The organism is Flavobacterium sp. YO12 (genome assembly GCF_004119495.1).
GTDB lineage: Bacteria > Bacteroidota > Bacteroidia > Flavobacteriales > Flavobacteriaceae > Flavobacterium.
This window is the reverse complement of sequence record NZ_NRQU01000005.1, coordinates 57672-115342: the sequence shown is the minus strand read 5'-3', so window position 1 is coordinate 115342 and position 57671 is coordinate 57672. Positions and strand designations below refer to the sequence as shown.

The window sequence follows — 57671 nt, the reverse complement described above, 5'->3', positions numbered from 1 at the left end:
TCCCTTTTTGCGTGATACTAATTCAAATCGAAGCATAATTTCGTGTGTGCCGCTATTGTAGTTTTGTAATTCGGTAGTAGAATAATCATAAGCATAACCTACAAGAAACTGCGGTGTAATTTGTAACGATGCTAGGGCACTTACAGAATCTCCTGTTCTATAAGAAGCACCAAGTGTTACGCAGTTATTGAACATAAAATTGGCTGAGAAATCGGCAATTAATGGAGCTCCGGCTACATATTTTACCATTGCGGCTGGTTTAAACTTAGTGTGAGCTGAAAGATCAAAAACAATTCCTCCAATAAGATAGACATGCATTCTTTCGTTAACCAAATCATCGGCAATATCATCATAATTGTATCGTTCTCTGGTCATAAAATTCGGAACTGCTAATCCGATATAATCTCTTTCACCATGCCAGTATAATCCCGCACCAACTACTGGAAGAAATTTATTGGTGATGTTTTCACGAAACTGAACATCTGGATCTCTATAGCTTCCTTTTGTCCAGTCAATATTTATTACTCTCCCGCCGCCTTTAATTCCAAAAGACAATTTATGGGTTTGACCTGATGGAATGGTGTAAGAGAAGTTAGCATCTAGATATTGCTCTTCTGAAGGGCCTATTTCTTCACTTACTACAGATAAACCTAAACCTACGTTTTTTCCAAGAGGAGTATCGAGCGTAAAAGATTGTGTGTTTGGCGCTCCTTCAAGTCCAACCCATTGAGTTCTATAAATTCCTGTTATAGCTAAGTGCCCTAATGAGCCGGCATACGCAGAGTTAACACTTAGCGTATTATACATATACTGTGTGTATTGGGGATCTTGCTGAGCCATCGCACCAAATACAGAAAGCATTGTAAGGATTGTGAAAATCTTTTTTATACTTTTAATCATAGCCAATTCTATTTTGGTTATTGCTATTTTATTTTAAATAAAGCCATCCAGATGTTTTTGGGGAACCATTTCCTAGATCAAGAATATAGAAATAGGTGCCCTCTGGAAGTGTTTTTGCAGATCCGTCTGCCTTGCCGTCCCAAGTGTTATTGTATCCTTTTTTGTAATACACTAAATTACCCCAGCGATTAAATATTTCGAGCTGATTGTCTGGATATTGTGAGATACAATCGATGTAGAAAGTATCATTTTGACCATCATCATTTGGAGAAAATTCATTGAAAATTTTCAAACAATTAGGTGCAACGGTTGCACTGTCTTGATTATTTGACGAGTTGCTGTCAATTTGATCCATTTTAACAAAGTGAGCTGTGTTTAAATAGTCATTAAAATCAACCACTTTTGCAGTTATTGTTAAAGTTTGAGAACCTTTTACAGCTACAGACGGAATCGTCCAAGTTCCTGTTGTACTGTTGTATACTCCAGCCGAAACAGTGAATGTATCTAATTTATAGCCTTTAGGAAGTATATCTTGAACTTCGACATTTGTAGCAGTTAGGTTTCCAAGATTTTCAGCTGTAATAGTAAAGGTTACGGTGCTGTACATTGGTACATCTGTTTTGTCAACCTCTTTGTTTATAGCAATATCTGTTGATGAAATGTTGATGAATTCTGAGTCTTCGTCATCTTCACTTTGATCACCATTATCGTTATTTGGCTTACTGTCTGGATCGTATTGATCACTAGCAGTTACTTGGGCGATATTCAAATAATCGTAACCGTCAAGTCCATGCGGACTTGCAACCGTAACTTGATAAGTTAAAGTAATGCCTCCAACTGGAACAGTTAAATTAGTCCATTTTATGATGTTGCCTCTAAATAATCCTCCGTTTGAGATGTTGGTAATGTTTCGATAACCCAGCGGAATGATATCATCAACGGCAACTCCGGTTGCTTGACTTGGTCCTTCGTTGTTAAGCTTTAATGTAAAGGTTATAACCTCGTCTACATTTGGATTTTTATTACTTACTGTTTTTTCTAAACTTAAATCAGCGATTGAAACATTGATTTGAATACTGTCGTAGTCGTCTTCTGTTTTAACTCCGTTATTTGGTGTTGAATCAGGATCAGGCATATTGCTGGCAGTAATTTCTGTTTCATTTGTATATTCATTTGCTGCACCCGTCGGTGGATTTACTTTGACATAAATATCTAAAGTTTGAGTTTCTCCATTGTTAACGGTTCCAGTAGTCCAAATTCCAGTAGCATAATTATAAACTCCGCTTGTTGCCGAATTAGTTAGATAAGTAAATCCAGCAGGAAGTAAATCTTTTACTTTCACACCGCTTGCATCGCCGGGACCATCATTTGTTACTGTGATATTAAAAATAACAGTCGAACCAATTTCATACATTGTATTGCCTGTTTGTGTAGTTTTACTGATCGATAAATCAGCCATAAGAACTGAAGGTGTTACAAGCGCAGTTGCATAATCATCTTCTGTTGCAACTCCGTTATTTGGAGTTGAATTAGGATCAGGCATATTGCTTGCAGTTACTTCGGCAGTATTGAGATAATTTCCTGCAGCATTTACTATTGCATTGATTTGCAGTGTATGAGAATCTCCATTTAAGAATGAACCAATATTCCAGATTCCTGTATTTTTATTATAAGCTCCTTTTGTAGCGTTAAAACTGCTAAAAGTATAACCGGATGGGAGTAAATCTTTTATTTGTACTCCAGAAGTGTTTTGCGGGCCGCTGTTGGTTACAACAATTTCAAAGGTAACTTGTGCTCCAATTAAAGGTGTTGAATTATTAACTGTTTTGGTCAATGATAGATTTGCCGACACATTCGTTGGAGCTGTAGTTGCTGTTGCATAATCATCTTCAGTTGATATTCCATTATTTGGCGTTGAATCGGGGTCTTTAATATCTGCCGCGATTACTTCTGCAACATTAGTGTAATCCCCACTAGGATTTACGGTTGCCATAATCTCTAATGTTTCTGATTTTCCGTTAACTAAACCGTCTACAGTCCAAACTCCTGTTGTAGAATCATAAGTTCCTGTAGAGATCGAATAGCCATTAAAAGTATATCCGTTTGGAAGCAAATCTCGAACCTTAACGCCAGTATTATCTAATGGACCGTTATTGCTGATAATAATTTCGAAAATTACCTGAGACCCTACTAAAGGAGTGGCATTGTTTACTTTTTTTGTCAGCGATAAGTCAGAGTCAATTCCTCTTAATATCGGTACTGTAAATGCACTATCATAATCATCTTCTGATGTTACTCCATTGTTTGGAGTTGAATCAGGATCTGGAAGATCTGCTGATGTAATTTCGGCAGAATTTAGATAATTTCCAGTTGGATTTATGATTGCAGTTATTTGTAAAGTTTCCGATTTTCCATTATTCAAGTTTCCTATGTTCCATATTCCTGTGGTCGGATTATAAGTTCCAGTTGAAACAGTGAAACTATTGTATGTATATCCAGAAGGCAATAAATCAGTTACCTGAACACCAGTATTATCTTGTGGTCCGCTATTGGTTACTACAATTTCAAAAGTGTCTATTGTGCCAACCAGCGGAGTGGCATTATTTACTATTTTGGATAATGATAAATCTGAAGATTTTTTTATTGGAGTTGTTGTTGCTGTCGCATAATCATCTTCAGTTGTAACACCGTTATTAGGCGTTGAGTCTGGATCAGGTACATCACTGGCTGTAACTTCGGCAACATTTAAATAGTCTCCTGAGTTATTTACAGTTGCGGTTACTTGCAGCGTTTCTGATTTACCGTTTATTAGATTACCCACAGTCCATAATCCTGTAAGCGAATCGTAAGTTCCAGTTGTAATTGTATAGGAATTATAAGTATAACCTGATGGCAGTAAATCTTTTATTTTAACACCAGTATTGTCTTTTGGACCATTATTGGTAATTACTACTTCAAAAGTCACCTGAGACCCAACTAATGGTGTTGGATTATTAACTTTTTTAGTCAAAGATAAATCCGAAACTGAAGCTTGTTGTATTGGAACTATTAATGCTGTGCCATAATCATCTTCAGTTGTTACTCCATTATTAGGCGTTGAATCAGGATCTGGAAGATCTGCAGCAGTTATTTCAGCGATATTGGTGAAATTTCCTGTAGGATTTACAGTTGCAATTATCTGAAGGGTTTCTGATTTACCGTTTATCAAATTACCTACATTCCAGATACCTGTTGATGTATTATAGGTTCCAGTCGAAATTGTATATCCATTTAAGATGTATCCAGAAGGTAATAAATCTTTTACTTGAACTCCTGTATTATCTTGCGGACCATTGTTTGTTACAATGATTTCAAAAGTGGCTAATGTGCCTACCAGCGGAGTAGTATTATTAACAGTTTTAGTTAATGACAAGTCGGAAGATTGATATATTGGAACTGTCGTTGCGGTCGAATAATCATCTTCTGTTGTATTTCCATTGTTTGGAGTTGAATCTGGATCCGGGAGATCAGCAGCTGTTATTTCGGTACTATTAGTATAATTACCAGATGCATTTACTCGTGCTGTGATTTGCAGTGTCTCAAATTTTCCATTAACTAAATTACCTACAGTCCAAACTCCAGTAGTTGGATCATAAGCACCAGTCGATAGTGTAAAATTGTTGTATGTATATCCAGAAGGAAGTAAGTCAGTAACTTCAACACCAGTATTATCTTGTGGTCCTCCATTCGTTACAATAATTGTAAAAGTAACTAAAGAACCAACTGTTGGAGTCGTATTATTGACTGTTTTGGTCAAAGATAAATCCGATACAGCTGTTACTGGAGTTGTCGAAATTTCGGCATAATCATTTTCTGTGGTTACATTATTATTTGGAGTAGAATTTGGATCGGGAAGATCGCTGGCAGTTACCTCAGCAGAATTAAGATAAACTCCTGTTGGATTTACGACTGCAGTAACTTGAAGCGTTTCAAATTTTCCATTTATTAAATTTCCAATAATCCAGACACCTGTTGCTGGGTCATATGTTCCAGTAGATACCGTAAATGAATCATAGGTATAGCCTGATGGTAACTTATCGGTTACTTGTACGCCAGTATTATCATTTGGTCCATTATTGGTAACTATAATTTCAAAAGTAACTTTGGAGCCAATTAAAGGCGATGATCTATTTACCGATTTAGTAAGTGATAAATCAGATGTTGGTTGAATAGGAGTGACTACTGCATTGGCTTCGTCATCCTCGCTTTGATCACCATCATCGTTATTAGGCGTACTATCTGGGTCAGGGAGACTGCTGGCCGTTACTTGAGCAATATTTTTATAAACTCCTGTTGGCAGTACTTTGGCATCAATAATAAGCGATTCTACAGCTCCCTTATCAAGAGAACCAACTGTCCAAATACCTGTAGTACTATTATAAAGCCCGGCAGATGAACTGTAATTTACAAATTGATATCCTGTTGGCAATAAATCTTTAACCTCAATTTCGGTTGCATTATTTGGACCATCATTTTTAATGATAAGTTCAAAAGAAATCTGACTTCCTACTACAGGACTTGTATTTCCAGCCATTACATTTTTAGTCAATGACAAATCAGCAGAAGGACCTATATAAGTAATTTCGGCATTGTCTTCATCATCTTCGCTTTGGTCACCGTCATCGTTATTTGGCGTACTGTCAGGATCTGGTAAATCGCTGGCAGTTATTTGAGCGACATTTTTATAACTTCCTAACGGATTTACAAATGCACTAAAAGTCAAGTTAGTATTAGCACCATTTGCCAATGCTATATTTTTCCATTCAAGCGTAGCTGTTGCCACTTGGTATGTTCCTCCAACTGATACAGATCCGGGAATCAATGTATAACCTACCGGAATAACATCTTGTACAGCTATTCCTGTTGCATTTCCAGGACCTTTATTGATTAGATTAAGAGTAAAATCTACTTGTTGACCCGCAGCAGCAGATGTTGGAGTTACCGTTTTAGTAAGCTCTAAATCTGCAGATTTTAATGTAATATTTGCACTTGCCATATCATCTTCAGGAAGACCGTTTCCAGGTGTACTGTCTGGGTCGACTTGACGTGCAGTTTGTATTTCTGCCGTGTTTTTATAATTAGCAGATGTTGCCACATTTACCTTTGCGGTAATCTGCAATGTGATAGAGTTTCCGTTGTTTAGGTTGCCTATATTCCAGATGCCGGTATTGCTGTTATATTTGCCAGAGCCATTATCGCTGACATAGGTATAACCTGGTGGAAGTTTGTCTAAAACCGTTACTCCTGTGGCATTGTTTGGACCACTGTTCGTTGCTCTAATCGTAAATATTACATTATCATTTATACTTACAGACGTTGGAGAAACTGTTTTTTGAAGTGATAGATCAGCTGAGTCTATTGAAACCGAAACACTATCCTGATCATCTTCGGTTTCTATTTGGTTGTTTGGCGTACTATCAGGATCAAATTGATCAGATTCTACAATTTCGGCTTTATTTAATGTACTTCCGACTGCATTTATTGTAGCTTTGAATGTTAAGTTTAGTCTTCCTCCGTTAGGAACCGTAAGATTGTACCAAGTCAAAGTATTATCACCTACATTATATTGTCCAGATAAATTGGCTGATCCCGGCACTATGGTAAAACCAGTAGGAATATAATCTCTTACGGCTACACCAGTTGCGGTTACTGTTCCTCCAAGTGAATTGTTATTAAAAATCTGAATTGTAAAGGTTACTACATCTCCCGCACTTCCGTGAGTAGGAGATACAGATTTTGTTAATTCAAGATCTGAAACAGAAAGTATTGTAAGGGTCATAACATCAGATGAAACAGCACAATTTCCATTGCTTACCGTCCATTGAAGTTGATATGTGCCAGCAATAGTTCCACTAACAGCTGTTGTTGGCGATGTATTGTCAACGAAACCTAACGTGCTTGGTCCTGTTATTTGACTCCATTCTCCTGTACCTACTGTAGGAGGTAAAGCGTTCATGTTTACGGGAGAGAATTGTGGAACTGTCTGATTTGGTCCAGCATCAGCAGTTGATGGCTGGTCGTAAATGGTAACTATAACTGAATCTTCAGAAATACAACCATTATTATTTAATGTTGTCACCGTCCACAAAAATTCATAGGTACCAGGCTGAAGTCCAAGCATTATAGAATTAGGATCATTTGGAGCACCAATATTGACAGCGGGTCCCGACGCCTTAGTCCAAGTACCAATACCAGAAGTTACAGGAACTGCCGCCATAGTAGTTGAGTCAACATTACATAATTCTTGATCAGGCCCTGCATCTGCTTTAGAAGGTGGAATGTCATTAAAGGTTATTGAAACTTTATCAACAGAAGGCTGACATGATGAAGGATCAGTAAAAGGACCATTTGTTACTGTCCATGTTAATATATAAGTTCCTAGTACGGTAACATTTGATAAGGTTGTTACAGGACTGTTTGGATTATCGATTACAGCCGTACTTCCAGCTGGAACAGTATCAAAAGTCCATGTTCCAATACCTACTGCAGGTGGCAAAGCGGCTGTTGTGTATGTAGTTTGACAAGCTGCAGTATCATCAGGTCCTGCTTCTGCATTACTAGGAGGGGCATTCATTTCAATACGAACTATATCTGATAGTGTTCGACAAGATGCACTTTCAAAAACCCATTCTAAAATATAAAGTCCAGGAACAGTTAAGTTTAAAAGATTGCTTTTTGGTGCTGATGGTGTCTGAATAACGGCAACACTTCCTGTTGGCTGATAAACAAATCTCCATTCAGCTTTTGAAACATCTGGAGGAGGTGTGTTTCCATCTAAAGCTGTTTGACCTCCAACATCAGCAATACAAAGGTTTTGATCGGCTCCTGCATTAGGATCAACGCTTGCACCGCTAAATACATCTATAGTAACATTATCTGAAGATCCAGGACAAACTGGATTGGTAGAAGAAGATATAGTATAGGTAAAGACATAAGTGTTTCCGGGAATCACTGTAGCATTTGCAATATAACTATTTGGAGGTGATTGTGTAATAACAACATCATTTACATTTCCTGTGGTACTGAAGAGTGTCCATGTTCCAGAAGAGTTTTCGTTTCCTATAAGCTGTATACTGGTTACATCACAATATGTTTTATCTGCACCTGCATTAGCAGCTGGCAAAACAGTTACGATTACATCATCAAATGTTGGCGGACATAAAAACACACTTTTTGAATTAATTGTCCATCTGAAAGTATAAGTTCCTTTTACAAGTCCATTAATAACCGTATTTGGATTAGATGGATCAACAATATTAGGCTGATTTGGCGCTCCAGTGAGAACAGACCATTGACCTTCTTCAAAAAAACTGTCGTAAGCATTTCCAGCCATTGTTACGGTGGTATTATTACAAACATTTTGATCTGGTCCAGCGGCAGCAACGTGAGGCGGAATTCCGATTGTTAAATTAATATCATCAAAAGCTTCACCACAAATATCAGCATTTACAGTCCATCTAAAAATATAGTAACCGCTGAATGTAAACGTAAAAACAGCATTTGGATCATGTTGGTCACTAATGGTATAGTTACCAGCCCCGGATATTCTTGTCCATGTTCCCGTCGCACCGCTGCTTACTGTAGCAGCCATCGTTATTACACTTCCGCAAATTTCCTGATCAGGACCAGCATTTGCTGCCGGCGGCGTGCCAGCAATAGTTACGTTTACACTGCTCGTACTTGGTATACATATTCTTGATCTATTTACTATTGCCCAAGTAAAAGTATAAGTTCCATCCGTAGGAACTGTGACCAAAGTATTAGGATCATTTACATCAGCAATTACAACTCCTGCAGATGGAGTGACCGTCCAAGTTCCAAAATCTGAGCCTTCGGGTGTATTTCCGCTTAAGTTAAAAGTATTGGTTCCATTAGGATAGCAAGTATCTGGTCCAGCGTCAGAGCTCGTTGGAGCAATATTGTTGGTCGTGTAGATAAGCATATTATCAGAAACGGAGGCGCTACATGCTGGTCCTGGATGCAGATAAGAAATCGTCCATTTTAACTCATACGTAGCATTTGAGGTCAAAAATCCTGAAGCAATTGCATTAGGATCATGTATATTAGAGAATGTTATTGTATCTGGCCCAGAGACTTGACTCCATCCGCCTATTTCTCCACTTTCTGCAGGTTTGGCTGTAAGCGGTACATCAGTTTTTGTACAAACCACGTGATCAGGACCTGCATCAGTACTGCTTAAGGTACTTCCAGAGACATATATGTTTACAGTTGAAACTGAAAAACCACAGGTAGCACCGCCGCCTTTTGTTATATATTGAAAAACATAAGTACCTGGAATAAGCCCGCTTACTTGCGTGTCTGTTGCAAAAACATCTGCAATTACAGCTTCATTTGGACCGTTTAGCTGACTCCAAAAATGCAAGCCGTCATCTGTCATAACGCCAGAAAGCATCGTAGTGGTGTCTCCGCAAGGTAAACTTACATCAGATCCTGCATTAGAAGGTGTTGGAGCACCAGAAACAAGAATATTTAAAGTATCAAAACCATAATCACAGCCAACATTTAGTGAACCATTTTCACTTCTAACGAATTCTACAACATAATCTCCCGGAGCTGTAAGGGTTAAAGTTAGTGAATTGCCAACATTTTGCAGTGTAGTAGGGAAAGGTGCTAAAGGAGAATTATCAGGTCCATGTGTGATTCGATATTGATTTACTCCCGTACCTGTTACAGTAAGCGGAATTGTAAAAACGGTTGCATTACAGCTGCCAACAATATCCCTGCCATTGTTCGCAACAATAGTTCTTGTCGCACCATTGTACTGAACATTATAATCTTTAGTAAAAATACAGCCGGTGTTGGCATTAGTAAGGGTATATCTAAATTTATAAGGATCTCCTGAATCAGAGATGCCTGTAACTAATGTAGTAGGATTTGTTGGTGAAACAATTACAGCACCTGGACCGCCTGCAATTTGTGTCCATTGTACCGTTTCACCTGCATATAAAGGGGTTTGTGCAATAAGCGTGACCTGAGTGATACTATTGTCACAAAAGAATATATTTTCATCACCGCCTGGTAATGTTGTTACATCTTGTGTTGCCGGTGGTACAGTAATCGAAACTAAATCATTTCCAGAAGCACAAGGTCCTGTTACTGTCCATCTAAAAGTATAAGTACCTTCAGTTAGATTTGAAATTTGAGTCGTATTTGATGTTGGACTGCTTATTGTTGGTGTATTTGGACCGCTTACAAATGCCCACAAGCCTCCCTGTCCGTTTAAGCCACATCCGCCATACGTACCATTTAAATTGGTACTTTGTGTAGTAGTGTAACAATTACTTAATGTTTGGTCTGGCCCTGCCGAAATAGGTTTGACACCGCCATAATTAGTCACAGTAATTTGTGAGGTAGTTCTGCAACGAATTCCAGGAGCAAGTTCTGGACCTTCAATAACCCATTGTAATGTGGTTACCCCGCAGCTTGTTGCAGGCAGATTTATAGTCGAAGTTGGTAAGTTGGGAAAATTAATTACAACCCCTGCATTATTATTGCCTACAATTTCCCAGTAACCATTTTCACCTGTATTCTGAGGTGTATTTGCAGTAATAGTTAACGTTCCTGCACTGTTAGGGCAACTTGCTACGTCTCCTCCAGCTTGTGCTCGAGTTATAGGTGCAACATTAACAACTTTATCCTGATAGGTTGAGATACCATCTCCGCATACTGCACTGTATCTAAAAATGTAAGTATTCCCTCCTGTATAACCAGATACTGTAGTGCTTGTACTATTTGGTGAGTTGATAACAACTGCAGGGCCTGAAATTTGAGACCACAAAACGGTACCTATAATGGGCGAAGGAGTACTTCCTTCTAAAACTAAAGCATCAGTTTCACAAATAGTAACATTTAGAACTCCAGCATTTACTGTACAGTTTTGAGCGAATGAATTTATAGTATTAAACAGAACTATAAATAATACTGGAATCAGTTTTTTAAAGTGCTTCTTAATTTGTAGAGATTGTCTCATAGGCTTCGAGATTGCAAAGTGGATACGAACAATTTATAACCACATTAAATTAAAATTTATGTTGTTCGTTAATTTCGAAAAGAATGATTTGGTGATTGTAAATAGGGGGTACTCAAATTTATGAAAAGTTAGCTTTAAGAGGCTGATTTATATGTTTCAAGTTATAATATGCAACAAGAAAAGTAAATTAAATAAGTTTTTATGATGAGCTTTTTTGTAGAAGAAAAGGTGAATTATTGTATTTATTTTTTGTAACGAACTGATATATTGTGCTTTGTGTTTTGTGGGCTTTAAAGTGAGATATAGAAAAGATTTACAAGTCGATTTGTGAGAAATATTGACTTAAACTTTTTTTCTTGAAGAAAGAAATTGGTTGCATCTTATAATATGGAACATTATTACAAAGTATTGACTCCTATCGGCTTGTGGAATTATCTAAATTTGAGAATCAATTATTTGCACAAAGTCTTCGGCAGATAATTAAAAAGTATTCCCATACAATTTCATTTCTAAGTAATCCTTAAATTTTAAACTATGAAAAAAAATGCCTTACGAATATTTTTTGCATGTTTGTTCTGCATAGCTTCTATTGGAGTTGTCAGTGCTCAAACGAAAAAGAAACCAAATATCATTATGGTAATTTCTGATGATACAGGTTGGGGAGATTTAGGAGCTTATGGCGGTGGTGTTGGCCGTGGAATGCCGACTCCAAATTTGGACAGAATGGCTAAGGAAGGCATGCAGTTTTGGTCGTTTTATGGACAGCCAAGTTGTACGCCGGGAAGAGCTGCAATGATTACCGGTAGAATTCCAAACCGAAGCGGTATGACAACTGTTGCTTTTCAGGGTGAAGGAGGCGGACTTCCTGCTGCTGAATGGACATTGGCATCTATTTTGAAAAAGGCAAATTATAAAACTTATTTTTCTGGGAAATGGCATTTGGGTGAAGCAGATTATGCTATGCCAATTGCACATGGTTTTGATAAAATGCAAAATGTGGTTTTGTATCACTTAAATGCTTACACGTATTGTTTCCCTTCATGGAATCCTGATATGGCTCCTGAAATTTCTGATTTTATAAAAAAAGCAACTAAAGGTATTCTTGAAGGAGAAGCTGGAAAACCAGCACGTGATACAGGACCTGTAACAGAAGAAAACATTGCAGAGTTGGATATGAATATGGTAGATAATAATCTAAAACAGCTTGATGATTATGGAAAATCAAAAGATCCATTTTTTATGTGTATCAATTTTGCCAAAAACCATCAGCCAAATTTACCATCAAAACAATTTAAAGGAAAATCACCAGCCAAAAGCAAATATGGTGATGCCGTTGTAGAAATGGATTATAATGTTGGCCGAATTATGGATAAAATTCGTCAGCTTGGAATTGCAGATAATACCATTGTAATTTATACAGTTGATAACGGAGCATGGCAAGATGTTCATCCAGATTCTGGATATACGCCATTTAGAGGATCAAAAGGAACAGATAGAGAAGGAGGAAGCCGAGTTCCAGCTATTGCTTGGTGGCCTGGTCAAATTGAAGCAGGAAGCCAAAGCCATGATATCGTGGGAGGTTTAGATTTGATGGCAACTTTTGCAAGTCTTGCAGGAGTTGAACTGCCTAAAAATGATAGAGAAGGTAAACCAATGGTTTTTGACAGCTACGATATGTCGAATGTTTTATTCAAAAAAGGAAAACCACTTCGTGACAGATGGTTTTATTTTACAGAAAATGAGTTGTCTCCTGGAGCCGCACGTATCGGAAAATGGAAAGCAGTATTTAATACACGCGGAGATAATGGTGCGCAGGCAGGAAGCGATACACCAGGACAACAACTGGGTTGGAGAGGTGATCAAACCTATATTGCAACCGTTCCCGCTGTGTACGATTTATGGCAAGACCCGCAAGAGCGTTATGATCTTTTCATGAACAGTTTTACAGAGAAAACATGGACAATGGTAATTTTTGATCAGGTTGTTCTTGAACTTATGAAAACTTATGCTGCTGTTCCTCCAAGACCACAACAAAGTGGTGCTTATGGCGGACCAATGGAGATTGGCAGATACAGAACCATTGAACAAGCTAAGCAATTACTAAATAGCAAGCAGTTGTCGATGCCGGCTTTGAGTGTTGATCCAAAAAACTAAATAATTCTATCTTACTTTATACCATTTAAGCCCGATTTACGTCGGGCTTTTTTTATGGAATAAAATCAATTGTATTGACAAGATATAAAAAAGAAAGCCTTTAAAGTTGTGGCTAAAAAGGCTTTTCTCTTCTTCAAAAAATCAATTTAATTGTAGTTTACTTATGTGTTTTTCTTTCTGTCGATAGAAAGACTGGTATACAATCCTATTATTACAAAGATTACACCAAAAAGGGTATACAAAGTAAGCGGTTCATTTACCATAAAATAGGCAATTAAGAATCCAAAAATCGGACATAGAAAAAGCCAATAAGAGGCTTTTATGGGATTAATTTTTAATAAATACAACCAAAACTGAACTGCTCCAATAGAAACAGCAATAGCCAGCCACGAAGTCGAAAACCAGAAATCACTGTTAAAAACATTTTGATCAGATCGATAGGTGATCCATAATACTGGAATCAGAAACACAGCTCCAATAATGGTTTGCCACCCATTAATGGTAAGAATGTGTAATCCGTTCCAGTTTTGTTTAGAATAATAAATAGTTCCTAACGAATAAGCGATCATACTTGCAACCAAAATAAGTATGCCGCCGGGAGTTGCAAAACTGTTTTGTAATAAAGGATATGCCGCTAAAAACACACCAATAAAACAAAGAACCAGACTAAGAATGTTTTTGATTTTAATTTTATGAGATAACCAAATCGCCGAGATCAAAACAATAAAAACAGGATTAGTCGCAACAGCCAAACTCCCTAAACCGGCAGATACTTTTTGCATAGCAACAACATATAAGCCTAAATAAAAAGTAATATTAAACAAACCGTAAATACTAATTTGAATCCACTCTTTTTTTTGAGGCAGCCGTTTTGCCATTAAAATATGAGAAATAAAAAGCATAATGCTTCCTGCTATTACAAACCTAAAAATAGAAATCACAAAAGGCTGCGCAGCATGAAGACCTATTTTGGTAGCAGTTGATGCCGATGCCCATAAAAAGGCAAATAATATTCCAGCAAAAATGATTTTAAATTCTTTGATTTTAGCAGTAATCGGAAGCAGTTTTTCTTTAACCATTTTATAAAACTACTGTTGAGGTTTTAGAAAAATTAAGTGTTTCTATATTGGATAAATCAGCATTGAATTGAACAAAACTTGCAGGAAATCCCGTTTTTATTTTTCCAAATTTTTCTCCTAATCCAATTGCATTTGCAACACGTGTTGTTCCCATTTTTATAGCTTCATCTGCAGAAACATTCAAATGATTATATGCATTTTGAACTGCTTCTAACATGGAGATTGTGGCTCCAGCCAAATTACCTTCATCATTTCTATAAAAGCCATTTTCAAGGTGAGCATCAAAATTGTCCCATTTAAAACTTTCTACTTTTCGCCCTAAAAATGTCGCATCACTTATCAAGAAAAATTTCTCTTGTTTTAGTTTATAAGCTAATCTTGCGGCTGCGTAATCGCAATGTGCTCCATCTAAAATTACGGGGGCATAAACATTTTCATTTTCAAAAACAGCACCAACTAATCCCGGTTCACGATGACCGAATTGAGTCATTGCATTAAACAAATGTGTTACAAGGTTTATGCCTTTTGAAAAATAATGCTGTGCCTCTTTATAACCTATTGTAGAATGCCCTGCCGAAATTGTAATACCGCTTTCTAAAAGCATATTTAATTGCTCGTCAGTAAAACATTCCGGTGCGATTGTAATTACTTTTATCACATCTTTTCCGTATCTAATAATTTCTTCAAGTTCACTATTTGTTGGTTTACGAACCTGATCGATACTATGCGCCCCGCGTTTCAAAGGATTTAAGAACGGGCCTTCTAAATGCATTCCAATTACACCATTGTTGTGTTTTTGAATGTAATTTCGAGTCGCTTCAATTCCTTGCAGAATCGTTTCATTAGACGATGAAATTAAACAAGGCAAAACATGAGTAGTACCATACTTTAAACTTGAATCATAAATATCCTGAATCGTTTCTTCAGTAGGAGTTTGGCTGAAATAAAGTTTTTCACCTCCATTTATCTGAATATCTATAAATCCTGCTGCTATATGCTTTCCTTTTAAATCGAGTTGAGGTATATCATTTGGAATCTCCTTTTGAACCGAAAGAATAACTCCATTTTCTATGATAATCACACCGTTATCAATTATCTCATCACCCGTATGCACAATAGCATTGACAATAGCTTGTTTCATTGTTTTGTTATGTAAATTAAACTACCCAGCAAATTCTAAATCCACATTAAGTTTAAGCTGTTTTTATTTCTTTGATTTTCCTTTTTGAGAAGGTTTTTTATAATTGTCCTTCCCGTCTGCAAGCCATTTTAATGAAAAGCTAACAAAGGTATTTTGAGTATAGTCGTCTTTTTCAAAAAACACTCCAATATCTCCATTGTCAAGTATTGTAAGAGACGAATAAGCCGATCCGCCGCCATATATAGTTTTTCCCTCTGTCCATGTTTTTCCTTCATCATAACTAATACGAACCGTTAGATTCATTCTATCCTTTTCCATTTTAGCATTCGAAAACAAAATTCTATTCTTATCATAACCATCAGCTTTAGCTGTGTATCGAATAATTTCAGCATTACATCCTGGATCTACCAATTTAGGTTCTGGTTTAGTGCTCCAAGTTTTTCCCTCATCAGTAGAAGTATGTACATATCGCATTCCGCCTTTGTTTACCCTTGCATTAACCATCCAGCTTCCGTCAGCCAATTCAATAATTTTGGATTCGTCTGCAGGTTTTATAGGTGTATCAATAAAGTACCATGTTTTTCCATGATCATTACTTCCAAAAATATATAAGCCGCTCGTTAAATTTACTAAAGTATGCAACAACTTTCCGTTTTTTGTTTGTATTCCGCGTCCAGAAGTTATAAACTTAAAATCCTTATGCCATTCCGGTTTCGCAATTTGGCTCGTAATATCTTGAGCTTTACTCCAAGTTTTACCATTGTCACTGCTTTTTACAACATGCAGATAATAAACATCTTTTTCCTTGTCTAAATCCATAAAATTATAGAACAAAAAGATTTCATTAGTTTGTTTGTCAACAATCATCGAAGGATCTGACGCAGATTGCCCAAAAGGAAAATCGGCTACTTTTTCAATCTCCGACCATGTTTTTCCATTATCAGCGCTTCTGCGAATAACAATATTAATGTCTTTGCTCCATTTTAAATCACCACAAGAAGGAACACGTTCGTCAATAGCAGCAATTAAATCGCCATTTGGAGCCGTTACTATAGATGGAATTCTAAAGCAAGAAACATCCTTAACCATCGATTTATTAAATAAATCCTGACTAGTAATTACGCCATCAGCGATTTTATAAGTGTCCTTCTGAGCATAAATAATTGCTGCAGAAGTTAATAATAGTAATGTGAAATATTTTTTCATAATTAAAATAAAAATAGATTTTTGAGTTTTCTTTTTCAGAAACGCTCAATAAAATACGAATTTTTGTTGCTAATATATCTAAATTATTGGTTTAAAGTTTCATTTAGAAGCTGCAGACAGTACCATTCTTGGCGTGGTAAATGAAAAGGTCCTTTATAAAGATTTCCTTTTGCAGTTTGTGCAACGCTTCCGTCTCGATGCAGATAACCAAACCATTCTCCGTTTTCTTTATCATGAAACTTACTGTAAGAGTAGTCATGAATCATTTTGTGCCATTTTGCATATTTTTCATTTCCAGTCATAGTGTAGGCGAGAAGTGTGGCAATAATTACTTCATTATGAGGCCACCAAAATTTCATGTCCTGCCAATATTCTTGTACAGGATTTCCGTATACATCAAGAAAATACAAAATTCCTCCATGTTCTTTATCCCAGCCGCGTTCCCACATGTAATCGAGCATTTTGCAACCCAGTTCTATTAAATGAGGATCATTATTTCTATATTTTGCTTCATGCAAGATAAACCAAGCACCTTCAATAGCATGTCCAGGATTCAAAGTTCGTCCGTCAATATGATCAATTATAGAACCATCTGGAGCAACCTGTTCCATTACACATTCAATATCATGCTTAACAAAATCGTTTTCGATTTCAGCAATCCATTTAGTAATCCATTCGTCACATCTAGGATCACCAATAGTTTCTCTTATTTGTTGTGCAGTGTTTATCATAATCATTGGAGAACCAATTCCTTTCGCCGGACGTACAGCAGTATATTTTGATTCTAACAATCCCGGTGTGGTAGCATATTTAATACATTCTCCAAATAAATGACGTGCTTGTTCAGCGACCTTTTCATCACCGCTTGCTTTAGCGTAAGCACTCATGGCAATAACAGCGAAAGTCTCAGAGAAATAATAACGGCGTTTGCGAATAGGACTTCCATCGCGGGTTACATGAAAAAACATTCTTCCATCCGTATCAAAACAATGTTTGTTTATAAAATCGATACCTGATTTTGCGCCGTACAGCCATTCTTGTTTCGGTTCAATTGTATTATAAAGCGTTGAAAGAAGCCAAGCTGTGCGCCCTTGAAACCAAACCGATTTATCATCATCTATTAATTCACCAGTTTGATTTCGCATTAACAAATAACCGCCATGAACAGTGTCAATAGAGCGAGGAAACCAGAAAGGAATGGTGTTTTTAAGTAATTGCTTCTGATAAAAATCTTTTAAATCTATCAGGTCTGTCGTTGTATAACTCATTTTTTAAGTATTTTTTTATACCTACCAATATCGTTAGGCTTTGATTTACTATATTTTACTTTTTGTATCGTATTTTCAATGTGTAAAAGTTTTATATGTTTTTTGGGAGATGTATTCTAATTTGTATTTGAAGAAATTACTTCCGTTTGAAAAGTCGAGCAAGGCAGATTTTCCTCATTTACCAAATTGGCTTTCGTATAAGGTTTCCAAGCATATAAGACTGTTTTAATCTTTTCGGTTTTCGGAATAGTAATCTCTACTTGATTATTGACTATTTCAGCTTTACATTCTATTCTATTTCCTTTTTCGGTTACTAATTCAAAACCGATTAATTCCTTTTTATCTGCAGTTTGTAATTGTTTTGCATTTGAAAAAGAAATTAGAATTACATCTTCTTTTTGTATTGCTTTTAAAACAACTGGGCCTTCCGCAATTATGTTTTTGCCATAAGTGTATTTTAAGGCAAGTAGAGCTAGTCTGTCTCCAATTTGTTTTTTCCTTATCGGATGTACATTTGTCGAATCGCCAAAATCCATACTCACCGCCATAGCGCTGTTTGGAATTTCTTTCTGAACTCTGTTTTGCATATCTCTAAATGAGGGCCAAGACGGACGATCTATACTCGATAATTGTATGTAATAAAAGGGCAGGGAAGTTCCCCAAGCTTTTCGCCAGCTTTGAACCATTACAGGCATTAAATGTTCGTATAATTCAATATTGTGTGCATTGCTTTCACCTTGATACCACAGAAATCCTTTTATGGGAAATTCAGTAAATTGTGTAACTCCTGCCTCATAATTGTAACTGGGAGCGTATGGATGGCGTTGTTTTGGGTTTACAGCATTTTTTAAGTTTTCATCAGCTCGTGATCTCACCCAAGGCATTATAAAATCAGATTTTCGCCAATTGGTCAAAACATCTACAACTTTATCATCATGTTCTAAAGTATACCTGTCTATCCAGGATTCGATAGGAGATCCGCCAACTGCAACTTCGATTAAACCTATTGGTACATTTTCTTCTCTGTTAATATTTTGACCAAAATGAAAGGCGATTGCCGAGAAGTTTTTAGCGCTTATAGAATCGCAGACTTTCCATTTTCCTGAAAAGTATTGTAATTGATTGGTTTTTTCTAAAGCAACAGCGTCCCAAGCTTTTTCATCTGTTTCTTGAAGGACTTCAAAATTAAAAAGACGTAATGTCGTATTGCTTTGCGCGTTTTTAATTACCGAAGTTCCGTTTTCGGCATTTTTCAGTGGAAATGCCATATTCGATTGTCCCGAGCAGAACCAAATATCTCCAATTAAAATATTCTTTAAAACAATGCTTTTCTTTTCTGATGAAATTTTAATTTGATGGGTTCCGCCAGATTTCATAGCAGGAAAAATGGCTTTCCATTTTCCATGTTCATTTGTGGTTACGATTTCTTTTTGATTTTCAAAAAGTACTTCAACTTTACTGCCTCCATTTGCGTTTCCGTAAATTACAATTGGCTGTTCTCGTTGCAGTATCATATTATCGCTGAAAACGGCGCCAAGTTTTAAACCTCCAAAATTCTGAGAGATATTTTCATAAACAGTCTGCGCTAAGATTGCAGCGCCTTCTTTTGTTGGATGTAAAGCATCTGGAAAAAGATCTGGACGATTGTATAATTTTTCATGAAGATCAATGAGTTTTACATTATTTGCGACGGCAATCTCAGAGATATGTTCCTGAATCTGCCAAAACCAATCTCGTGTTCCCGATTTAAAACGATTATGTTCGTTAAAAATGGGTGTCATGCGGCAGACGTATATTTTTACTTTTGGATTTTGTTTTTTTAACGTATCAATAATCCAAGAATAATCAGCATTAAAATCTTCTCTGTAATTCGGCCAGTTTCTAGGATCGGTATCGTTTAAACCTAAATGAATAATGGCGATATCTGGTTTGTAAGCGATAGCTTTGGCACATTCTTCTGTTTTATAATATGGCTTGCTTCCTTTTTTTAATAGTGTTGCACCGCTGTGTCCAAAATTTAGAACTTCAAATTTATTACCTAGCAAAATTTGGAGTTGTGACGGATATGATTCTGTTTTTGAATTGGCAAGAAGATATCCAGCTGTTACAGAATCTCCAATGCAGGCAACTTTTACAGTATTTTGTTGCGCATTTATTTTAGTGTGAACGAGCACAAAAAAAAGCAAGGCGAGCAAGAGTAAATTTCGATTTAGTATTCTCATTTTCTAACTAAAATTTTAAAACTTAATACATTATAAGCTGGGCAGAGCGCAAGGCTCCGCCCTGACTTATAAAACCAAAAGCCAACTAATTAATTTTCAGGATAAATAAATTAAGGGATTACGTTACGTTTTAGGCATCGGCAAAATCATTTACTTTGGGGCGTAAAAAACTGATTTGAGCGATTAATGCAACCAGAACGACACCGGCCATTAAGGAAAAACCATAACCTAAGCTGCCGGTATCGGCTGATTTACCTAACAATGACGTAACCAATGCACCGCAGGCAACTCCTGTCATATTCAAAACACCATAAGCGGTTGCTCTGTGTTTTGAAGAAACAAACTGACAGATAATAGGCATATTATTGGCATCAAACATACCGTATCCAATACCAAAACATAAAACTGCACCAACCACGTGCCATAAAGAATGTCCAAAACCAATTAGCATTAATGCAGGAATTGTTAAACTTAAACCTATGGCACTGGTATAAACTCTTCCTTTTATATTTTTTTGAACCCATTTGTCTGATAATATACCTCCAAATAGAACGCCTAATAAGGATGAAAATGAAATAGTTATTGTTGCTAAAGGTCCAGCTTGATCCATTGAAATACCTAAGTTATCCGAGAATAGGGTAGGAAGCCAGTTTTTAGTTGCCCAGCCCGGTAAACTTATGATAGCAAAATAAAATAGAATTACCCAAAATGAAATATTGGTAAATAATAACGCCAGACCTTTAAACAATGAATCTTTTTCATGTGTTTTATTAAGCTCAGGATCAGAAACTTTAGTTTCGACTTTTTTCTCACTTAATAAGAAAACTAAAATGAATGAATACACAATACCCACAATCCCAAAATGATGAAAAGTCGTATGCCAAGAAAATTTTGCAGCAATCGTCGCACCAAAACCACCCAATGCTGAACCTACATATAGACCAGTCATATGAATACCAATGGCAAGCGATCTTGTTTTTTGCTGATGGAAATCGGCAATTAAAGATAAACCAGCAGGAATGTATAATGCTTCACTCACGCCCATAAGAGCTCGCAGCCAATAAATTTGATTATAGGTTGTGGCATAACCCATCGCATATGTTACAGCAGACCAAACAAACAAACTGCCTATAATAAGCCATTTTCTGTTTAACTTATCAGCAATAATTCCCGAAATTGGACTCATTAAAGCATAAATCCAAAGAAAAATAGCCATTAAACGTCCAAAGTTTTCACCAGACACCAATTCTGGAATATCATTTTCCATAGATGGTCTCATAGTGGCAAGCATCTGCCTGTCCATGTAGTTTAGTAACGCTACAATCCAAAGTAAGGCGACTACTAACCAAGGATAATATTTAGAGTTTTTCATTTTTTTTATGTGGTTTTTTTGATTGTGTTTTGGTAGATCTAGCAGGTTTTAAAAACGTATTAGATTTTAATCTTAAAATGATATTATTTGATACTTCCTATCATGACATTCGGCGTGCGTATTCCAGGTTTAATTTCTCCATTCGATAAAACAATTTTATTGTTCCATAACACTGCCGGCGTAGTTACATGCGCAAGAAAGGGAAGTTCTCCAATTTTTGACCATTTATTTGTTTGTGTGTTGTAAAGTAAAATAGCATTGTAAAAACCGTTATGCGTTGTATTTAATATGTTTTTTTCTGCAATAAGTTTTGATTTTTCTTCCTCTGAAGAAGCTTTTGAAATTTGGGATAAATACGTTTCGATTTTATGAAAAGTAGTTCCATTATCTCCACCGGCAATCAAAATGTATTGATTTCCGAAAGCGACACCTGCACCCGCAGAAAAATTCGTTGTATTTTTACCATCAGTAATTATGGCTTTACTTTCCCAAGTTTGACTTTTTAAATTAAAAGCCAATGCAGTATTGTGTAAATCACTTATTCCTGATGGTGTTTTTGTTCTTCCACCAATAATATAAATGCTAGTCTCTTTTTCATCTTTCTGAACTACTGCAACTGAATTCGCTAAAGCAAATGGCAATTTAGGAAGTGATTTCCATTCCGGCTCAACAGCATTTAAATCAATACTAAAAACCAAATCAGATGATTTTGCAGCTTCGTCTCCGCCAATCGCATATACTATATTATTTAAACTAGTCAAGGCAATATTGGTAACAGCGATAGGAAAATCGGGTAGTGATTTTAGTTCAATTTCATTTTGTTTGCTGTTCCATTTTAAAAGATATGCTTTTTTAGAAAGTCCATTTTCATTTTCTCCTCCCACATATACAATTCCAAGACTTGTCGATGTACTTCCTGAGTAGGCAATAGGTTCTGGCAATGAAATGGAATTTTCCTTATTCCATTGATATTGATCTTTGTTTTTTTCTAAAACATGAATTTCTTTCGAATAGTGTTTTTTCCCTCCTTCCCAAGGCATTTTATCAGGAAAATTTGCTCCGCCTGCCGTAATAAAAACGTCATTGTAAACTCCGTTAATCGGACCTGCGTAACCTAGAGACAGACTTCCGTCTTCATTTTGTAATTGCGCGGCTTTTTGCCATTCGACGCTTTTTATAGTTGTTTTTTGCGCTGAACTTATTGTTGTGGACATCATAAAAAAGGTAAAAATTAAAGAAGAAAATACAGTATTCATAAAGGCTTGTTTTAGAAAAACGAACTTAATTATTTTGATTTAAATTCATCAAAATTTAAACCTTCAACATCTTTTTTGAATAACTCAAATTGTGCTGCGCTCATATTTTTAACCGGTAATCTAAATTCGCCTAAATCATGCCCAACCAATTTCATATACGCTTTTCCAACAGAAATTCCGCCATATTTCCCTAAGAAACGAATCATGTCAATAGATTTTTGCTGCAGTTTGCGAGCTTTAACCAAATCGTTTGCATTAAAAGCGTCGATTAAATCATAGTACAATGGAGCAGCGTAGTTAAAAGTACTTCCTACAGCACCTTTTGCACCTAAAACCAATGCTGAAAGCATGTTTTCGTCACGTCCCCAAAGCATATCAAACTTACCATCAGCATAACTCATGCAGCTTTGAAAATCCATGAAATCTTCATGTGTATATTTCACGCCTGCAAAGTTTGGCAGTTTTCCGTCTAAGGCTCTAACTAAATCATACATTGCAATATTTACTCCTGTTAATACTGGAATATGATAATAGTACAAAGGCATATTTGGAACACTTTCTCCAACTTTAATACAAATTTCTGCTAATGTATCAACGTTTGATGGTTTGAAATAAAACGGTGCAGTTATAGAAACGGCATATAAACCAATTTCATAAGAGTGTTTTGCCAATTCGATGCAGTCAGTAAGCGAAGTTCCGCCAAGAAAAACCATTACTTTAAAATCAGCATCGTGATTCGAGCAATCAGCCCAAGCCTGTGCAACAGCTTTCTTTTCTTCAAGCGAAATAGAAACACCTTCTCCAGTTGAACCAATGATGAATGCACCGGTAACTCCGTTTCTTTTTAAGAAAGCGTAATAAGGAGGAATCAAGCTTAAATCTAATTTTCCGCTGCTGTCGAATGGAGTAAAAGGTGCAGCAATAAGACCTTGTAAATGTTCAATTTTCATGATTGTATTTTTTATTATTGATGTATTTTGTTTAAATCAGACTGAGATTTTTTGTGATTCTCAGCCTGATTTTAAACTTGTATTTTAAAATGTTATTTACTTAGCGGGTTTTGAACAATTTTTGGATTGAAATTAATGGTATTCTGAGAGATCGGGAACAAAATTTCTTTACCAGCTGTCATAGATGGCACTAAGCTTGTTTTGTTAAAACGAACTAAATCCCACCATGATTTACCTTCAAAAGCCAATTCTTTTAAACGTTCTTTTAAAATTAAATCATCATTTGCAGTTTGAGAACCGTTTGTGAAAGATGCCGTTGCATCAGCTCTTTTCATAACCAAATTCATTTCTGCTGATGGATCTTGACCTAAAGCGTTTTTAATTTCAGCTTTCATTAATAAAACATCAGCCCAACGATAAATGATAATATCACTTACAAATCGTCTAATTGTACCGTCAACTGTTCCATTATATTTAACCATTCCTGTAACAACAGGAGTTGCACCATTGTATAAAGTTAAATATGTTGCTGCTTTTCTGGTATCTGAAGCAGCAAAGTTGAATCTTGTAATATCAGGTTGAACTCTCGAGATTCCGGCATTACCAGCTCCAGTTCCTAAAGTTCCAAAAACTGCAGTTGCCTGCGCTGCTGTTAATGGAGCAAAATCACTTGGACCAACAAACATAAATTGATTCCAGTTGTCTGACAATGAAGATGGTAAATCTGCTAGGGAATAACGAACTGCAAAAAGCACTTCGGCATTTCCTTTTTTATCATACGCAAAAACATCTTTAAAGTTAGGCAATAAAGTTGGAGTTCCTGGTATTGCATTCACAGCAGCTAAAGCTGTGTTTAAATCTGCCGTTCCTCCTCCCAATTGTTTAGCTGTCCACAAATAAACATCGGCTTTTAAAGCTTGAACTGATGCCATTGCTAATTGCGTTGTGTTAATCGCTGAATCAGGAAAATTGGCAATTGCTTTGTCTAAATCCGATTTTATAAATGCAAATGTTTCTTGGATTGTGTTACGCGGAATTATGTATTGCGATTGATTTGTGTTTTCTGTTGGTTCCGTAACAATTGGAACACCGCCCCACGAACGCGCCATGATAAAGTAGCATAAAGCACGCATTGTATACGCTTGTGCAATGTATCTTTTTTGCTCTTTTGCTGTATTTGGACTAAACGGAATTTGCGGGACATATTTTAAAATCAAATTCGCCTGATGTATAGTAGTGTACAATCCAGCCCAATCAACATCGATGTTTTGCGGCGTAAGATTGTTGTTGTAATAATTTGCTAATGTTAAAGGAGATTGAACTCCGCCAGTTATTTCGGCACTTCTTGCACCTCCAAGAAGATAATAATTTTGTTGTGTTTGAATTCTGAAGTTAACATACATACCGTTTACACCAGCTTTTGCGTCGTCTTCTGTTTTCCAAAAACTATCAGAGGTAATTACACTATCAGATGTTAGTTCTAGTTCGTCCTGACAAGAGGAGAATAGAGAGAAACCAGCGAATAGTATTGTATATAAAAGAAATTTCTTTTTCATGATTTTAGTATTAAAAATTTACAAACCGATATTTAAACCAAGTATAATGTTTCTAGGCACTGGATAAGTACCAGTAGATCCAGCAGCGTTTAATCCTAAACTAGATCCTCCGTCGATACCTTGCACTTCAGGGCTTAATCCTTTGTATTTAGTAAAGTAGTATAAATTGCTTCCGGTTACGTACAAACGAAATGATGTTAATCTTGCTTTTTCGACTAACGATTTTGGAAAGTTGTAACTGAATGTGATTTCTCTAATACATAAGTAATCTCCGCTTTCGTAGTAACGGCTGTTACCTTGAAACATATTGGTGTTGTAAGCTGCACCGCTTGCTTCTGATCTAAATAAGTTATTTTGATTGGTTTGATCTGCCCAACGGTAACGAGGAACATCTGTAATATCACCTTCTTTTTGCCAAGCTTGTGCACTTTCGGCTAATAAACCATAGTTTCCTTGAAACTGACCTAAGAAACGTGCTCTTGCTTCGTTGTAAATGGTTGCTCCTAACGAATAATCTGTTCTTACAGTCAAAGAGAATCCTTTGTAAGCAGCATCAAAATTAAATCCTCCTACAAATGTTGGGAACATATTACCCATATATTGTCTGTCTCGGCTGTCGATTATGCCATTGTTATCAGTGTCTTCAAATACGGCATCTCCAGCGAATTTTTTACCAGTTGGGTTACCGCCGTTTGCTGCTGTTTTTGTTACATATGTATCTTGAACTTTTAAGTTGTAAGCATCGGCTTCAGCTTGAGTTGAAAGAATATATAATTGTTTATGTGCGTAGAAATCTCCAATTTTTTGACCTTCCTGCAATCCGCCTACATATTTATAAGTACCGCTTTTTACATCGTAAATTTCAGTTCCGCCAATTCTGTTATTTGTGTTTCCATTAAATGGAAGCTTTTCAACCGTATTTGTGTTGTGCGAAACGTTTGCTCCAACATTAATTTTCCAATCGTTTTGATTGTAAAGATTTGCTTGTACTTCAAGCTCAAAACCTTTACTTCTTAATCCTCCTAAATTAGTTAAAACGGTAGAGAAACCACTATTTGAAGGTAAAGTCAAATTCGTTAATAAATCAGAAGTTAACTTGTTGTAGAAATCTCCAATAATTCTAATCTTATCGTTATTAAATCCTACATCAAAACCACCATTTATTGTTTCAGATTGTTCCCATTTTAAACCTGGATTTGCAATTTGAGAATTAATAATTGCTGATTGTCCGTTGTAACTGTTGGCTATACCATTTGTAGAACCAGCATATAATCCGCCAGCCTGAAAATCGCCTAAAGTTCCTAAGTTACCATTTACACCATAACTCCCGCGAAGTTTAAGAGACGAAAAGAATTTAGGCATAACTTTAGTCCAAAACTTTTCTTCCTGCATATTCCATCCAGCAGAGATTCCTGGAAAAAATCCATACCTATTGTCTGGTCCTAAACTTGATGAACCATCATAACGGAAAGAAGCTGTAGCAAAATATCTGTTTTTATAATCATAATTTAAACGTCCAAATACACTGTTTAAAACTAATTTAGTATTGTTGCTGTAAACTGAAACCGGAACAGGAGAAGAATCTAAAGTTTGTGCTAAGTCAGAAGGACTTCCTTTTCCTGAAGCATTAAAAGCTTTAATTGTTCGATCGTATTTTGAAGCTCCCAATTTGGCATCAAAATCACCAATCGCATCCCATCCTTTTTTATAAGCAAAAACACCTTCGTATTGTACTTGATAAATTTGATTGCTTAATCGAGTTGCCGTACGTGTATTGTCTACCAATCCGCTGCTTCCGCTTAAAAAAGCCTGTTGAAAAGTATTGTCGTTTTCGTTTTCGCTGTAAAGAGACATAGAAGGAGTGAAGGTAAAGTCTGTTGCCAGTCTTAATTCACCATCTACACTCATTTGCAATTTATTGTTTTCGTTGATTCCTTTTACTTTACCCATTTGATACAATGGATTTCCGTTGATGTTGTTTTGCCCCGGAGCCAGTGAACCATCTTCTAAATACATTTTTGTTGTAGGCGAGTTTCCTAAGTATCTGTTGAAAACAACACTATTGGCAACAACTTGATTATTGCTCGATTTAGAAAATAATACACGTCCGTTTAAAGTAAAATTATCAGCAACTTTTAATGATGCATTCAATTTACTTGTAAATCTTTGATAGCCTGTAAAAATGGTAATTCCATCGCCTTTTAAATAACCAAGACTCAAATCAAAAACACCGGTATCAGTACCTCCGCTGAAACCAAGATTATGATTTTGCGTTACAGCACTTTGAAATAAAACATCGTTCCAATCCGTACTTTTGTAGATAATAGTATTACTTGGATTTAATGGATCTGCGATTTCCTGCCAGCCTTTTGCTTGCAGTTGACTAACGGTATCAGCTGATAAGTTAGACTTTAGTAATGTTGCAAAAGGAGTATTATTCTGCAAATTATTTCCTGTTCCTGCAGGCGTAGCACCTGTTAACTGTCCTAATCGTGCAATACCTGTAGTTGTCGAAAGTCCAGCAAGTTCTGCGGCATTATACAAACCTTGACGTTGAAATTTAATATAATCTCCGCCATCCATAAAGTCGTATTTTTTTGCAATATGACTGATTTGTGTAGAAGCATTATAAGTGACTTTTAGTTTACCCGCTTTTCCTGTTGTAGTAGTAATGATGATTACACCATTTGAAGCTCTTGCACCATAAATAGAGGTAGCGGCGGCATCTTTTAAAACTTGAAGCGAAGCAATATCTGCTGAATTTATATCGTCAATCTGCGTACGAATTACACCATCAACAATATATAAAGGTGTTGCTCCAGAAGGGTTGTCGATAGATGTACCTCCTCGGACTATCACATTGGATGCTTTTCCGGGTTGACCAGATGAAGTTTTAACCACCAAACCAGTTACACTTCCTTGCAAAGATTGGGTTACGTTTGAATAAGGTACATTTTCTAAAACCTTTTTGTCTAGTTTAGAAACGGCAGTACTCAAAGTTCTTCTGTTCTGAGAACCATATCCTACTACAATTACCTCATTCATCTGCTGTCCAATTTCTTTCAAAACAATGTTAAGAGAACCTCCCGTTATTGTTACTTCCTGATCTTGTAAACCTATATAGGTAACGATTAAGGTTGTAGCATTATCTGGAACTTCAAAAGCAAAGTTTCCGTCAAAATCGGTTTGTGTACTTACATTAGTTCCTTTAGCAACGATATTTACACCCGGTAGTGATTCTCCTTTTTCATTGGTCACTTTTCCGGTTACTTTCTTTTGAATAGGGCTGTTCTTTTTTACATTTTTATCTGTAAAAACAATACTTCTTTCCGTTTTTGCAGCAGCTAACTGCATAGTAAAAACTAAAAGTAACGTCGACGTTAATTTAATAACTTTTACGTGTTTAGGAGTAAACCTGCAATTTTTAGGTTTACTTTTAGGCAATAATTTCATACTTTTGTAATGGTTTGGTTAATAATAACTTTGTTAAAGGTCTATATGTTTATTCTCCAATCATTGTTCCTTAACGGAACTGGCCAGCTATGTTTCCAGCATTAGCTGGCTTTTTTATGATTAGAAAATAAATGGGGTATGCAATTGGTTCTATTGATAATTCTCTATGATCTTTAATTCTATTGTTACTGTATAAAAATTTGTATTCTCCTTTTTCTCCTTCCTGTATTTGTTTTTTAATGAGGATTTAATCAGCCTCATATTCAATGATGTATTAATGTTGAATGCTTCATAACAATAAAATCAATATTCATTTTTTTTTAGTTATTATAGATTGATTAAATTTTAACAGCTTAACCAAGGTTATGATAACTTTAAGAATAAATTATTTTATTATTATGAAGTAAAGATATAAAATATTTTAATATAATAACTTTAGTTATTAAAATATTTTAATAATTAAGAAGGAAAACTAAAAATTAGTTGTTGATTAGAGGAAACAACATCTTTTCTTTTATAACGCAGCATGCACCTATAACGCCTGCACGACGGCCTAAAGTAGACTTTTTAAGCTTCATATCTCGGTTAACTAAACCTAATGAATATTTTTTTAATGCAGATTGAATTGGCAGTAAGGAATAGTCGCCTAACTGTGCGAAATCTCCTCCAATCACCAATAAATCAGGATTGAAGATGTTGAGTAGAATAGACAAATAACGCCCCATTTTTTCACTTTGCTGTGTTACAAGGTCGACACAAAGAGTATCTTCTAGATTTACAGCTCCTTTTATTATAGTATGATGCTGCAGTTCTGATGAAGAATCATCAAGAACAACCTTAGATTGTTTGCCGTCTTTTATTGCTTCTTTAAATTGGTTTACAAGTGACCAGCCTGATATTTCGGTTTCTAAACAACCTAATTTTCCGCATTTGCACATGATTTCATTATTAAAAATAGTACTATGCCCAAACTCTCCAGAATAGCCCGATTTACCATAATAAAGCTTTCCATCTGTAATCATCCCAATAGCAACTCCCCAGCTGTAGTTTACAAAAATTATGTTTTGCTCATCGTCGACAACACCCTCACAGTATTCACCAAACGCCATTGCACGAGTATCATTTTCTAAATGAACAGGAAGATCTAATTGTTCAGAGATTATCTCTGTTAAAGGTCTGTTTTCGCTAAAGAAGTAATTATAGCTAAAACCTTCCATTGAGTTAATTCGCCCAGAAAAGTTGATGCAGACTCCTACAATCAATTTTTTCTCAACAGAGCTGTCTTCTATAAAAGAGTTGATTAAGTTGCAGAAATTTAATAAAGATTCTTGAGTATTTTCTAATGCAAATGAAGTTCCAAGTTCGATGCTTACTAATTCATTTTTAATGTTTTGAAGTCCTATAGACATACTTGTCAATCCTACTTCAACCCCAAGGAAATAAGCACAAGTTGGGTTAATACTGAACAATGAAGGTCTTCTGCCGCCGCTGTTTGTAATTTTGCCCATATCAACAACATAACCTTCAGCCAGCAGTTCGTTAACAGCTTTAGTCACCGTTGGAACACTCGATTGTATTTCAGCACTTAATTCTGCAATGGTTGCATTTCCGCCAGTAAGCAAACGTTTAGTGATAAATTGTCTTAACATATGCCACTTTTGTTCTGACAGACTTTTGTCTTTACTATTGTCTAATAAATCTTTTAAACTCATTGCTTTGTGTTTTATGGGTTGACACAAATTTAATTTATTTTTTAAATTAGAATTAAAAAATGGCAGACAATATTAAATTTATTTAAAATAGCGTGTAGGGATCTTAAATTTCTGTCTTTTTTAATAAAAGATGAAGAACCCATAAAATGATGTTTTCAAACTGTCAATTAATTCGTAAATTTATAGAATGTGGTGTTATGGTGGCTGTTTCTGAATTTTGTTTCTAATAAATAAAAAGTATCAGCTGCAAAAAGAAGCTAATAAAAATGAAAACTATAATTATAAAAAGGGTTTATGATAATAAAACAAGTGATGGAACGTACCGAATCCTTGTTGATCGATTATGGCCGCGCGGACTTAGTAAAACAGATTTAAGTTTTGATGAATGGGATAAAGAAATTACACCATCGACAGAACTACGTAAGTGGTTTGCTCATAAAGAGGAACGTTACGCCGAATTTACTAAACGTTACATTCAAGAATTGAGTTTAAAAAGTGAAGAAACAACACGTTTAAGAAATATGGCAGAAAAGAAATCTTTGACATTATTATATGCCGCAAAAGATCCTATAATAAATCATGCAGTAATTCTGAGAGATTTTTTGCTCAACAATAAATAACCTGAGTTTTGATTACAAATAGAAAGAGTATTTGCTTTACTGTTATACACAATGGTACAATTCATAAAATTGAAACTTATGTACACGAATATCCAAATTTGATGTTTTTGCTTCGAGATAAGCTTTTTTTAGATGATTTTGGCGAATGCGGCGGCGTTGGCAGATGTGCCACTTGCATTATCAAGTTGAATGATATTAAAGAAAATGCGTTAAAAAAAGATCGAAACGAACCAGCAACATTATCTAAACTAGGATATACGGCTGAGAATATTCGGCTTTCCTGTCAATTATACATCACAACTGATTTAGAAGATTCGCAGATTGAGATTCTGGAATTGTAGTTTGTAAAAGTTAGTTAGCAGAGTTTAAAATTTTTTGTTTTACATGATCCATGTACGATCTGCCAATTACATATCTTAAGCCTTCAATTTCTACGCTGTTTCCTTCAACTGCGTCGATTTTATCAATGGCAACAGTATACGATCTATGAATTCTTAAAAAATTTCTTTCCGGCAGTAAATCTGTAAAGTCAGATAAGGTGCTGTGTATAATGTATTTGCCTGTTAAGGTGCTTATTTTTAAATAATCTTTCAAGCTTTCGATAACCAAAATCTCATTCAGGAAAATCTTCTTCATTCTTTTCTTATCTATTTTGATAAAAATAAAAGGATTTTCGGCAGAATTGTCAGGAGTAGGATTGGATTTATTTTCCAGTCTTTTACTGATTTTGTTCAAGGCTTTCATTAACCTCGGAAACTCGATAGGTTTTACTAAGAAATCCAAAACATCAAGTTCGTAAGTTTCTATTGCAAATTGACTGTACGCACTAGTAATAATAAGTAAAGGCGGATCTTCGAGGCTTTTTATAAAATTAATACCATCAAGAACCGGCATATTAATATCTAGAAAAATGACATCAACTTTATTGTTTTTTACAAAATTTAAACCTTCTATTGGATTACTAAAAGTATTTACAACCTCAAAATTTTCAAGTGGCTCTAAATAATTTTTAATAACATTAATAGCCAATGGCTCGTCATCTATAATCAAACAATTTATTTTCATTTCTCTATTATTACTTTTTAAGCAAAATAATCCAGCGTATAAATTTAATATAAGAAAAGTCGTTCTAAGTGACTTTAATTACAAGCTTTACGACAAAAATATTCTTTTTCTTTTTAAATGAAAGGTTATACTCGTTTTTATTATAACCTAGTTCTAACCTTTTTTTTACATTCTCGATACCTATACCGCTTGATACATTAAAATTGTCTTCAAGATCAGTAGTTTCAGGCTGTGGGTTCGAAACTGAAAAATGCAGAAAATTGCCTTTTACCTTAAATTTAATATCAATTACAACTTTTCCGGTGTTTTTGTTTACACCATGTTTAAAAGCATTTTCGATAAAAGTCAATAATATAATAGGAGCAATCTCTTTGTCGTGAATATCTCCCGAAACAGACATATTTATAATCAATCGATCGTCGTTTCTAATTCGCTCTAGATCAAGATAATTCTGAATACATAATATTTCATTTTCCAGCGATTGTCGGGTGTTTTTTGTGTCATACAACATATAACGCATTAACTCTGAAAGCTTAAGTACAATTTTTGGTGCTTTGTTTGATTTTTCGACAGACAGTGAATAAATATTATTAAGTGTATTAAAGAGAAAATGCGGAGATATTTGAGATTTCAAAAACAATAATTCTGTTTCTAATTGCGATTTTTCAAGATCAGTTACGCGTTTTTGCTCCTTCATAAAATCTAATGTAATCTTAATAGCCGTAACAAAAGTGATTACATACAATTCGCCAATCATCATATCAATTGTGTAATTGAGCGAAAGTTTGTCGATAGTTTCTGGTCCTTCCGGCCAAACATCATGATTTATCAATAAATACGTAAGATTGAATTTTATAATAACCATTATAAATATCGAAGACAAAACCGCAAGTATATATAAAAGGTATTTTTTTCGATAAACCAAATAAGGCATGAAGACAAGAATATTCAAGTAACACAAGGTCATATGAATAGGAAAGCCCAGTAAATTAGTCTTGAAAGAGTAGCCGTAATCATTAAAATAAATCCCCCAGCGAAAAGTATTAAACAAGAAATAAGTAAGCCAAAAAAGGATATGATATTGTAATGGTATTCGATATAATTTGCTCGTGCTGAAATTCATAATTCAAAGTATGTTTTGAGACCTTTTTTGATGTTTGTCTTTGTTTAGATGTCGTTTGTCTAAAATAATTTAAGTAAAATTCAATTTTGCATAAATTTAAAGTTAAATTATTATTTTTTTTAATGAATGGTCTTACTTGTAAGTTTTGTTTGTAATTCTAAAAGTAAGCTGTAAAATAAAGCAAATTAAAAATAATAGTCAACAAGCTTTCTTTGTTCAACAAACAGTAATTAGTGATTTGAGAAATTTTTTATTTAAAACCGCTGGAAAAAAACTTGCTTTTGCAACAAAGAAAAACACTCAACATTATAAAATATCAAGTCATGCTTACAAAAGATCAATACCGTGTTATTACCAAGTTTTTCTTAAAGATTCTAAAATCTATGTAGGATCAACATCTTCAAATCCTGAGACTTTACATTGCAGTCCATGCCATAAAAGTCGAAGCAATAGATCAACCTTATTGGTCTAAAAATGTCACGAATAAAAACGGAATACCAACATAAATTTAACTAACCCCTAAAAACAATATTATAATTAATGAATATCATTGACATATCAATCATCATAGCATACATTGTGCTATCAGTAGGAATAGGAATCTGGATTTCCAGAAAAGCTTCAAAAGGTTTAGATGATTATTTCCTTGGCGGAAAAACAATCAAATGGTATTTTTTAGGTTTAAGTAACGGATCAGGAATGTTTGATGTTTCAGGAACTTCCTGGATGATTGGAGTACTGTTTTTATACGGCGTAAAAAGCTTTATGTTTATGTGGCTTTGGCCCATTTGGAATCAGATTTTTGTAATGATGTTTCTCGCCGTTTGGATACGAAGGTCAAAAGTAATGACGGGTTCTGAATGGATTTTAACTCGTTTTGGAAACGATAAAGCCGGAAAAGCATCTCATATTATTGTCGCTATTTTTGCGATTATTTCTACAATAGGTTTCATTGCTTACTTTTTTGAAGGAATTGGGAAATTTATAACGATTATTCTTCCTTGGGATTTAACGCTTCATTCTGGTGATTTAATTCTATTAACCTCAGAGCGTTCTTATGCTTTGATAATCATATTTTTAACTACAATTTATACCGTAAAAGGCGGAATGTTCTCTGTTGTAGCAACTGAAGTTGTGCAATATTTAATTATGATTATTGCCAGTGTTTTAATTGCAGGTTACGCTTTTGTAAATTATACCGATATTCAAATAAACTCAGTAATTACCGAAGAATGGAAAAACGTCTTCTTTGGATGGCAGTTTGAAACGCAGTGGAGTGAAAAATTCCAGACTTTCAATAATTTAATTGATTCTGAAGGGTATAAAATGTTTGGCGCTTTTATCGGAATGACATTGTTTAAAGGTTTCTTCGCCAGTGTTGCAGGACCAACGCCAAGTTATGATTTACAAAGAATTTTGTCGACAAAATCTGTAAAAGAAGCTGCTTATATGAGTGGTTTTACCAACTTGATTTTATTCATTCCAAGATATTTATTAATTACAGGAATTGTTGTAATTGCCCTGATAAATTTAGCGCCGGAATTAAATGCTAATTTAAATTTAACTGGAGCCGATTTAGAATTATTAATGCCAAAAGTGGTCAATTTATATCTTCCAGTAGGTATTAAAGGACTTTTACTAGCAGGTTTATTAGCTGCTTTTATGTCTGGATTCTCTGCTTTTGTAAATGCAGGACCAGCTTATATTGTAAATGATATTTATAAAAAATATTTCAAGCCTGTTGCATCAAATGCACATTATATAAAAGTAAGTCAGATTTCTTCTTTCGTAGTGGTTGGTTTAGGAGTTTTTATGGGATTCTTCGCAGAATCGATTAATTCTTTGACCCTATGGATTACAAGTGCTTTATACGGCGGTTATGTGGCAGCCAATTTCCTAAAATGGATTTGGTGGCGTTTTAACGGTTGGGGATATTTCTGGGGAATGTTTGCAGGTTTAATCGTAGCTTCTTTACAATTTGTTTTAGGACAGTATAAAGGAACATTTGCAGAAGGAACATTTTTGTATGATTTATCACAAGTACAGGCGATTTACTTGTTTCCAGCAATATTTGGATTCTCAATTTTAGGCTGTCTTTTAGGAACGTTTTTAAGCAAACCTACAGATATGGAAGTTTTAAGATCTTTCTATACCAATGTTAGACCTTGGGGATGGTGGGGACCAGTTTATAAAACATTAAAAACAGAAGATCAAAGTTTCGAAAAAAACAACGATTTCTGGAAAGATATGCTAAATTGTGTAATCGGAATTGTGTGGCAGTCAAGCATGATTTTACTTCCAATTTATTTTGTGATCAGAGATTATCCAAAAGCTTTTGCTGCATTATTGGTATTTTTAGTAACAATGATAATTTTAAAATTCACTTGGCTGGATAAAGTTCGAAAAATAACGGATTAAGAAAAAAATAGTAAACACGATAGAAACATAGATTTTTATAATTAGAAAAGAATAATTACAAAAGAAAGGTTCCACACATATAGCTGCATCTTTTGAACTAACCAAAACCACTTTTTAAATTTTAAAAACTATGTTTCTATGTGTTTAGAAAAAAAGCTTTGATAAAGTCTTTACAACAAACAACAGAAAAAAACAATAAACAAAAAATATAAAAATGAGCACTATTCCTTGGCAAGACAGACCCGAAAACAGTAATGATGTAATGTGGAGATACACTGAAAATCCTATTATTGAAAGATATGCTATACCATCATCAAACAGTATTTTTAACAGTGCTGTAGTTCCTTTCGAAGATGGGTTTGCGGGAGTTTTCCGTTGTGATAATAAAGCAGTTCAAATGAACATTTTTGCCGGTTTTAGTAAAAACGGAATCGATTGGGAAATTAATCACGAACCAATCGAAATGAAAGCAGGTAATACAGATATGATCGAATCTGCATATAAATATGACCCGCGTGTTGTTTTTATCGAAGATCGTTACTGGATTACTTGGTGTAATGGTTATAACGGACCAACGATTGGTATTGGATATACATTTGATTTTAAAGAGTTTTTTCAATGTGAAAATGCTTATTTGCCATTCAACAGAAACGGTGTTTTGTTCCCGCAAAAAATCAACGGAAAATATGCTATGTTAAGCCGTCCAAGTGATAACGGACATACACCTTTTGGAGATATTTGGATTAGTTACAGCCCAGATATGAAATATTGGGGAGAACACCGTTTGGTAATGAAACCAACTCCATTTGAAGATAGTGCTTGGCAGTGTACTAAAATTGGAGCAGGACCAATTCCAATTCTTACAAATGAAGGCTGGTTAATGATCTACCACGGAGTTATTAATACTTGCAACGGTTTCCGTTACGCAATGGGCTCAGCACTTTTAGATGTTGATTCTCCAGACAAAGTTAAATACAGAACACAGCCTTATTTATTAGGACCTGCAGAACTTTATGAAATGGTTGGAGATGTACCAAATGTAGTTTTCCCATGTGCCGCTTTGCATGATACAGAAGAAGATAAATTAGCCGTTTATTACGGTGCAGCTGATACAGTAGTTGCTATTGCATTTGGTAAATTAAGTGAAGTGGTTCAGTTTACAAAAGATAACAGTTTATAAAAAAGAGATGGTTTTAAAACTTAAATGGCTTGCTGTTGCTTTAGGCTTGATTTCGATAACTGGATATTCACAGTCAAAGAAACCAGTTATTCCTAAAACCTATGTTGCGGCAAAAACAACCAAACCAATCGTAATTGACGGAGACGAATCTGATGCTTCGTGGAGTAAAGCAGATTGGACAGATCTTTTTGAAGATATTGAAAATGGTGTAAAACCAAAGTATGCAACCAAAGTAAAAATGCTTTGGGATGAAACCAATTTCTATATATTAGCAAAAATGGAAGAACCGCACGTTTGGGCAAATTTAAAACAACGCGATACCATTATTTTTTACAACAATGATTTTGAAGTTTTTGTTGATCCAGACAGTGATACTTTTAACTATTACGAATTAGAAATAAACGCTTTAAATACTGCTTGGGATTTGTTCTTGACAAAACCCTATAGAGAAAGTGATATTGTCGTGGCAAATGATTGGAATATTCCAGGTTTAAAATCGGCAGTAAAAGTTAACGGAACACTTAATAATCCAAATGATACAGATGAAGGCTGGATTTTAGAAATGGCCATTCCATGGGCAGCTTACAAAACCACATTCTTTGATCAAAATGTTCCCGTTGATAAATTTTGGAGAGTCAATTTTTCGAGAGTCAATTGGCAGCACAGCGTTAAAAATGGAACTTATGAGCGAAAGAAAGATACCGAAGGAAAATTTTTGCCTGAGTACAATTGGGTTTGGTCACCAATGGGGGTAATCAATATGCATGAGCCAGAAAAATGGGGTTATGTTTACTTCTCCTCCAAAGAAGGAAAAGATACCTTTACAATTCCGCAAGACGAAAAAGTAAGATGGGAACTGTATTCTTTATACCGTGCTCAAAAAGGATATTTTGAAAAACATAAAACTTGGGCAAAGTCTATTGCAGATCTTACCACAAAAAGCATTAGTATTGATGGTAAAGTTTTAAAACCAACAATAGAGAATCACTCATCAGGATATAATATTTTAGTAAAAAGTCCATTCACCAATACAACATTTGTAATAAGGCAGGATGGAAAAATAATCACAAAATAAACCACTATGAAACTACCAAAACTATTACTTTTTTTATTAGCATTTAGTATTTTTTCATGTACTAAAAAAGAAGAACAAACCACTTTTAAATTTGGAGTATGGACTACAGCCGATGCCAAAAAATCGGATGCAGATTATACTAAAGAGTTTAAAAAATACAAAGATGGAGGAATTGATGAAGTGCTGATAAACACTTCGACAGATCCAAAATTGTTAAGCCGTTTAGTGCCTTTGGCAACAAAAGAAGGTTTAAAAGTACACGCTTGGATTATGGCAATGAACAGACCTGGAGACTCAATTGCATTGCAGCACCCAGAATGGTATCAAGTAAGTAAAGAAGGTAAATCCTGCTTTGATACACGCCCATATGTAGATTACTACCAATGGTTATGCCCAACAAGAAAAGAATCTAGAGAGCACGTTTTAAAATTAGTTGAAGAATTAGCAAAAGTGGACGGAATCGAAAGTGTTCATTTAGATTATATTCGTTTCCCAGACATCTTTTTACCAATTAGTTTATTGCCAAAATACAACTTAGTTCAAGATGTAGAATTGCCTCAATTTGACTTTTGTTACTGTGACGAATGTGTAAAAGCATTTGAAAAAATTCATCATAAAAACCCAAAAGAAAGCCACAATACTTCAATTGATATGGAGTGGAAAAACTTTAGATTAAATGCTATTCAAGCCGTGGTGAATGACGCTTATGATATTGTGCATAAACACAACAAAAACCTTACGGCAGCAGTATTTCCTTATCCAGAAATGGCAGATCATATGGTGCGCCAGCGTTGGGACAAATGGAATATTGATCAAGTATATCCAATGATTTATAACAGTTTTTACGATGAAGAAATTGACTGGGTTGGTTATGCTACAAAACAAGGTGTTGCTGATTTAAAAGATAAAAAAACAAAAATCAACACAGGAATTTATGTTCCAGGTTTAAAGACAGATAAAGAGCTGAAAGATGCTATTTTATATGCAAAAGAAAACGGAGCAGTAGGAGTTTCTTTCTTTGATGGAAATGCTTTGTCTGAAAGTAACTTTAAAACAATTAAAGAAACAAAAGCAAGTTTAAAATAATCAAATGCTTTCTTTAGAAAAAAAAACATAGTATAGTTACAAATTACTTCAATAACAGCTGCGAGCGTATACCAAACGTTTTGACAGAACAATAAAATAAAGGAATATAATAGGGAGCCGTAAATGCTTCCTATTGTGTTTTTTAAGAATGTTGCAATGACACAGAAAAATGCATAGCGTTTTCTAAAAAAGAGTATCTTTTGAAGGATAAAAAAATACACTAGTTTAAAATCATATCCTATTTAAAATAATAATTATGAGAACATTAAAACCCTTATTCACCTTACTATTTTTAGCTGTTTTAAGTTCGGGTTACAGTCAAAAAGTTTTTACAGAGAAAGACATTCAAATCATTCCAAAACCCAATCAGCTGGTTTTACAAACAGGATCATTTGAGTTTTCTAAGAATACCGTATTTGTTGCCGCAACAGATTTTCAAAAAGATATTTCGAACGCTTTAATAAACAAGTTTGGAGCTGCAGCAGGCTGGCGCCCAATTATTGGAACAAAGGCGCCAAAGAATAATTACATACAATTTAAAGTTGATTCAAATCTTCACAATGAAGCCTACAAATTAGAAATCAATAATAATACAATTACCGTTACAGCAAAGGGGAATGCAGGTTTTATCTACGGATTAGAAACCATTAGACAATTGCTTCCAACAGCAATCGAAAGTAAAAACGCTGTAAACCTTGCAAAATGGGAAATTCCGAATGTAACGATTACGGATGAACCTCGTTTTCAATGGAGAGGTTTAATGTTGGATTTATCACGTCATTTCTTTGATAAAAATTATATTTTGGCAACAATCGATCGTTTGGCAATGCACAAAATGAACGTTTTGCATTTGCATTTAGTAGACGATCAAGGCTGGAGAATCGAAATTAAAAAATATCCAAAACTAACAGAAGTTGGGGCATGGAGAGTCGATCAGGAAAATTTAGCATGGAATGCAAGATTGCTTACAAACCCTGATCAAAAAGGTACTTACGGCGGATTTTTAACTCAAGAGGAATTAAAAGAAATCGTAAAATATGCTGCAACAAAAAATGTAGAAGTTGTTCCTGAAATCGAAATGCCGGCACACGTAAGCAGTGCAATTGCTGCGTATCCAGAATTAGCGTGTTTTGATCAGCGTATTGGTGTACCGTCTGGTGGATTATGGCCTATAACGGATATTTACTGTGCAGGAAAAGAATCTACATTTGAGTTTCTTCAGAACGTAATTGATGAAGTAATTACAATATTCCCTTCAAAATATATTCATATTGGCGGTGACGAAGCAACAAAAACAAACTGGGAAAAATGTCCGCATTGCCAAAAAAGAATGAAAGAACATGGCTTAAAAAATGTTCATGAACTGCAAAGTTATTTTGTAAAAAGAATGGAGAAATACATCAATTCTAAAGGCAAAAAACTTATTGGCTGGGATGAAATTTTAGAAGGCGGATTAGCTCCAGAAGCTACCGTAATGAGCTGGAGAGGAACTAAAGGAGGAACAGAAGCAGCACAGCAAGGTCATGATGTTATTATGACTCCAGAATCTCCTTGCTATTTTAATTTTTACCAAGGTCCTCAAAATGAAGAACCATTAGCTTTTGATGCGTACAATCCTTTAAACAAAGTTTACGAATTTGATCCCGTTGTATCTGGAATGACACCGCAGGAAGCGGCACATGTTTTGGGTGGACAAGCTAATTTATGGGCAGAATTTCTTTCGGCACCAAAAGATTCGGAATATATGATTTTTCCAAGATTAGCAGCTTTATCCGAAGTTTTATGGAGTTCTAAAGAAAGCCGTAATTGGAATGACTTTACAGCCAGACTAGCACCGTTATTAAAACGTTACGATTATTTAGGAATCAATTATGCAAAAAGTGCTTATTTAGTTACAGCAGTTTCAAGTGCAGATATAGCTAAGAAACAAATTAATGTGAGTTTGAAAAATGAGTTTCCAAATCCAGATATTCGATATGTATTAGGGGATAAAACGTTAGATATAAATGCTGTAAAATATACAAATCCAATTCAGTTTAATCAAACTACAGTTTTAAAAGCTTCTCTATTTCAAAACGAAAAACCAGTTGGAAAAACGTTTACAGATACTATTGTATTTCATAAAGCAGTGGCGCATAAAGTCAATTACTTAACACCATTTAATAACAGTTACAAAGGCGACGGTCCTTTTACGATGGTAAATACAATTCGTGGATCTAAGAACTTTCATGACGGACAATGGCAGGCTTGGCTGGTTAACGACATGGAACTTGTTATTGATCTAGAAAAACAAGAAAGTGTAAAAGAAGTAATTGTTGGAACTTTAGAAAGTCAAGGTGCGGGTATATTTTTCCCGATACAAGTAAAAGTTTTAGTTTCAAATGACGGTATCAAATACAAAGAAGTCGGCAAAATATCACGCCCATATGCATCTAACCCAACTTCAGAGTTAAAAGATTTTAAAATCAATTTTGAAAAAAACAATGTTCGATTCATAAAAGTAATCGCGTCAAACTTAAAGAAAAGTCCAAGAGGCGAAAGCTCTTGGTTGTTTGTGGATGAGATTTTAGTGAATTAAGATGGATTAAATAATTAAGAGATAAACTATGTCAAAGTTTTAAACCAGAGATGTAAGGAACTTTGATAAAAGCTTAAGATTGAAGTTAGTTTGCGCATTTTTGTCATTTCGACGAAGGAGAAATCTTCGCGAGTAGCTCTACAAAGATTGTCGCTTTTGATTGTGGAGTTTCTTTCGAAGATTTGCTTCGCCTGTTCGCTATCGCTCGAGTCTCCTTCGTCGAAATGACAATGATCGTGGTTATTTAGTGTAAAACTAAAGTTCCTTGCAATCTAAGTTCAAATTTTTGCAGTAAAACCAAACCAAAAAAAATAAACCAAAGATGAAAAAAGTAATAGTATTAATCGCAGTATTATTTTCTGCACAAATGTTCTCTCAGGCTATTTACGAAGACGAGCGTTATGTGCCGGAAACAGATCCATTAGTTTTAAAAAACTTAGAACAATGGCAAGGTAAAAAGTTTGGATTATTAATGCACTGGGGAACATACAGTCAGTGGGGAATTGTAGAATCATGGTCGATTTGTCCTGAAGATTATGGATGGTGCGAGCGTAAAAAAGGCAGTAATCCGGGTAATTACAGTCAATATGTAAAAGAATATGAAGGTTTAAAGAAAACCTTTAACCCAACAAAGTTTGATCCTGTAAAATGGGCAAAAGCGGCAAAAGCGGCAGGAATGAAATACATGGTTTTTACCACAAAACACCATGACGGATTTTCGATGTATGATTCTAAATACACAGATTACAAGGTAACTGATAAAGAATGTGCTTTCAGCAGTAATCCAAAAGCGGATATTTTGAAAGAAGTTTTTAATGCCTTTAGAAATGAAAATATTTCAACAGGAGCTTATTTTTCTAAACCAGACTGGCACAACGAAAATTATTGGGATCCTTATTTTCCTCCGTTTGATAGAAACGTAAATTATGATCCAGCACTATATCCTGAAAAATGGCAGAAATATGTTGATTTTACCCACAATCAAATTTTAGAAATTTTAACCAATTACGGGAAAGTTGATATTTTATGGCTTGATGGCGGCTGGGTAGAAAAAGGAGATCAAAAGAGTATTAGCGAGCACTATAAATCTAAGTTTTTAGAGAACACATCTAAAAACGGTTTTATAAAACATAGAGTGGTAAGCCAAGATGTTAAAATGGATGAATTGGTTGTAAAAGCACGTCAGAAACAACCTGGTTTAATTGTTGTTGACAGAGCAGTTCATGGTAAGAATCAAAACTACTTGACACCTGAAAATCGCGTTCCTGAAAAAACACTTCCTTATCCTTGGGAATCTTGTATTACTTCTGGCGGCGGCTGGTCGTACACTCCAGATGCAAAATATATGACAGGCAGACAAGGGATTCATATGCTTATTGATGTAGTGGCAAAAGGCGGTAATTTATTGTTGAATGTTGCACCAAGTCCAGAAGGAGAATGGCAGCAGGGAGCTTATGATTTATTAGCTTCTTTTGGAGACTGGATGAAAGTAAACAGTACTGCAATTTATGACACCAAACCAATTGCACCTTATAAGGAAGATAATATTTGTATGACACAGAATAAAGCAGGAAGTGTTTACTTGTTTTATCTAGCAAAAGAAGGAGAAGAAAAAATTCCTGCAGAGATTACATTAAAATCGATTAATCCTAAAAAAGGAACAAAAATTACAATGTTAGGTTCGAAAATACCACTGAAATGGACTAAATTTGCGGACGGATTTAAAGTTACAATTCCAGAAAATTTACGTAATAATTTACCATGTAAAGAAGCTTGGACTTTAAAAATTGAAGCGATTAACAGATAGAGAATTAAATATGATTTTTAATAGTAAAATAACACAGGCAGCATGTTTTTTCAGCATGCTGTTTTTTAGCATAAATACTTTTGCCCAACAACCTGCAGATTTTGTAAATCCGCTTATAGGGACTTCTAATTATGGAGCTACTTTTCCTGGACCGATTGCTCCAAGAGGAATGGCAAGCATAAGTCCTTTTAATGTAGCTGGACGACAAAATAGTTTAGAAAAAGACAGTCAATGGCTGTCGAATCCTTATGTAAACGAGAATACATTCTTAACCGGATTTAGTCAGGTAAATTTAAGTGGTGTAGGCTGTCCTGATTTAGGTGTTATTTTGTTAATGCCAACAACAGGAGCGGTCGAAACCAATCACTTAAAATATGGCTCTACTTATTCTAAAGAATTGGCTAAAACCGCTTATTATAGTGTAAACATTGATAAATATAAAGTTAAAGGAGAATTTACGGCTTCGAAAAGAGTAGGAGTAAGCAAATTTACTTTCCCGAAAGGGCAGTCTAATATTTTGTTGAATCTTGGTTTAGGATTAACTAATGAAGAAGGAGCGATGGTAAAAGTTGTTTCTTCAACAGAGATTGAAGGAATGCGTTCTGTAGGTTCATTTTGCTATAATAGTCCTGAAGACGCTTATCCTGTTTATTTTGTAGCCAAGTTTTCGAAACCAGCAAATAATTTTGGCGTTTGGAAAAATACACCTAAATACGAAGGTACAGAAGCACAATGGATGGGTTATAATGGTAAAACCCGAATGATGAAAAATACGATTAAAACGGTTGTTGGAGATAGCATTGGGACTTATTTCACCTATCAATTTGATAAAGAAGAAACTGTTGAAGTAAAAATAGGAGTTTCGTATGTAAGTATTCAAAACGCTCGTGAGAATCTGGAAAAAGAAACGGGATATAAATCATTCGATGATGTTTATAAAGAAACATTTAACGAATGGAACGAAGAGCTTTCTAAAATTTTGGTAGAAGGCGGTTCTTATCAAGATAAGGTTATTTTTTACACAGCCTTGTATCATACTTTAATTCATCCCAATACTTTAAATGATCTTAACGGAGAATTTCCTCAAATAAAAAGAAGTAAGATTGGTAAAACCTTGGGTACCCGATATACAGTGTTTTCTTTATGGGATACCTATCGCAATATGCATCCGTTAACTTCTTTAGTTTATCCTAAGCAGCAATCTGATATGATAAAAAGTATGCTGCAAATGTATGATGAAAACGGGTGGCTGCCTAAATGGGAATTGAATTCGACGGAAACATTTACAATGGTTGGAGATCCTGCGAGTATAGTTATAGCGGATGCCTGCTTAAAAGGAATTCAGGATTTTGATATTTACAAAGCCTATCATGCCATGCTGAAAGGAGCGGATCAAATTGAAGAAAATCCGCTGCGTCCAGGGCTTAAAGAATACCTTCAAAAAGGATATTTGTCTACAAATTATCATGGATCAGTTTCAACAACAGAAGAATATAATGCTTCAGATTATGCAATTGCACTTATGGCAAAAGCCTTAGGAGAAAAAGAAGATTATAAGCGGTTTTATAAACGATCATTATCCTATCAAAAATTATATGATAAAGACTTAAAATTACTTCGACCAAGAACAGCTGACGGAAAATGGTATGAGCCTTTTGATCCTAATGCAGGAGCTAATTTTCAGGAAAATGTTGGATTTATAGAAGGCAACGCATGGCAATATGCTTTTATGGTGTCGCATGATATAAAAGGACTTATTAAATTAATGGGCGGTGATAAAGTTTTTTCAGACCAATTGCAGAAAATTTTTGACATTAAACAATTTGATATGGCAAACGAACCAGATATTGCTTATCCTTATCTATTCAATTATGTAAAAGGAGAGGAGTGGAAAAGTCAGGAAATGGTTAAGAAATTGGTGAGAGAATATTTTAGAAATGAACCAAAAGGATTACCTGGAAATGACGATACAGGAACCATGTCAGCTTGGCTTGTGTATTCTATGATGGGAATTTATCCAATATCTCCGGGAGATCCAATTTATACCATTACAACACCAATGTTTGATAAAGTAACAATTAAGTTAGATTCAAGGTATTATAATAAAGAAAATGTAGTAATTGAAAGAGTAAAGAATACTGACGGAAAAATCAAAGAAATTCAGTTAAACGGAAAAACATTAAATAGTTTTTTTATGAATCATGATGATTTTGTAAACGGAACAACGTTAAAAGTCATTCAGGAATAATTAGAATAAAAGTCTATTTACAATTAAAGTAAAAAAAGACCATTCAATTGAATGGTCTTTTTTTTTGCTTCATAAGCTAATAAAAGAAATTAGGATTATTTTGTTTTTACACCAATTTCAGCAACAGTAATATATCTGCCGTCTACAGTTGTTTTTCCTGTAAATTTGATATATCGGGCTTTTACTGATGCTTTTAAAGTAATGTTTTGCTCAACAAGATTGCTTTTAATATTAGCAAATTCACCTTCAGCAATTGTAGTCCAATTTGTATTGTCGGTACTTACTTGCCATTGGTAATCTTTGACAATTCCGCCAGTTCCGTTTTGGCGAGGTAAGTATGATAAAGATTTGATTTCCAATTCTTGTCCCATGTCAATAACTATGAATTGTGGCAAAGGCATTAAAGATGTGTTATCTGCGGTACTCCAAATAGTTTCTGCATTTTCATCAATAGCATGTGATGTTTGTTCATTTTCGAAAGAAGCAGTAACTATTTTCCAGTCTTTTTTGCAAACATTAAAGGATTGAATGGCAGTTTCACCAGATTTCATATCCATTCCAAAAGATTTGGCTTTAATATCGCCAGAAGTTAAAAACGAAAAAGCTTCTTTATAAATTGGTGAGTGTATAGTAGGTTCTGTTCCGTCAATTGTATAATGAATTTGATTCACAGTTGTTTCAGTAGTGATAGAAACAGTACCATTTTTGTCTCTTTTAATTTTTGGAAGAGGCAATTGTTCTGGTTCCTTAAAAACACCTACATCGCTTAAAGTGATACAAACAGGAGATTCTACAATGCGGATTCTCAATTTTGAAGTTGTAATATAATTTGGTAAACGTACCAATCGATTAGCGCCAATACTTGTCGCTTCGGCTATTTTTTTCCAATTTTTATTAGCGAAAGCTTCAATTTCGACTTTTTCAATACGTTGACCTAATTTGATATTTTCTCTTAAACGAATGATATTAAAGGTTTGCTCTTTATCCCATTCTAAAGTTATAAATGCTTTTTTTACATTATCACTTGTTGCCCAATACGAGTAACGATCGTTATCAGTAAGATTTTTGGTCCCGAAAAAGATTTGGTTCTCACCTCGAACTTCCGAAGCTGTAATCACAGCAGATTGCGCAAGATTATTAGAAAATGTCTGCTTTAAAAAATCTCCAAAATCTTTCAACGCTTTTACATCATTTGGATGCAATATGCCTTCTGTTGTAGGTGCAAGACCAATATCCATACCAGCACCACGACCTACAGATTTACAGTAAATTTCAAACAATTCCGAAACTGATTTTACGTGATTGTCTTCGTTAGCATGATAAAACCAGCCATTTCTAAGCGGCACATCACACTCAGCAGGTTTCCAGTACTTACCATTTCGAGTTCCAGTTGGCGCTTTTTCATAATTAGTTTCTCCTGGCACAGCCACCGTTTTTCCAGCTATTGGTTCAGGCGTAAAAGTAGCCCAAGAAGTTTCGTCTGCAAAACCTCTTTCGTTTCCTACCCAGCGCACTTCACCATTATCAGAAAAGATAACAGCTTCAGGCTGCAATTCTTTAGAAATTGCCCACGTTTTGTCCCAATCATAATAAGTAGCACGGTCAATACTTCGGCTTTCTTTTTTGCCTCCGTAATAGCCGTCGCCGCCATTTGCACCATCAAACCAAGTGATGAATAATTTACCGTAGTTCGTGTATAATTCTCTTAATTGATTACGGTATTTAGTAACATACTCAGGTTTTCCATAATCTTCATTATTTCTGTCCCAAGGCGAACAATAAAGTCCGAATTTCATTCCTGCATTGCGTGTTGCGGTTTCAAATTCTTTTACCATATCGCCTTTTCCATTACGAAACGGACTTGCGCTAATGTTGTAAGCTGTTGTTTTTGTCGGCCATAAACAAAATCCATCATGATGTTTAGCCACAAAAATAACGCCCTTAAAACCACCAGATTTTGCTGCGTTTACAATTTGACTGGCATCAAATTTTGTTGGATTAAATATTTTAGGATCGGCATCGCCATATCCCCATTCTTTATTCTGAAAAGTTGTAGGCGTAAAATGGACTAAAACATATTGCTCGATTTCGTGCCAGCGTAATTGCGGTTCGCTTGGCAATGCGCCGTACGGAACAGGAGCGCTGATTCTTTGAGCTGTCACAGATAAAAAGGCAAGACATCCCAAAATTGTTATTAATTGTTTTTTCATCTTTAGAATTTAATATTTTATTTAGAATCTTAAATCACTTTAATTACAACAGCTTCTTGTGCGGCTAAAGAAGTTCTAAGTTCTTGCGGAATTGTAACTTCAATACCGCCGCTTACTTTTTTACTGGCTAGTTTTTGTTTAGTACCCAATAAAGAGACTTTTAAACCGCCTTTTTTATCCGTTTTGATAGTGATTGATGCTGGTAGCTCTTTTTCCTCTTTTGATGGCATATAGATGCCGTAAACAGCATTTCCTTTTTGAGTATAACCCACTTTTCCGTCTAAGTATGGTGCAACAGGTTTAGTGTCGTAGATAGCTTCGCCATTTGCAGCTAACCATTTTCCAACATTAGCTAAAGTAGTCTCAATTTTTGGATCAAATTCTCCTTTGGCATCTGGACCAACTCCCAATAACAAGTTTCCGCCTTTAACAACAATGCTTGTCATTAATTGAACGACTTCTTTTGAAGATTTATAATGATCATTTGGTACCCATCCCCAAGCTCCACCAAGAGTAATGCAGCTTTCCCAAGGCACGCTTAATGGTTTTTCAGGTGTTTTTTGTTCTGGTGTTAAATAGTTTTCATATTCACTAGGAACCCAGCGGTCTACAACGAGCATACCTGGTTGTTTTTTGCGGGCAGTTTCTGAGACTAATTTCATGTCAATATCCATATCATAAGGATATTTGCAAAACTCTTCTACTTTTTTATTTATGGTTGAAAGCGGTCGAACCCAGCAGCCATCAAGCCAAAGAATATCAACTTTACCATAATTTGTAGTCAATTCGTTCAGCTGATTTTGAGTGTATTGCACATAACTTTTCCATCTTTCAGGAAATTTAGTAATATCGTAAGTTGGGTTTCTGTCTTTTGGCGGATAATACGGCCACCAAAAAGTTTCGGTTGTCCAGTCAGGCTTCGAGAAATAAACACCAACAGCCAAACCTTCTTTTCTTGAAGCATCTAAAACATCTTTTAGTACATCGGCTTTTGCGTTTTTGCTATACGGCAATTCTGGATTTGTGATTTTAAAATCAGTAAATTTCGAATCATACATGCAAAATCCATCATGATGTTTGGAGGTAAATATCATATATTTTGCCCCTGCATTTTTGAACATTTTAGCCCACTTTTCTGAATTTAAATTCGTAGGATTGAGTTTGTATTTTGTATTTCTATAATCAGTAGCATATTTGTAGTAATCGTTGTAACCATCTCTAGTTACCCAATCTTCAGGAGCTAATCCCCAAGATTCAACGGTTCCTAATTGAGTGTAAAGCCCCATGTGGATTAATACACCAAATTTGTAACCCTGCCATTTGTCAAGATTTGCTTTTACTAATGGATCTTTTGGTGCAATATAACCTGCTTCTTCAGATTTGTTGGCTTCCATGCTGAAATCACCTTGGGCATGCAGCGAGAAGGCACTGGCACAGACTAATGCTGTAAATAATAATTGGAATTTGTTTTTCATTGTGGTTGTTTGTTTTATCTGTATTTGGTTAGATAGCTTTTTATTTAATATTTTTTGGATATTATTAATTTCAACACATAGTACTGAAGTTATAGGACTATGTGTTGAAGAAATTTATAGTATACAGAAGAGATACTTAGAAACGAATCAATAACAAGTAATATGTTATTTAAGATAAAAATCAGGATCGATTAAGCGATTGCCGGTTTCGTCATAAACGGCGTAGTTAAAACCGCTTTGAACACAATATGAACCGTAATCTCCTTTTTTGTTCAAGGCAATAAAACCAACCTGAATGTCTTTTAGATTTTTATTTCGGTTTTTCATCAATTTTACAACTCTTGAAACAGCTTCTTCACACGCTTTTTGTGGTGATCTACCTTGGCGCATTAATTCAACAACCAAGTGGCAGCCCGAAATTCTAATTACTTCTTCGCCATGTCCAGTTGCTGTTGCAGCACCAATTTCGTTATCGACATATAAACCCGCACCAATAATAGGAGAGTCTCCTAAACGCCCGTGCATTTTAAACGCCATGCCGCTTGTAGTACAGGCACCTGATAGATTTCCTGCAGCATCAAGTGCGATCATACCAATAGTATCATGGTTTTCTATATTAGCAATTGGTTTATATTCGGATGTTTTTAACCATTCTTTCCATTCACGTTCTGAATCAGGAAGTAATAAATTTTCTTTCGGAAAACCTTGCGATAAAGCAAATTGAAGCGCTCCATCGCAAACAAGCATAACGTGAGGAGTTTTTTCCATCACGGCACGAGCAACAGAAATAGGGTGTTTTATATACTCAAGACAACCCACAGAACCAATATTAGACATTTCATCCATAATACAAGCATCCAGAGTTACACGTCCGTCGCGATCAGGTCTTCCGCCGTAACCAACGCTTCTTTCTTTTGGATCAGCTTCTGGAACTTTTACACCTGCTTCTACAGCATCTAAAGCGCGTCCTCCTTTTTTCAAAACTTCCCAAGCAGCTTCATTGGCCTGCAGACCAAAACGCCAAGTCGAAAGTACAATTGGTTTTCTTACTTTTCCGTCAAGAAGTTCATTTTGTTCCTCAAGTTCTCCCGCTCGCCCGGCAAAAGAACCGAATGCAACAGCCGCAGATGCCATTGCCGTTTTTTTTAGAAAATTTCTACGATTTGTCATTATTATCTATTTTGTAAATCTGATTGTTTAATATCAGAAATGGGTTTATTTTTAAGCTTCATAAAGTAAGCTTGCAGCTCCTAATAAAGCAGTAGTTTCATTATCTGTTGAAATAACCAGTTCAATTTCGATTCCTGATTCTTCTAATTTTTCTCTAAGAACATTTAAAAACAAGTCTCCTGCATTTGCAATTTTACCGCCAATAACAAGCATACTAACATTAAAACTTTTCAGCCACGGAATTATAATTTCGGCAAGATCCTCTCCAAATTCAGTAAAAGCCTGTATCGCTTTTTGATCTCCATCAACAGCCAAAAGATACAAGTCCAATCCGCTATTAACATGAACGCCACTCAAATTATGATAGCCGTTAAGCAATGCTCTTAAAGAAACAGCATCTTCTGCCATTCCATTTTTGTAAGCAAGATTCCATATTTCTCCATTTGGCGGTACTTTTTGACCAGTGCTTACAATTTTTCCTTTTTTAATAAAACAGGCACCAAGACCAGTTCCTAAAGTAACTGCCATAACATTTTTAGGCAAGTTTTCCATGTTTTTATAAACTTCTCCTTTGCCAAAGCTTTTAGCATCATTTTCAAAAACAATAGGAAGATTTTGATCAAAATCAAAACGTTCTCTCAGCAGATCCTTAATATTTAAGCCGTAAAAGTTTTCATATTTATCTTGGTCTTTAATCCAGCAGGTTCCTTCTTCATAATCAAACGGACCAGGAATTGCCAAGGCTATTCCAGATAAATTTTCTAATTGTGGTTTTTCTAAAACTGCACGAATCGCATTTTCCCAAAAATCCATTACTTCATTGGTAGGCAGATTGGAATCAAAAGAAACCTTAAAAAGGGATTCTTTAAAAACTTTCATCTCATTAAGATCAACAACTGCAGAAGTAATATGTGAACCGCCGACATCCATCGCTATTGCAAATCTTTTTTCCATTTTTTTAGTTTTGTTCTATGTTATTTTTCGTTTTTAATTGTTACTCTCAAAAAGCAGCGGCATCCTAGAAATTGTTTGTTTTTTTCTGAATTCTAATTTGCGATCATATATTACAAACTAATTAACAGGGTTGCCAAAAGGTTGTTTATTCTGTCTTAAACGATTACCGTTTGTTTTGTATTCTTTAAATTTTCGTTAAAAGTAATTGTTTTTTATCGAAATACTAAATCGTATTAGTAAATAAATATCAGTCTGCTTTTTTTGAACATAAAATCATGATTTTGCGGTTTTTAAATTGTTTGTTATTGAAAAAAATCAAGCGTTTTGGCAGACCAGTCATTGTCGAAGAAACCGCTTACTTTCATATTAGGCAAACCGTTCAAAAGTAAATCAGTTTTAAAGATCATTACATCAGGAAAACCAGTAATTCCAGAAATATAATTATTTGCCCAAGTTGCCTTCATTCCTTTTTCTGAAGTTCCAGTAACAACACCAATCATTGCCGTTTTACTGTCGTTTCTCGGTACCACAAAATAAGCAGCTAAATCAGATCCTTTCAATATTCTGCTGCCAATTTTTACCTGTTGATTGTCAACTTGAATAGGAGCATTTTTCAGTACTAGTTTCCAAGCGCTATTATTAGAAGCATTTCCATAAATAATTACGTTTCTATCTTTGTATTTATCCAATGAAAACTCGCTGTCGGCAATCACATCAATGCTTCCGTTTCCTCTATAATAAAAAGTTTCGGCATCAAAACGAGCTCTGTTTAAGTACCATTCGCGCTCAGAAGCTGATCCGCCTGTAGCATAAACAAAAACCACATTGTTGTTAAAAGCGAATTTGAAACCGCCTTGACGATCACCATATTTTTGATTCGTATTGATCTCGTTAATCAAAGACCATTTGCCATCTTTTAGAGCTAGAATTGCTTTTTTATCAGTTGCTGTTTTTAAGATTTGATCGTTGATGTTGATTGTGATTTCGCCTTTTAAATCAAGAGAAACCAAGTCAAGTTCCATTATAGAAACATTTTTCGTTTTAATGGTAATTTGTTCTTTTTCTATTTTTGCATTAATATTTGAAAAATCAAACGGAAGAATCTGCTGCTGCAGTTTTATCCAATAATCAGTTGAAGAAACAGCAGGAGAAGCGGTATGAAAATCAATTTCTTTAACTTCTTTATTCGCTGGAATAGTTTGGCGTTTGAAAAATTCGAAAATAGGAAACCAATCTACAGAATGATCACCATACCAATGTTCTCCGCCTGGATATTCATAATAACAAAAGTTGGGATGGAAAGTTCCTAGAATTTGTCGCATTTCTCGCACTTGCGAAATTGGAACAGTCGAATCGGCATCGCCATGCAGTATATAAACGCCAGATTGTTTTAAGTTTTGAACAAGACTTCTAACGCGGCCTGAGTTCGCAGAACGTTTGATAGGACCATAAGCTTTAAACATATCATGCATTTCATCGCCTTTATCAAACCCATAAGTTGCAATATCAGGATAAGAGGCGCAAGGTGCAATTGCAGCAAATTTACTTGGATATGTCGTTCCTAGAAACCAAGTTCCGTGACCACCCATTGAGTGACCTGTTAAGTAAGTTTGAGCAGGAATAGTGTTGAATACTTTTTTAGCTTCTGCCAAAACTTCCATTGCATCAATTCTTCCCCAATCTTCCCAGTTAAAACCAAACGGACGACGGTTTGTTGCGGCAACAATATGCGTCCAGTCTTTTTGTTTGTAAGCTCTTGCTTGATTTCTGGCTTCAACAGAAGCACCATGAACTGAAAGTACTAAAGCTTTTGGACCGCTTTCTAATGCAGGAGCAATGCTGTAATATTGTACGCTGTTGTCGACCTTACTTACAAAAGTACGTTCATGGTGAACAGTCGCAGAACGTTGCTGAATAGGAAATTCAGTTTTATCAATTACCTTTCCGCTTTTATCTGTAAGCGTTAGTTCGATCTTCAATTCGCCTGTAAAATTGGCTTTTGCTGCGGGAACTTTAAACTTTACTTTTCTAACAAACAAAGGCATAATAGCATCTGTTGCGTAAACTGCAGTTTCTCCGCTTGATAATTTTGCTTTGATCACTAGGTTTTTCAGCTCTTTTTCTGTTGCATTTATAACACGAACAGAAGCCCATTTCTCGTCATTTTCACCATTAATAACATCCGGTAAAGTTAAATCACGTTTGGTAAACTGTATACTTTTTGAAGGCACGACAAGTTTTGATTTCACACGTCCAAAACGACCTTTTGTGTACACAAATTCATTTATACCTTTACGAAGTTTAAACGGAATCAATGTGTATCCGAAATCATAATGATCACCTTCATGCGGGAAACCATTAATATAAGTGCGAGTGCCGCCGGTTGTTTCCAACAGTACGATTTGTTCTTTTGGTGCATTATATTCCGTAAATAAAAATGCCGATCTCATATCCTTGCCACTAAAAACGCCGACAGAATCTACTTTAATAGGCTGCCAATCTCCTTTTTGTTTGTTTGGATTTACAAATTTCCCAACTGAATATTGCCAAGCTACAGGATCTTGCCCATTAAAAAGCGTTCCCGATTTTTTATCAGCGGGAAGAGTAAAACCTGTACTGAAATTGTATAAAACGTTCCCCTCAGCGGTTGTAACAATTTTTTCTTTTCCAAAATATTCAACAACATTACCAGTAGTTTTGGTTTGTGCAACAGCGTTTACACTCAGGCCAATAAGGAAAATCACGATGGCTTTTTTCATTTTTATTTTAGTTTTAGTTTTTTCAGTTTTACTCCAAAATCGTTTCAAAATAAATTTTACCTAAAATTTTAAATTTGAAGAGTAAAAAACGATGAATTGTATGGTATTAATGAAAGGTTTTGTTTTAAAAGAAAACCTTTCTGTATTTTGTTTTTTAGTTTTTTTGAATGTTTTTGAGAAATCTCTTCCTAATTATAAAGTCCATTTTTTTTATACAATCACCTCTATTTTATCTTTGATTATTTGCATAATCTGTCAATATATCAAGGTAAAGCATAGAAAAAATACTGCTGTTTTTTTTGTAATAAATGAAAATTAATTACTCATTTTCGTCTTTATTTTTATATTTTTCAAACTTAGTAAATCGATTTAGTATTCTCGTATGAATTTTTTATTATTTTTGTTTTTTGGGAAATTTAAAATTATATCTAAAAAAAATAAGTGATTAATTCGATTTTATCCTTATTTAATTATTAATTATCATTACTATTCTGAAAATGAAAATTGTAAAGACTAACATTGCTTCTTATACCAATACATCATTGTCTGTATTCTCGCGTGAAGAATCTTTTTTTCAGTCGCCTTTTCATTCACATCCAGAATTTGAGTTGGTATATATTTTAGAAAGCCACGGAAAAAGAATTATTGGAAATTCTGTTGAATCATTTGAATCTGGCGATATGGTTTTTCTGGGAGATGATATTCCGCACGTTTGGCTTAATGATGAAATTTTCTATAAAGGAATTAATAGTTTAAAAGCCAAAGCGATTGTAATCTATTTTAGTCGAGATCTTTTTGGAACCTCTTTTTATGAACTTCCCGAAGCGCAGGAAATCAAAAAGTTTTTTTCGCAGGCTATAAAAGGAGTTTCGATTACTGGACAAACAAATGCTATTGTTTCTAAAAAATTAGAAAAGCTGCTCAAGAAAAAAGGTTTTGAAGTGGTTATGGGATTAATCGAGATCATATTCCTTTTGTCAAAAAGTAAAGATTTAAGATTTATAAATGACAGTTCGTATGTTTCGGTAAGCGATGACAATAAAAATGATCGTCTGGCAGAGGTTTTTAAATACGTAAAATCAAATTTTAAAGAAGAAATATCACTGGATGAAATTTCTAAAATTGCCAATTTAACACCTACATCTTTTTGTAGAATGTTCAAGGCTAAAACCAAAAAGCCTTTTGTAGAATATCTTAATGAAATTAGAGTTTCTAATGCTTGCAAATATTTAATCGAAACAGATTTAGGCGTTTCTGAGATTGCCTATGAGTGCGGTTATAAAACAGCTTCAAACTTCAATAAGCTGTTTAAAAAATTAATTGGTACAACGCCAAAGGAATATAGAAAGAAAGCATTAGTCTAGTTTTAGATTCCTTATTCTATTTATAAATGCAGGTCATATTTATCTGAAAAGATAAATACAGCGCTATTTTGCTAAAACAGCTTTATTTCTGCAAGAAAATAGAAACAAACTGTTTGAATTTATAAAGAATAAAAAGCAGATATTCTTTTAAAAGGCTAAAAAAATCGGGATTGCATTATTTTTTCTTCCTTTTTTTATGAAATTAATTGTAAAGATAATAAATGCTTAATTAATGATAATTTTGGAGTAATATAAGACTTAATAATACGATAATTTTATTTTTTTGAGATTGCATCAAAAAGGAGTGTCAAAATATATAAAACGTTTTAGTAAATAAGTTAGTTTTTACTTAAAAGAAAGGCACTCTGTTTTATAATAAGGTATAAGTTTAGAAAAACATAATTGTAGCATATGAAAAGCAGATTAAAACTAGTATTATCCGTTTGTTGTTTTGCCGTAGGAACTTTGTCTCAGGCGCAAGGAGATATTATGCCGGAGAATGAAAAAACACCTGCAGATACTTATATTGCTCCAAAGGATAAAGCCGTTAAAGAAAACTTGGCCAAATGGCAGGATTATAAATTTGGAGTTCTTATTCATATGGGATTATACAGTCAGCTAGGAATTTGCGAATCGTGGGGATTGGCTCCCGAAGATTGGGTGACTCGCAATGGTTATGACGATTACGATTCTTTTGCTTCAGATTATCGCGGAGCACGATTTAGCTTGAATCCTGTAAATTTAGATTCAGAGAAATGGGCAAAAATGTTTAAAAATGCCGGCGCAAAATATTTGATTTTTACCTCAAAACACCACGATGGATTTTGTATGTACGACTCAAAATTTACCGATTTTAAAATCACAAATCCGAATTTGCCAAGTGCTAAGAATGCAAAACCAGACGTATTAAGAAATGTTTTGGATGCTTCTAGAAAAGAGGGATTATCAGTAGGAATTTACTTTTCGAAACCAGACTGGACTTCACAAGATTTCTGGTGGAAGTATTACCCGCCAAAAGATCGAAATCCAAATTACGATGTAAAAGCACATCCTGAAAGATGGCAGAACTTTGTAAAATACACTCAAAATCAGTTGAATGAATTAACAACAGATTATGGTAAAGTTGATATTCTTTGGCTTGACGGAGGATGGGTTCGTCCAGCAAAACAAATTGAAGGAAAAAAGAACCGTCAGAACTTAGATATCGATATGAAATTGATTGCTGAAACGGCACGTAAAAAGCAGCCTGGACTTATTGTAGTTGACCGTTGGGTACCGGGTGAATATGAAGATTATCTAACTCCTGAGCGCAAAGTACTCGAAAAACCAATCGCGGTACCGTGGGAAAGTTGTGTTACTCTTGGCAACGATTGGGGCTGGGTGCCAAATGATAAATATAAATCAGGAACAGAAGTAATTCAGTTATTAACTGGAATTGTGGCAAAAGGCGGTAACTTACTGCTTGGCGTTGGTCCTGACGGAAAAGGTGATTTTGAACCTAAAATACAAAAAGCCTTAACCGAAGTTGGAAAATGGCTGGATGTAAACGGTGAAGCAATTTATGGTACAAAACCAATCGCTCCATATTCTGAGGGTAATTTGTATTACACTTCAAAAGGAGAAAAAACAGTTTTTGGAATTTATCTTCCATCGGCAAATGAAAAAGAAATCCCTTCTGAAATTATCATCAAGAATGATATAAAAGGCAAATTAAATGTGGTGCTTTTAGGAAGTAAAACAAAGTTAAGTTATAAAAAAGTAAGCGGTGGAATCAGTGTTTCGGTTCCTAAATCGCAGCGTGCAGAATTGGCAAAACAAGCAGGGATTGTTATTAAAGTTAGTGCCTAGAAAAAGTTTTGTATTGATTTTATATAATTGAAAATAAATTGATTTAGGTAATTTACCTAAAGTTTTAAATAAAGTAATATGGTAACGCAAAAATATTGTCTCGCATTAGATTTAAATGAAGATCCGGTTTTAATGGCAGAATACAAAAAGTATCACGAAAAAATCTGGCCGGAAATTACAGAAAGCATCACTAATTCTGGTATTGAGAATCTGGATATTTATTGCGTTGGCAACAGAATGTTTATGATTATTGAAGCAAATGAAACTTTTACTTTTGAAAGAAAAGGAGAAATGGATGCTAATAATCCTGTCGTACAAAAATGGGAAGAATTGATGTGGAAATATCAAAAAGCACTGCCTTGGGCAAAAGAGGGTGAAAAATGGATGTTGAT

At 34.9% G+C, this 57671-nt stretch carries 33 protein-coding genes (2 of these 33 cut by a window edge); 13 read left to right on the top strand and 20 right to left on the bottom strand.

What is annotated here, in order from left to right; all coding sequences use genetic code 11:
- Both BOW55_RS02730 and BOW55_RS02725 read right to left on the bottom strand, forming a co-directional pair.
- Positions 1-900 carry the 5' portion of a type IX secretion system membrane protein PorP/SprF gene (locus tag BOW55_RS02730; protein ID WP_129022877.1) on the bottom strand. The gene continues 24 nt to the left of window position 1, outside the view, so 900 of the gene's 924 nt are visible here — the first part of the coding sequence; the start codon lies at positions 898-900; its stop codon lies off the left edge, out of view.
- A gap of 28 nt (positions 901-928) precedes the next feature.
- Positions 929-10930, bottom strand: a complete 10002-nt coding sequence (locus BOW55_RS02725; protein WP_129022876.1) for a gliding motility-associated C-terminal domain-containing protein — start codon at positions 10928-10930, stop codon at positions 929-931.
- Between the two features lie 534 nt (positions 10931-11464).
- Here BOW55_RS02725 and BOW55_RS02720 point away from each other — a divergent pair.
- The gene (locus BOW55_RS02720; protein WP_129022875.1) at positions 11465-13084 is read left to right on the top strand and encodes an arylsulfatase; all 1620 of its coding nucleotides are present in this window, start codon (positions 11465-11467) and stop codon (positions 13082-13084) included.
- A gap of 161 nt (positions 13085-13245) precedes the next feature.
- On the opposite strand, the gene BOW55_RS02715 is transcribed toward BOW55_RS02720, so the two are convergent.
- From BOW55_RS02715 to BOW55_RS02665, 11 genes are all read right to left on the bottom strand, one after another.
- A complete protein-coding gene (locus tag BOW55_RS02715; RefSeq protein WP_129022874.1) occupies positions 13246-14163 on the bottom strand; it encodes a DMT family transporter in 918 nt (305 codons plus the stop codon).
- A gap of 1 nt (position 14164) precedes the next feature.
- Entirely contained in the window at positions 14165-15304 is a 1140-nt protein-coding gene (gene nagA, locus BOW55_RS02710; protein ID WP_129022873.1) for an N-acetylglucosamine-6-phosphate deacetylase, read from the bottom strand.
- 63 nt (positions 15305-15367) lie between these two features.
- Positions 15368-16510, bottom strand: a complete 1143-nt coding sequence (locus tag BOW55_RS02705) for an exo-alpha-sialidase (protein ID WP_129022872.1) — start codon at positions 16508-16510, stop codon at positions 15368-15370.
- A gap of 83 nt (positions 16511-16593) precedes the next feature.
- Positions 16594-17778 (bottom strand): AGE family epimerase/isomerase, encoded by a 1185-nt coding sequence (locus BOW55_RS02700; protein WP_129022871.1) that lies wholly within the window; start codon positions 17776-17778, stop codon positions 16594-16596.
- A 116-nt stretch (positions 17779-17894) separates the two neighbouring features.
- Complete coding sequence (locus BOW55_RS02695; RefSeq protein WP_129022870.1) at positions 17895-20000, bottom strand: GDSL-type esterase/lipase family protein; 2106 nt, start codon at positions 19998-20000, stop codon at positions 17895-17897.
- Between the two features lie 130 nt (positions 20001-20130).
- Positions 20131-21372, bottom strand: coding sequence for an MFS transporter (locus BOW55_RS02690; RefSeq protein ID WP_129022869.1), 1242 nt, complete (start codon positions 21370-21372; stop codon positions 20131-20133).
- Between the two features lie 83 nt (positions 21373-21455).
- The gene (locus tag BOW55_RS02685; protein ID WP_129022868.1) at positions 21456-22628 is read right to left on the bottom strand and encodes a galactose oxidase; all 1173 of its coding nucleotides are present in this window, start codon (positions 22626-22628) and stop codon (positions 21456-21458) included.
- 29 nt (positions 22629-22657) lie between these two features.
- Positions 22658-23578 carry a dihydrodipicolinate synthase family protein gene (locus tag BOW55_RS02680; protein ID WP_129022867.1) on the bottom strand — a complete coding sequence of 307 codons (921 nt, stop codon included), beginning with the start codon at positions 23576-23578 and terminating at the stop codon, positions 22658-22660.
- A gap of 92 nt (positions 23579-23670) precedes the next feature.
- Positions 23671-25134 carry a RagB/SusD family nutrient uptake outer membrane protein gene (locus BOW55_RS02675; RefSeq protein ID WP_129022866.1) on the bottom strand — a complete coding sequence of 488 codons (1464 nt, stop codon included), beginning with the start codon at positions 25132-25134 and terminating at the stop codon, positions 23671-23673.
- Between the two features lie 18 nt (positions 25135-25152).
- A complete protein-coding gene (locus BOW55_RS02670; RefSeq protein WP_129022865.1) occupies positions 25153-28587 on the bottom strand; it encodes a TonB-dependent receptor in 3435 nt (1144 codons plus the stop codon).
- A gap of 479 nt (positions 28588-29066) precedes the next feature.
- Positions 29067-30299: an ROK family transcriptional regulator gene (locus tag BOW55_RS02665; protein ID WP_129022864.1), complete on the bottom strand. Its 1233-nt coding sequence runs from the start codon at positions 30297-30299 to the stop codon at positions 29067-29069.
- 266 nt (positions 30300-30565) lie between these two features.
- Between BOW55_RS02665 and BOW55_RS02660 the strand changes: the two genes are divergently transcribed.
- Positions 30566-30919, top strand: a complete 354-nt coding sequence (locus BOW55_RS02660) for a DUF488 domain-containing protein (protein WP_129022863.1) — start codon at positions 30566-30568, stop codon at positions 30917-30919.
- Positions 30920-30927: 8 nt separating this feature from the next.
- Positions 30928-31260 carry a 2Fe-2S iron-sulfur cluster-binding protein gene (locus BOW55_RS02655; RefSeq protein ID WP_129022862.1) on the top strand — a complete coding sequence of 111 codons (333 nt, stop codon included), beginning with the start codon at positions 30928-30930 and terminating at the stop codon, positions 31258-31260.
- A gap of 10 nt (positions 31261-31270) precedes the next feature.
- On the opposite strand, the gene BOW55_RS02650 is transcribed toward BOW55_RS02655, so the two are convergent.
- Positions 31271-31984 carry a LytTR family DNA-binding domain-containing protein gene (locus tag BOW55_RS02650; RefSeq protein WP_129022861.1) on the bottom strand — a complete coding sequence of 238 codons (714 nt, stop codon included), beginning with the start codon at positions 31982-31984 and terminating at the stop codon, positions 31271-31273.
- 64 nt (positions 31985-32048) lie between these two features.
- The gene (locus BOW55_RS02645) at positions 32049-33107 is read right to left on the bottom strand and encodes a sensor histidine kinase (protein WP_129022860.1); all 1059 of its coding nucleotides are present in this window, start codon (positions 33105-33107) and stop codon (positions 32049-32051) included.
- Positions 33108-33647: 540 nt separating this feature from the next.
- On the opposite strand from BOW55_RS02645, the gene BOW55_RS02640 reads away from it, so the two are divergent.
- The 7 genes from BOW55_RS02640 to BOW55_RS02610 all read left to right on the top strand — a co-directional run bounded on the left by BOW55_RS02640 (position 33648) and on the right by BOW55_RS02610 (position 45499).
- A complete protein-coding gene (locus BOW55_RS02640; RefSeq protein ID WP_129022859.1) occupies positions 33648-35525 on the top strand; it encodes a sodium:solute symporter family protein in 1878 nt (625 codons plus the stop codon).
- A gap of 214 nt (positions 35526-35739) precedes the next feature.
- The gene (locus tag BOW55_RS02635) at positions 35740-36705 is read left to right on the top strand and encodes a glycoside hydrolase family 130 protein (RefSeq protein ID WP_089056379.1); all 966 of its coding nucleotides are present in this window, start codon (positions 35740-35742) and stop codon (positions 36703-36705) included.
- 7 nt (positions 36706-36712) lie between these two features.
- Positions 36713-37780, top strand: a complete 1068-nt coding sequence (locus BOW55_RS02630; RefSeq protein ID WP_129022858.1) for a carbohydrate-binding family 9-like protein — start codon at positions 36713-36715, stop codon at positions 37778-37780.
- A gap of 6 nt (positions 37781-37786) precedes the next feature.
- On the top strand, positions 37787-38866 hold the full coding sequence (locus BOW55_RS02625; protein WP_129022857.1) for a putative glycoside hydrolase: 1080 nt from the start codon (positions 37787-37789) through the stop codon (positions 38864-38866).
- A gap of 256 nt (positions 38867-39122) precedes the next feature.
- Positions 39123-41444: a glycoside hydrolase family 20 protein gene (locus BOW55_RS02620; protein ID WP_129022856.1), complete on the top strand. Its 2322-nt coding sequence runs from the start codon at positions 39123-39125 to the stop codon at positions 41442-41444.
- Between the two features lie 322 nt (positions 41445-41766).
- Positions 41767-43251 (top strand): alpha-L-fucosidase, encoded by a 1485-nt coding sequence (locus BOW55_RS02615; RefSeq protein WP_129022855.1) that lies wholly within the window; start codon positions 41767-41769, stop codon positions 43249-43251.
- A 55-nt stretch (positions 43252-43306) separates the two neighbouring features.
- Positions 43307-45499, top strand: coding sequence for a GH92 family glycosyl hydrolase (locus tag BOW55_RS02610; protein ID WP_371414509.1), 2193 nt, complete (start codon positions 43307-43309; stop codon positions 45497-45499).
- A gap of 95 nt (positions 45500-45594) precedes the next feature.
- On the opposite strand, the gene BOW55_RS02605 is transcribed toward BOW55_RS02610, so the two are convergent.
- The 5 genes from BOW55_RS02605 to BOW55_RS02585 form a co-directional block, all read right to left on the bottom strand.
- The gene (locus BOW55_RS02605; protein WP_129022854.1) at positions 45595-47709 is read right to left on the bottom strand and encodes an alpha-L-fucosidase; all 2115 of its coding nucleotides are present in this window, start codon (positions 47707-47709) and stop codon (positions 45595-45597) included.
- Positions 47710-47738: 29 nt separating this feature from the next.
- Entirely contained in the window at positions 47739-49184 is a 1446-nt protein-coding gene (locus tag BOW55_RS02600) for an alpha-L-fucosidase (protein ID WP_129022853.1), read from the bottom strand.
- A 165-nt stretch (positions 49185-49349) separates the two neighbouring features.
- Positions 49350-50354: an isoaspartyl peptidase/L-asparaginase gene (locus BOW55_RS02595; protein ID WP_206733581.1), complete on the bottom strand. Its 1005-nt coding sequence runs from the start codon at positions 50352-50354 to the stop codon at positions 49350-49352.
- A gap of 51 nt (positions 50355-50405) precedes the next feature.
- The gene (locus BOW55_RS02590) at positions 50406-51308 is read right to left on the bottom strand and encodes an ROK family protein (protein ID WP_129022851.1); all 903 of its coding nucleotides are present in this window, start codon (positions 51306-51308) and stop codon (positions 50406-50408) included.
- A 302-nt stretch (positions 51309-51610) separates the two neighbouring features.
- Positions 51611-54067 (bottom strand): prolyl oligopeptidase family serine peptidase, encoded by a 2457-nt coding sequence (locus BOW55_RS02585; RefSeq protein WP_129022850.1) that lies wholly within the window; start codon positions 54065-54067, stop codon positions 51611-51613.
- Positions 54068-54564: 497 nt separating this feature from the next.
- Between BOW55_RS02585 and BOW55_RS02580 the strand changes: the two genes are divergently transcribed.
- The 3 genes from BOW55_RS02580 to BOW55_RS02570 form a co-directional block, all read left to right on the top strand.
- On the top strand, positions 54565-55431 hold the full coding sequence (locus BOW55_RS02580) for an AraC family transcriptional regulator (RefSeq protein ID WP_129022849.1): 867 nt from the start codon (positions 54565-54567) through the stop codon (positions 55429-55431).
- A gap of 411 nt (positions 55432-55842) precedes the next feature.
- Positions 55843-57279 carry an alpha-L-fucosidase gene (locus BOW55_RS02575; RefSeq protein WP_129022848.1) on the top strand — a complete coding sequence of 479 codons (1437 nt, stop codon included), beginning with the start codon at positions 55843-55845 and terminating at the stop codon, positions 57277-57279.
- Positions 57280-57357: 78 nt separating this feature from the next.
- Positions 57358-57671 carry the 5' portion of an L-rhamnose mutarotase gene (locus tag BOW55_RS02570; protein ID WP_129022847.1) on the top strand. The gene runs 34 nt beyond the window's last position, so 314 of the gene's 348 nt are visible here — the first part of the coding sequence; the start codon lies at positions 57358-57360; its stop codon lies beyond the right edge, outside the window.

Bases quoted from the DNA above. Each gene is read 5' to 3' on its own strand.
- BOW55_RS02595 (WP_206733581.1), bottom strand. From the start codon at position 50,354: ATGACAAATCGTAGAAATTTTCTAAAAAAAACGGCAATGGCATCTGCG.
- BOW55_RS02680 (WP_129022867.1), bottom strand. From the start codon at position 23,578: ATGAAAATTGAACATTTACAAGGTCTTATTGCTGCACCTTTTACTCCA.
- BOW55_RS02720 (WP_129022875.1), top strand. From the start codon at position 11,465: ATGAAAAAAAATGCCTTACGAATATTTTTTGCATGTTTGTTCTGCATA.
- BOW55_RS02725 (WP_129022876.1), bottom strand. From the start codon at position 10,930: ATGAGACAATCTCTACAAATTAAGAAGCACTTTAAAAAACTGATTCCA.
- BOW55_RS02585 (WP_129022850.1), bottom strand. From the start codon at position 54,067: ATGAAAAAAGCCATCGTGATTTTCCTTATTGGCCTGAGTGTAAACGCT.
- BOW55_RS02645 (WP_129022860.1), bottom strand. From the start codon at position 33,107: ATGAATTTCAGCACGAGCAAATTATATCGAATACCATTACAATATCAT.
- BOW55_RS02615 (WP_129022855.1), top strand. From the start codon at position 41,767: ATGAAAAAAGTAATAGTATTAATCGCAGTATTATTTTCTGCACAAATG.
- BOW55_RS02685 (WP_129022868.1), bottom strand. From the start codon at position 22,628: ATGAATACTGTATTTTCTTCTTTAATTTTTACCTTTTTTATGATGTCC.
- BOW55_RS02665 (WP_129022864.1), bottom strand. From the start codon at position 30,299: ATGAGTTTAAAAGATTTATTAGACAATAGTAAAGACAAAAGTCTGTCA.
- BOW55_RS02705 (WP_129022872.1), bottom strand. From the start codon at position 16,510: ATGAAAAAATATTTCACATTACTATTATTAACTTCTGCAGCAATTATT.
- BOW55_RS02630 (WP_129022858.1), top strand. From the start codon at position 36,713: ATGGTTTTAAAACTTAAATGGCTTGCTGTTGCTTTAGGCTTGATTTCG.
- BOW55_RS02610 (WP_371414509.1), top strand. From the start codon at position 43,307: ATGCTGTTTTTTAGCATAAATACTTTTGCCCAACAACCTGCAGATTTT.
- BOW55_RS02600 (WP_129022853.1), bottom strand. From the start codon at position 49,184: ATGAAAAACAAATTCCAATTATTATTTACAGCATTAGTCTGTGCCAGT.
- BOW55_RS02575 (WP_129022848.1), top strand. From the start codon at position 55,843: ATGAAAAGCAGATTAAAACTAGTATTATCCGTTTGTTGTTTTGCCGTA.
- BOW55_RS02635 (WP_089056379.1), top strand. From the start codon at position 35,740: ATGAGCACTATTCCTTGGCAAGACAGACCCGAAAACAGTAATGATGTA.
- BOW55_RS02660 (WP_129022863.1), top strand. From the start codon at position 30,566: ATGAAAACTATAATTATAAAAAGGGTTTATGATAATAAAACAAGTGAT.
- BOW55_RS02605 (WP_129022854.1), bottom strand. From the start codon at position 47,709: ATGAAAAAACAATTAATAACAATTTTGGGATGTCTTGCCTTTTTATCT.
- BOW55_RS02625 (WP_129022857.1), top strand. From the start codon at position 37,787: ATGAAACTACCAAAACTATTACTTTTTTTATTAGCATTTAGTATTTTT.
- BOW55_RS02695 (WP_129022870.1), bottom strand. From the start codon at position 20,000: ATGAGAATACTAAATCGAAATTTACTCTTGCTCGCCTTGCTTTTTTTT.
- BOW55_RS02675 (WP_129022866.1), bottom strand. From the start codon at position 25,134: ATGAAAAAGAAATTTCTTTTATATACAATACTATTCGCTGGTTTCTCT.
- BOW55_RS02620 (WP_129022856.1), top strand. From the start codon at position 39,123: ATGAGAACATTAAAACCCTTATTCACCTTACTATTTTTAGCTGTTTTA.
- BOW55_RS02715 (WP_129022874.1), bottom strand. From the start codon at position 14,163: ATGGTTAAAGAAAAACTGCTTCCGATTACTGCTAAAATCAAAGAATTT.
- BOW55_RS02650 (WP_129022861.1), bottom strand. From the start codon at position 31,984: ATGAAAATAAATTGTTTGATTATAGATGACGAGCCATTGGCTATTAAT.
- BOW55_RS02590 (WP_129022851.1), bottom strand. From the start codon at position 51,308: ATGGAAAAAAGATTTGCAATAGCGATGGATGTCGGCGGTTCACATATT.
- BOW55_RS02580 (WP_129022849.1), top strand. From the start codon at position 54,565: ATGAAAATTGTAAAGACTAACATTGCTTCTTATACCAATACATCATTG.
- BOW55_RS02690 (WP_129022869.1), bottom strand. From the start codon at position 21,372: ATGAAAAACTCTAAATATTATCCTTGGTTAGTAGTCGCCTTACTTTGG.
- BOW55_RS02670 (WP_129022865.1), bottom strand. From the start codon at position 28,587: ATGAAATTATTGCCTAAAAGTAAACCTAAAAATTGCAGGTTTACTCCT.
- nagA (WP_129022873.1), bottom strand. From the start codon at position 15,304: ATGAAACAAGCTATTGTCAATGCTATTGTGCATACGGGTGATGAGATA.
- BOW55_RS02700 (WP_129022871.1), bottom strand. From the start codon at position 17,778: ATGAGTTATACAACGACAGACCTGATAGATTTAAAAGATTTTTATCAG.
- BOW55_RS02640 (WP_129022859.1), top strand. From the start codon at position 33,648: ATGAATATCATTGACATATCAATCATCATAGCATACATTGTGCTATCA.